Annotated in this window: 52 protein-coding genes and 3 tRNA genes (1 of these 55 cut by a window edge); 23 read left to right on the top strand and 32 right to left on the bottom strand. The window is 66.9% G+C overall.

Translation table 11 applies throughout. The features are described from left to right. On the bottom strand, positions 1–1,218 hold the 5' portion of the coding sequence (locus LHP98_RS07670; protein ID WP_227251925.1) for an NADP-dependent malic enzyme. The gene continues 1,041 nt to the left of window position 1, outside the view; the window shows 1,218 of its 2,259 coding nt (coding positions 1–1,218); it begins with the start codon at positions 1,216–1,218; the stop codon falls past the left edge of the window. A 124-nt stretch (positions 1,219–1,342) separates the two neighbouring features. Here LHP98_RS07670 and mutS point away from each other — a divergent pair, with 124 nt between their 5' ends. After that, positions 1,343–3,958 carry a DNA mismatch repair protein MutS gene (gene mutS, locus LHP98_RS07665; RefSeq protein ID WP_227251924.1) on the top strand — a complete coding sequence of 872 codons (2,616 nt, stop codon included), beginning with the start codon at positions 1,343–1,345 and terminating at the stop codon, positions 3,956–3,958. Positions 3,959–4,025: 67 nt separating this feature from the next. On the opposite strand, the gene LHP98_RS07660 is transcribed toward mutS, so the two are convergent. Both LHP98_RS07660 and hrcA read right to left on the bottom strand, forming a co-directional pair. Then, on the bottom strand, positions 4,026–4,562 hold the full coding sequence (locus tag LHP98_RS07660) for a nucleotide exchange factor GrpE (RefSeq protein ID WP_227251923.1): 537 nt from the start codon (positions 4,560–4,562) through the stop codon (positions 4,026–4,028). A gap of 27 nt (positions 4,563–4,589) precedes the next feature. Then, positions 4,590–5,660, bottom strand: coding sequence for a heat-inducible transcriptional repressor HrcA (gene hrcA, locus LHP98_RS07655; protein WP_227251922.1), 1,071 nt, complete (start codon positions 5,658–5,660; stop codon positions 4,590–4,592). A gap of 114 nt (positions 5,661–5,774) precedes the next feature. On the opposite strand from hrcA, the gene rph reads away from it, so the two are divergent. From rph to hemW, 3 genes are read left to right on the top strand one after another with little or no spacing between them, the layout of a single operon-like run. Next, positions 5,775–6,488 (top strand): ribonuclease PH, encoded by a 714-nt coding sequence (gene rph / locus LHP98_RS07650; RefSeq protein ID WP_227251921.1) that lies wholly within the window; start codon positions 5,775–5,777, stop codon positions 6,486–6,488. Beyond that, positions 6,485–7,090 (top strand): RdgB/HAM1 family non-canonical purine NTP pyrophosphatase, encoded by a 606-nt coding sequence (gene rdgB / locus LHP98_RS07645; protein ID WP_227251920.1) that lies wholly within the window; start codon positions 6,485–6,487, stop codon positions 7,088–7,090. Before rph ends, rdgB begins: the two co-directional genes overlap by 4 nt. Further along, entirely contained in the window at positions 7,087–8,247 is a 1,161-nt protein-coding gene (gene hemW, locus LHP98_RS07640; RefSeq protein ID WP_227251919.1) for a radical SAM family heme chaperone HemW, read from the top strand. Before rdgB ends, hemW begins: the two co-directional genes overlap by 4 nt. Before the next feature lie 15 nt (positions 8,248–8,262). On the opposite strand, the gene LHP98_RS07635 is transcribed toward hemW, so the two are convergent. The 7 genes from LHP98_RS07635 to LHP98_RS07605 form a co-directional block, all read right to left on the bottom strand. Beyond that, positions 8,263–9,138 (bottom strand): ParB/RepB/Spo0J family partition protein, encoded by an 876-nt coding sequence (locus LHP98_RS07635; protein WP_227251918.1) that lies wholly within the window; start codon positions 9,136–9,138, stop codon positions 8,263–8,265. A gap of 18 nt (positions 9,139–9,156) precedes the next feature. Next, positions 9,157–9,948 (bottom strand): ParA family protein, encoded by a 792-nt coding sequence (locus LHP98_RS07630; RefSeq protein WP_227252084.1) that lies wholly within the window; start codon positions 9,946–9,948, stop codon positions 9,157–9,159. A gap of 10 nt (positions 9,949–9,958) precedes the next feature. Continuing rightward, positions 9,959–10,579, bottom strand: a complete 621-nt coding sequence (gene rsmG, locus LHP98_RS07625; RefSeq protein ID WP_227251917.1) for a 16S rRNA (guanine(527)-N(7))-methyltransferase RsmG — start codon at positions 10,577–10,579, stop codon at positions 9,959–9,961. Then, entirely contained in the window at positions 10,580–12,439 is a 1,860-nt protein-coding gene (gene mnmG / locus LHP98_RS07620; protein WP_227251916.1) for a tRNA uridine-5-carboxymethylaminomethyl(34) synthesis enzyme MnmG, read from the bottom strand. A gap of 11 nt (positions 12,440–12,450) precedes the next feature. Then, positions 12,451–13,725 carry a tRNA uridine-5-carboxymethylaminomethyl(34) synthesis GTPase MnmE gene (gene mnmE / locus LHP98_RS07615; RefSeq protein WP_227251915.1) on the bottom strand — a complete coding sequence of 425 codons (1,275 nt, stop codon included), beginning with the start codon at positions 13,723–13,725 and terminating at the stop codon, positions 12,451–12,453. A 15-nt stretch (positions 13,726–13,740) separates the two neighbouring features. Further along, positions 13,741–15,009 (bottom strand): transcription termination factor Rho, encoded by a 1,269-nt coding sequence (gene rho / locus LHP98_RS07610; RefSeq protein WP_227251914.1) that lies wholly within the window; start codon positions 15,007–15,009, stop codon positions 13,741–13,743. Positions 15,010–15,127: 118 nt separating this feature from the next. Next, on the bottom strand, positions 15,128–15,577 hold the full coding sequence (locus LHP98_RS07605; RefSeq protein ID WP_227251913.1) for a CopD family protein: 450 nt from the start codon (positions 15,575–15,577) through the stop codon (positions 15,128–15,130). Positions 15,578–16,039: 462 nt separating this feature from the next. Between LHP98_RS07605 and LHP98_RS07600 the strand changes: the two genes are divergently transcribed. The 9 genes from LHP98_RS07600 (at position 16,040) to LHP98_RS07560 (ending at position 24,742) form a co-directional block, all read left to right on the top strand. Then, positions 16,040–16,630, top strand: a complete 591-nt coding sequence (locus LHP98_RS07600; RefSeq protein ID WP_227251912.1) for a Maf family protein — start codon at positions 16,040–16,042, stop codon at positions 16,628–16,630. Continuing rightward, a complete protein-coding gene (locus LHP98_RS07595) occupies positions 16,627–17,466 on the top strand; it encodes a shikimate dehydrogenase (RefSeq protein WP_227251911.1) in 840 nt (279 codons plus the stop codon). Before LHP98_RS07600 ends, LHP98_RS07595 begins: the two co-directional genes overlap by 4 nt. Continuing rightward, positions 17,463–18,068: a dephospho-CoA kinase gene (coaE, locus tag LHP98_RS07590; protein WP_227251910.1), complete on the top strand. Its 606-nt coding sequence runs from the start codon at positions 17,463–17,465 to the stop codon at positions 18,066–18,068. Before LHP98_RS07595 ends, coaE begins: the two co-directional genes overlap by 4 nt. After that, on the top strand, positions 18,061–18,762 hold the full coding sequence (gene dnaQ, locus LHP98_RS07585) for a DNA polymerase III subunit epsilon (protein ID WP_227251909.1): 702 nt from the start codon (positions 18,061–18,063) through the stop codon (positions 18,760–18,762). The genes coaE and dnaQ overlap by 8 nt, the downstream gene beginning before the upstream one ends. A gap of 194 nt (positions 18,763–18,956) precedes the next feature. Beyond that, positions 18,957–19,787, top strand: a complete 831-nt coding sequence (locus LHP98_RS07580; RefSeq protein WP_227251908.1) for a flagellar motor protein MotB — start codon at positions 18,957–18,959, stop codon at positions 19,785–19,787. A gap of 91 nt (positions 19,788–19,878) precedes the next feature. Beyond that, positions 19,879–21,186 (top strand): flagellar hook protein FlgE, encoded by a 1,308-nt coding sequence (locus LHP98_RS07575; protein WP_227251907.1) that lies wholly within the window; start codon positions 19,879–19,881, stop codon positions 21,184–21,186. Positions 21,187–21,198: 12 nt separating this feature from the next. Then, a complete protein-coding gene (gene flgK / locus LHP98_RS07570) occupies positions 21,199–22,656 on the top strand; it encodes a flagellar hook-associated protein FlgK (RefSeq protein WP_227251906.1) in 1,458 nt (485 codons plus the stop codon). A 2-nt stretch (positions 22,657–22,658) separates the two neighbouring features. Next, positions 22,659–23,657 carry a flagellar biosynthesis protein FlgL gene (locus tag LHP98_RS07565; RefSeq protein WP_227251905.1) on the top strand — a complete coding sequence of 333 codons (999 nt, stop codon included), beginning with the start codon at positions 22,659–22,661 and terminating at the stop codon, positions 23,655–23,657. Next, positions 23,654–24,742 (top strand): flagellar basal body P-ring protein FlgI, encoded by a 1,089-nt coding sequence (locus tag LHP98_RS07560; protein ID WP_227251904.1) that lies wholly within the window; start codon positions 23,654–23,656, stop codon positions 24,740–24,742. The genes LHP98_RS07565 and LHP98_RS07560 overlap by 4 nt, the downstream gene beginning before the upstream one ends. A 54-nt stretch (positions 24,743–24,796) precedes the next feature. On the opposite strand, the gene LHP98_RS07555 is transcribed toward LHP98_RS07560, so the two are convergent. From LHP98_RS07555 to LHP98_RS07525, 7 genes are read right to left on the bottom strand one after another with little or no spacing between them, the layout of a single operon-like run. Beyond that, on the bottom strand, positions 24,797–25,705 hold the full coding sequence (locus LHP98_RS07555; RefSeq protein ID WP_227251903.1) for an FAD:protein FMN transferase: 909 nt from the start codon (positions 25,703–25,705) through the stop codon (positions 24,797–24,799). Positions 25,706–25,709: 4 nt separating this feature from the next. Beyond that, positions 25,710–26,276: a nitrous oxide reductase accessory protein NosL gene (locus LHP98_RS07550; RefSeq protein WP_227251902.1), complete on the bottom strand. Its 567-nt coding sequence runs from the start codon at positions 26,274–26,276 to the stop codon at positions 25,710–25,712. Further along, complete coding sequence (locus LHP98_RS07545; protein WP_227251901.1) at positions 26,273–27,097, bottom strand: ABC transporter permease; 825 nt, start codon at positions 27,095–27,097, stop codon at positions 26,273–26,275. The genes LHP98_RS07550 and LHP98_RS07545 overlap by 4 nt, the downstream gene beginning before the upstream one ends. Further along, the gene (locus tag LHP98_RS07540) at positions 27,094–27,990 is read right to left on the bottom strand and encodes an ABC transporter ATP-binding protein (RefSeq protein ID WP_227251900.1); all 897 of its coding nucleotides are present in this window, start codon (positions 27,988–27,990) and stop codon (positions 27,094–27,096) included. The genes LHP98_RS07545 and LHP98_RS07540 overlap by 4 nt, the downstream gene beginning before the upstream one ends. Then, the gene (locus tag LHP98_RS07535; protein ID WP_227251899.1) at positions 27,956–29,284 is read right to left on the bottom strand and encodes a nitrous oxide reductase family maturation protein NosD; all 1,329 of its coding nucleotides are present in this window, start codon (positions 29,282–29,284) and stop codon (positions 27,956–27,958) included. Before LHP98_RS07535 ends, LHP98_RS07540 begins: the two co-directional genes overlap by 35 nt. A 4-nt stretch (positions 29,285–29,288) precedes the next feature. Further along, positions 29,289–31,238, bottom strand: coding sequence for a TAT-dependent nitrous-oxide reductase (gene nosZ / locus LHP98_RS07530; protein WP_227251898.1), 1,950 nt, complete (start codon positions 31,236–31,238; stop codon positions 29,289–29,291). 13 nt (positions 31,239–31,251) lie between these two features. Continuing rightward, on the bottom strand, positions 31,252–33,435 hold the full coding sequence (locus tag LHP98_RS07525) for a NosR/NirI family protein (protein ID WP_227251897.1): 2,184 nt from the start codon (positions 33,433–33,435) through the stop codon (positions 31,252–31,254). 754 nt (positions 33,436–34,189) lie between these two features. Here LHP98_RS07525 and LHP98_RS07520 point away from each other — a divergent pair. Next, positions 34,190–34,990 (top strand): helix-turn-helix domain-containing protein, encoded by an 801-nt coding sequence (locus tag LHP98_RS07520; protein WP_227252083.1) that lies wholly within the window; start codon positions 34,190–34,192, stop codon positions 34,988–34,990. Here the strand turns inward: LHP98_RS07520 and LHP98_RS07515 are convergent. After that, positions 34,953–35,028 (bottom strand) — tRNA-Lys (locus LHP98_RS07515). The genes LHP98_RS07520 and LHP98_RS07515 overlap by 38 nt on opposite strands. A gap of 69 nt (positions 35,029–35,097) precedes the next feature. Further along, positions 35,098–35,173 (bottom strand) — tRNA-Lys (locus tag LHP98_RS07510). A gap of 95 nt (positions 35,174–35,268) precedes the next feature. Here LHP98_RS07510 and dapF point away from each other — a divergent pair. Both dapF and mtaB read left to right on the top strand, forming a co-directional pair. Continuing rightward, the gene (gene dapF, locus LHP98_RS07505) at positions 35,269–36,108 is read left to right on the top strand and encodes a diaminopimelate epimerase (protein WP_227251896.1); all 840 of its coding nucleotides are present in this window, start codon (positions 35,269–35,271) and stop codon (positions 36,106–36,108) included. Next, on the top strand, positions 36,105–37,361 hold the full coding sequence (mtaB, locus tag LHP98_RS07500) for a tRNA (N(6)-L-threonylcarbamoyladenosine(37)-C(2))-methylthiotransferase MtaB (RefSeq protein WP_227251895.1): 1,257 nt from the start codon (positions 36,105–36,107) through the stop codon (positions 37,359–37,361). Before dapF ends, mtaB begins: the two co-directional genes overlap by 4 nt. A 6-nt stretch (positions 37,362–37,367) precedes the next feature. Here the strand turns inward: mtaB and LHP98_RS07495 are convergent, their stop codons facing one another. Beyond that, positions 37,368–38,396: a LacI family DNA-binding transcriptional regulator gene (locus LHP98_RS07495; RefSeq protein WP_227251894.1), complete on the bottom strand. Its 1,029-nt coding sequence runs from the start codon at positions 38,394–38,396 to the stop codon at positions 37,368–37,370. 260 nt (positions 38,397–38,656) lie between these two features. On the opposite strand from LHP98_RS07495, the gene LHP98_RS07490 reads away from it, so the two are divergent. After that, a tRNA-Arg gene (locus LHP98_RS07490) sits at positions 38,657–38,732 on the top strand. Positions 38,733–38,739: 7 nt separating this feature from the next. Here the strand turns inward: LHP98_RS07490 and gyrB are convergent. From gyrB to LHP98_RS07440, 10 genes are all read right to left on the bottom strand, one after another. Beyond that, on the bottom strand, positions 38,740–41,190 hold the full coding sequence (gene gyrB, locus LHP98_RS07485; RefSeq protein ID WP_227251893.1) for a DNA topoisomerase (ATP-hydrolyzing) subunit B: 2,451 nt from the start codon (positions 41,188–41,190) through the stop codon (positions 38,740–38,742). 81 nt (positions 41,191–41,271) lie between these two features. Continuing rightward, positions 41,272–41,892, bottom strand: coding sequence for a LysE family translocator (locus LHP98_RS07480; RefSeq protein ID WP_227251892.1), 621 nt, complete (start codon positions 41,890–41,892; stop codon positions 41,272–41,274). Continuing rightward, positions 41,889–42,317 (bottom strand): VOC family protein, encoded by a 429-nt coding sequence (locus tag LHP98_RS07475; protein ID WP_227251891.1) that lies wholly within the window; start codon positions 42,315–42,317, stop codon positions 41,889–41,891. Before LHP98_RS07475 ends, LHP98_RS07480 begins: the two co-directional genes overlap by 4 nt. Continuing rightward, the gene (gene recF / locus LHP98_RS07470) at positions 42,314–43,405 is read right to left on the bottom strand and encodes a DNA replication/repair protein RecF (RefSeq protein WP_227251890.1); all 1,092 of its coding nucleotides are present in this window, start codon (positions 43,403–43,405) and stop codon (positions 42,314–42,316) included. The genes LHP98_RS07475 and recF overlap by 4 nt, the downstream gene beginning before the upstream one ends. Before the next feature lie 64 nt (positions 43,406–43,469). Then, positions 43,470–44,588 (bottom strand): DNA polymerase III subunit beta, encoded by a 1,119-nt coding sequence (gene dnaN, locus LHP98_RS07465; RefSeq protein WP_227251889.1) that lies wholly within the window; start codon positions 44,586–44,588, stop codon positions 43,470–43,472. 121 nt (positions 44,589–44,709) lie between these two features. Then, positions 44,710–46,071, bottom strand: coding sequence for a chromosomal replication initiator protein DnaA (dnaA, locus tag LHP98_RS07460; RefSeq protein WP_227251888.1), 1,362 nt, complete (start codon positions 46,069–46,071; stop codon positions 44,710–44,712). Between the two features lie 505 nt (positions 46,072–46,576). Continuing rightward, on the bottom strand, positions 46,577–46,849 hold the full coding sequence (gene rpsT, locus LHP98_RS07455; RefSeq protein WP_227251887.1) for a 30S ribosomal protein S20: 273 nt from the start codon (positions 46,847–46,849) through the stop codon (positions 46,577–46,579). A gap of 149 nt (positions 46,850–46,998) precedes the next feature. Next, entirely contained in the window at positions 46,999–47,775 is a 777-nt protein-coding gene (locus LHP98_RS07450; RefSeq protein ID WP_227251886.1) for an enoyl-CoA hydratase, read from the bottom strand. A gap of 83 nt (positions 47,776–47,858) precedes the next feature. Beyond that, entirely contained in the window at positions 47,859–48,710 is an 852-nt protein-coding gene (mutM, locus tag LHP98_RS07445; protein ID WP_227251885.1) for a bifunctional DNA-formamidopyrimidine glycosylase/DNA-(apurinic or apyrimidinic site) lyase, read from the bottom strand. Continuing rightward, positions 48,711–49,298 carry a hypothetical protein gene (locus LHP98_RS07440; protein ID WP_227251884.1) on the bottom strand — a complete coding sequence of 196 codons (588 nt, stop codon included), beginning with the start codon at positions 49,296–49,298 and terminating at the stop codon, positions 48,711–48,713. A gap of 92 nt (positions 49,299–49,390) precedes the next feature. Between LHP98_RS07440 and ubiE the strand changes: the two genes are divergently transcribed. Together ubiE and ubiB are read left to right on the top strand one after the other, a co-directional pair. Further along, the gene (gene ubiE, locus LHP98_RS07435; protein ID WP_227251883.1) at positions 49,391–50,143 is read left to right on the top strand and encodes a bifunctional demethylmenaquinone methyltransferase/2-methoxy-6-polyprenyl-1,4-benzoquinol methylase UbiE; all 753 of its coding nucleotides are present in this window, start codon (positions 49,391–49,393) and stop codon (positions 50,141–50,143) included. Continuing rightward, positions 50,143–51,675 (top strand): 2-polyprenylphenol 6-hydroxylase, encoded by a 1,533-nt coding sequence (ubiB, locus tag LHP98_RS07430; RefSeq protein ID WP_227251882.1) that lies wholly within the window; start codon positions 50,143–50,145, stop codon positions 51,673–51,675. The genes ubiE and ubiB overlap by 1 nt, the downstream gene beginning before the upstream one ends. On the opposite strand, the gene LHP98_RS07425 is transcribed toward ubiB, so the two are convergent. Further along, positions 51,676–52,338, bottom strand: coding sequence for a flagellar hook capping FlgD N-terminal domain-containing protein (locus LHP98_RS07425; RefSeq protein ID WP_227251881.1), 663 nt, complete (start codon positions 52,336–52,338; stop codon positions 51,676–51,678). Positions 52,339–52,345: 7 nt separating this feature from the next. After that, entirely contained in the window at positions 52,346–53,827 is a 1,482-nt protein-coding gene (locus tag LHP98_RS07420) for a flagellar hook-length control protein FliK (RefSeq protein WP_227252082.1), read from the bottom strand. Between the two features lie 411 nt (positions 53,828–54,238). Between LHP98_RS07420 and LHP98_RS07415 the strand changes: the two genes are divergently transcribed. From LHP98_RS07415 to LHP98_RS07400, 4 genes are read left to right on the top strand one after another with little or no spacing between them, the layout of a single operon-like run. After that, positions 54,239–54,541 (top strand): rod-binding protein, encoded by a 303-nt coding sequence (locus LHP98_RS07415; RefSeq protein ID WP_413687567.1) that lies wholly within the window; start codon positions 54,239–54,241, stop codon positions 54,539–54,541. Continuing rightward, positions 54,534–54,857, top strand: a complete 324-nt coding sequence (locus LHP98_RS07410; RefSeq protein ID WP_227251879.1) for a hypothetical protein — start codon at positions 54,534–54,536, stop codon at positions 54,855–54,857. Before LHP98_RS07415 ends, LHP98_RS07410 begins: the two co-directional genes overlap by 8 nt. After that, positions 54,854–55,027 carry a hypothetical protein gene (locus LHP98_RS07405; RefSeq protein WP_227251878.1) on the top strand — a complete coding sequence of 58 codons (174 nt, stop codon included), beginning with the start codon at positions 54,854–54,856 and terminating at the stop codon, positions 55,025–55,027. The genes LHP98_RS07410 and LHP98_RS07405 overlap by 4 nt, the downstream gene beginning before the upstream one ends. A gap of 45 nt (positions 55,028–55,072) precedes the next feature. Continuing rightward, complete coding sequence (locus tag LHP98_RS07400; protein ID WP_227251877.1) at positions 55,073–56,296, top strand: flagellin; 1,224 nt, start codon at positions 55,073–55,075, stop codon at positions 56,294–56,296. Positions 56,297–56,369 lie beyond the last annotated feature (73 nt).

The following is a 56,369-nucleotide window of genomic DNA, read 5'->3' as shown; positions in this document are numbered from 1 at the left end:
GACGCCGGTATCCATGCCGGCCCTGGCCACCGCCGGCGGGATGGTGTGGATCAGCCGGGGGTCGAAGGGCGTGGGAATGATGTAGTCGCGCCCGAAGGTCAGCTTGCGGCCATAGGCCATGGCGACCTCGTCCGGCACGTCTTCGCGCGCCAGCTTTGCCAGCGCCTTGGCGCAGGCGATCTTCATCTCGTCGTTGATGGCGCGGGCGTGGATGTCCAGCGCGCCGCGGAAGAGATAGGGAAAGCCCAGGACGTTGTTCACCTGGTTGGGGTAATCGCTGCGGCCCGTCGCCACGATGGCGTCAGAGCGAACGGCCTGGGCCTCTTCGGGGGTGATCTCGGGATCGGGGTTCGCCATGGCGAAGATCACCGGGTTCGGCGCCATGCTGGCGACCATCGCGGGTGTGACGGCACCCTTGGCGCTGACGCCCAGGAAGACGTCGGCGCCGACCATCGCCTCATCCAGAGTGCGCAGGTCGGTCTTCACCGCGTGGGCCGATTTCCACTGGTTCATGCCCTCGGTGCGGCCCTGGTAGATGACGCCCTTGGTGTCGCACATGATGCAGTTTTCATTGCGCGCGCCCATGGTCTTGAGCAGTTCAAGGCAGGCGATGCCCGCCGCACCGGCCCCGTTCAGGACGATGCGGACGTCCTGGATCAGCTTGCCCGAGATCTCCAGCGCGTTGATCAGGCCGGCGGCACAGATCACCGCGGTGCCGTGCTGGTCATCGTGAAACACCGGAATGTCGCAGATTTCCTTGAGCCGGCTTTCGATGATGAAGCATTCCGGGGCCTTGATGTCTTCAAGGTTGATGCCGCCGAAGGTGCAGCTCATCAACTGGACGGCCTTGATGATCTCGTCGGGGTCCTCGGTCGCCAGCTCGATGTCGATGGCGTTGACGTCGGCAAAGCGCTTGAACAGCACCGCCTTGCCTTCCATCACCGGCTTCGACGCCAGCGCGCCCAGGTTCCCCATCCCCAGGATCGCGGTGCCGTTCGAGATCACCGCCACCATGTTGCCCTTGACCGTGTAGTCATAGGCCGTCTCGGGATTGTCGGCGATGGCCTGCACCGGCACGGCCACCCCGGGCGAATAGGCCAGCGAAAGATCGCGCTGCGTCGCCATCGGCTTCGAGGCGACAACGTCATATTTACCCGGATAGGGTTCAAAATGGTAGTTCAGCGCCTCTTCCGGCGTGGTCTTGTTTCGGGTCGTCATCAGGGGGCCATCCTGTCATGAAGCCCGGCGGTCATAGACCCGGCGGTGCGGCCTGAAAAGGTGCTAAACAAGCCTTTTCGCTGGAAGCGCGCTTTTGTAGGGTCGGCCAGGGCCGGGGGAACGCATGACCGAAGACGCCACGACGCCGATGATGGCGCAGTATCTGCAGATCAAGGCGCAGAACCCCGGCGCCCTGCTGTTCTACCGGATGGGCGATTTCTACGAGATGTTCTTCGACGACGCGGCGGCGGCAGCCGAGGCGCTGGACATCGCGCTGACCAAGCGCGGCTTTCACCAGGGTGAGCCGATCCCGATGTGCGGTGTGCCGGTCCATGCGGCCGAGGGCTACCTGCTGACGCTGATCCGCAAGGGATTCCGCGTTGCCATTGCCGAACAAATGGAAGACCCGGCCGAGGCGAAGAAGCGCGGGGCGAAATCGGTGGTGCGGCGCGATGTGGTGCGGCTGGTCACCCCCGGCACGCTGACCGAGGACAGCCTGCTGGACGCCCGCCGCCCCAACCATCTGGTCGCCTGGGCCGAAGTGCGCGACGAGGCGGCGCTGGCCTGGGCCGACATCTCGACCGGAGAGCTGCGGGTGATGCCCTGCCCGCTGGCCCGGCTGGCGCCCGAACTGGCCCGGCTGGCCCCGCGCGAAGTGCTGGTCAGCGACACCCGCGACCGCGAACTTGCGCCGGTGGTGCAGGACAGCGGTGCCGCGCTGACGCCGCTGGCGCGCGCCAGTTTCGACAGTGCGGGGGCCGAGCATCGGCTGTGCGCCCTGTTCGGCACCACTTCGCTTGAGGGATTTGGCAGCTTCACCCGGGCCGAGATGTCGGCGATGGGCGCGCTGGCCGACTATCTTGACCTGACCCAGCGCGGGCGGATGCCGCTGTTGCACCCGCCGGTCAAGGAACCCCCCGGCGGCGCAATGCAGATCGACGCCGCCACCCGGCGGAATCTGGAGCTGACGGCGGCGCTGGGCGGTGGCCGCGAGGGATCACTTCTGGCGGCGGTGGATCGCACCGTCACCGCCGCCGGCGCGCGGCTGCTGGAACGCCGACTGTCCTCGCCGTCCCGAGACCTGCCGACCATCCACGCCCGGCTTGCGGCGGTGCGGGGCCTGCTGGAATCCCCGCGCCTGCACGACGCCTTGCGCGATGCCTTGCGCCGGGTGCCGGACATGGACCGCGCGGCGTCGCGGCTGGCGCTGGATCGCGGCGGTCCGCGCGACCTGACCGCCATCCGCGCCGGCCTGTCACAGGCGGGCGCCGTGGCCGGCCTGCTGACCGACGCGCCGCCGCTGCTGGCCGAGGCCGCAAGCGCCCTGCTGGGTCACGAGATGCTGACCGGCCTGCTGGACCGGGCACTGGTGGCCGAGCCGCCGCTGTTCACCCGCGACGGCGGCTATATCGCGCCGGGCTTCGACGCCGAACTGGACGAAACCCGCAGCTTGCGGGACGAAGGCCGCGGCGTGATCGGGCGGATGCAGGCCGATTATGTCGAACGAACCGGGGTGCAAAGCCTGAAGATCAAGCACAACAACGTGCTGGGCTACTTCGTCGAGGTCACCACCACCCACGAAGACCGCATCCGGTCCTTCCCCGACCTGTTCATCCACCGGCAGACCACCGCCGGGCAGGTGCGCTTTACCACGCTGGCGCTGAGCGAGCTGGAAACCCGCATCCTGAACGCCGGCAACCACGCCATCGAGATCGAAAAGCGTCACTACGAAGGCCTGCGGGCCGCCGTTCTGTCCGCCGCCGGACCGATCGGCACCGCCGCCCGCGCGCTGGCCGAGATCGACCTTGCCGCCGCGCTGGCCGAACTGGCCGCGGCCGAGGACTGGTGCGAACCGCAGGTCGACGACAGCCACGCCTTCAGGGTGGAAGGCGGCCGCCACCCCGTCGTGGAACGCGCGTTGAAACGCGCCGGAGACCCCTTCATCGCCAACGACTGCGCCCTGACAGACGGCGCGACACCAGCGATCTGGCTGCTGACCGGCCCGAACATGGCCGGCAAATCCACCTTCCTGCGGCAGAACGCGCTGATCGCGCTTCTTGCCCAGGCCGGCAGCTTCGTTCCCGCCCGGGCCGCCCACATCGGCCTTGTCAGCCAGTTGTTCAGCCGCGTCGGCGCCAGTGACGACCTGGCCCGCGGCAGGTCCACCTTCATGGTGGAAATGGTCGAAACCGCCGCCATCCTGAACCAGGCCGACGACCGCGCGCTGGTGATCCTGGATGAGATCGGCCGCGGCACCGCCACCTATGACGGCCTGTCCATCGCCTGGGCCACGCTGGAACACCTGCACGAAACCAACCGCTGCCGTGCCCTCTTCGCCACCCATTACCATGAGATGACGGCGCTGGCGGGCAAGCTGGCCGGGGTCGAGAACGCCACCGTCACGGTCAAGGAATGGGACGGCGAGGTGATCTTCCTGCACGAAGTCACCAAGGGAGCCGCCGACCGCAGCTATGGCGTGCAGGTCGCCCGCCTGGCCGGCCTGCCGCACAGCGTGGTAGAACGCGCCAAGGTGGTGCTTGAGGCGCTGGAAAAGGGCGACCGCGAGGGCGGCAAGCAATCCGCGCTGATCGACGACCTGCCGCTGTTCCGCGCCGCCCCGCCGCCCAGGCCGCAAAAGACGTCAGAGGTGGAATCCCGCCTCAAGGCGCTGCACCCCGACGAGATGACCCCGATCCAGGCGCTCAAGGCGCTGTACGATCTCAAATCACTCCTGACCTGAGCCGTTTCATCTGTCTGTAAATATCCTGCGGGGGTCCGGGGGCGCAAAGCCCCCGGGGCATCCACCCTCAGCCCGGGTTGGACGAAACGCCCACCTGCGCCGGCCGCAACAGCCGGTCATACAGCATGAAGCCCTCGGTCATCACCTGGATGATCTGCCCGGCCTTGGTGCCCGGCAAGGGCGCCTCGAACATCGCCTGATGCATCTGCGGATCGAACATGTCGCCCACCGCGGGGGTGATCGTCGTCACCCCGTGCTTCTGCATCACGTTGCTCAACTCTCGCAGCGTCAGCTCGACGCCCTCGATCAAGGCCGCAGAGGCAACCCGGGACTCCTCCGGAATCGCCGCCAGAGCCCGCGAAAGGTTGTCATAGACCGGCAGCAGATCGCGCGCCAACCGCGTGCTGCCGTATTGCTCGGCCTCGCGGCGATCACGCTCGGCCCGCTTGCGGGAATTCTCGGCCTCGGCCAGGGCGCGCATGAACTTGTCGCGGTATTCGTCGCGCTCGGCCTTCAGCACCGCCAGCCGCTCTTCCGCGTCGAAGTCGCTCAGTTCCAGATCGTCCTCGCCTGCCCCGGGGGCGGCGGTCTCATCCTGCGCCATATGTTCTTGTCCTCGTCTCTTTCGGTCTCAGCCCCGCCCGCGGTCGGACACCATCCGCCCCACCAGCTGCGCCGTGTAATCCACAATCGGCACGACCCGGCCGTAGTTCAGCCGCGTGGGGCCGATGACGCCGACCGCGCCGATGATCTTTCGCTCGGCGTTCATATAGGGAGAAACCACCAGACTTGAACCCGAAAGTGAAAAGAGTTTGTTCTCCGAGCCGATGAAGATGCGCACGCCGTCGCCCTCTTCGGCCAGTTCCAGGAATTCGGCGATGTCGCGCTTGCGTTCCAGATCGTCGAAGAGGCTGCGGATGCGGTCGACATCGGCCTCGGTTGCGGCCTCAAGCAGGTTGGCCCGGCCGCGGACCATCAGCCGCTCCTGGCTTTGCCCGGCGTTTTCCCAGACCGCGAGGCCGCTTTCCACCAGCTCACGCGCCAGCGAATCGATCTCTTGCCGGTGGCGGTCGATCTCGGCGCGCATGGTGCGGCGGAGTTCCTCAAGCGTCTTGCCTTCGGCCATGGCGTTCAGGAAATTCGCCGCCTCGCGCATCGAGCTGGGCGTCTGCCCGGGCGGCGGGTGGAACAAGCGGTTTTCCACCTGCCCGTCGGCAAAGACCAACACCACCAAGGCCCGGTCGGCCGACAGGCTGACGAACTCGATATGCCGGATCGGCGCCGATTCGTGCTTGGGCGACAGCACGATGCTGGCCCCCCGCGTCAGCGCCGACAGTGCCGACCCGACGTGATCGAGAAGCGCCGTCACGTCCTGGTCGTTCTGTGTCAGCGTGGCGTCGATCCGCTCGCGGTCGGCCTCGGCCACCCGGCCCATCTCAAGGAACCCGTCGACGAACAGCCGCAGCCCGGCCTGCGTCGGCACCCTGCCGGCCGAAACATGCGGGCTGTCCAGCAGCCCCAGAAACTCAAGATCCTGCATCACGTTGCGGATGGTTGCCGCCGAGATGTGCTCGCTGAGCGTCCGCGTCAGGGTGCGCGAACCGACCGGCTCTCCGGTCGTCAGATAGCCTTCGACGACGCGGCGGAACACCTCGCGTGAGCGGTCGGTCATCTCGGTCAGAAGATTCGGTCCGGTCTGCATTGCATCCCTGCCTGCGGTCTTGGGAATAAAGGGTGTCGCCGGCCCGCCGTCAATCGGGCTTGCACCGGCGGGCCTGCGGGGCGTATCAGGCCGCGAAACCCCGAAAGGATGATCATGCGCCCCTCTGGCCGTGCCCTGGATGAACTTCGCCCCGTCACCATCGAGACCGCCGTCACCCGCCATGCCGAAGGGTCGTGCCTGATCCGCATGGGCGGAACGCATGTGCTGTGCACCGCGACCATCGAGGAAAAGCCGCCGCAGTTCCTGCGCAACACCGGCATGGGCTGGGTCACCGCGGAATACGGCATGCTGCCGCGCAGCACCCACACGCGCACCAAGCGAGAGGCCGCGGCCGGCAAGCAAAGCGGAAGAACGCAGGAAATTCAAAGGCTTATCGGTCGCAGCCTGCGCGCGGTGGTCGATCGGCAGGCCCTGGGCGAACGCCAGATCGTCATCGACTGCGACGTGATCCAGGCCGATGGCGGCACCCGCTGCGCCTCGATCACCGGGGGCTTCGTGGCGCTGCGGCTGGCGGTGAACAAGCTGCGGGAAAAGGGTCTGCTGTTGTCGGACCCGATCCTTGACCACGTCGCCGCGGTGTCTTGCGGCGTCTATGGCGGCCAGCCCGTGCTGGACCTGGATTATGACGAGGATTCGGTCGCCGGCACCGACGGTAACTTTGTCGTCACCGGCCTGGGCAAGCTGGTCGAGGTGCAAGCCTCGGCCGAGGGCGCGCCGTTCAGCGTGGCCGATCTGCAGGCGCTGATGGCGCTGGCCGACAAGGGCATCGCCGCGCTGGTCGAGGCGCAGCGCAAGGCCCTGGCATGACGCGGCGGTTCACCGGCGACCGGCTGGTGATCGCCACCCACAACCGCGGCAAGCTGGAGGAGTTCGCCCAGCTGCTGGCGCCCTTGGGGGTGTCTTGCGTCTCGGCGGGCGATCTGGGCATGCCCGAGCCGGAGGAGACGGAGGATTCGTTCCTCGGCAATGCCCGGATCAAGGCGCATGCGGCGGCCAAGGCCTCGGGCCTGCCGGCGCTGGCCGATGATTCCGGGCTGACCGTCGATGCGCTGGATGGCGCGCCGGGGGTCTATACGGCGGATTGGGCGACCACGCCGGCGGGCCGCGATTTCGTTCATGCGATGGAAAAGACCCACGCGGCCTTGGCCGGTTTTCCCCAGCCCTGGACGGCGCAGTTCCGCTGCACGCTGGTGCTGGCCTGGCCCGATGGCCATGACGAATGGGTGGAGGGCACCGCTCCGGGCCGCCTTGTCTGGCCCCGGCGCGGGCAGGATGGCCACGGCTATGACCCGATGTTCCAGCCCGACGGCCACGCCCGAACCTTCGCCGAACTGACCGCGGCCGAGAAGAACGCCATCAGCCACCGCGGCCAGGCCGTCGCCCGCATGCTGGCGCAGTGTTTCACGTGAAACACGACGATTGGCAGGACGGCGGCTTTGCGCTTTACCTGCATTGGCCGTTCTGCAAGGCCAAGTGCCCCTATTGCGACTTCAACAGCCACGTTCGCGACGGCATCGACCAGACCGACTGGCATACCGCCTATCTGGCCGAACTCGACCGCGCCGCGACCGAGACCGGCGGGCGCATCCTGCGATCGGTGTTCTTTGGCGGCGGCACCCCGTCGCTGATGGACCCGGGCCTGGTCGGCGCCGTGCTCGACCGCATCGCGCGCCACTGGCGGTTCGAGAATGATGTCGAGATCACGCTTGAGGCCAACCCGACCTCGGTCGAGGCCGACCGCTTTCGCGGCTATCGCGCCGCCGGGGTGAACCGGCTGTCGATCGGGCTGCAAGCGCTGAGTGACGATGACCTGCGCCGGCTGGGCCGCCAGCACCTGGCGCATGAGGCGCTTGCCGCCTTCGATCTGGCCCGCGCCACCTTTCCCCGCGTCTCGGCCGACCTGATCTATGCCCGGCAAGACCAGACGCTTGCCGCGTGGCAGGCCGAACTGCGCGGCCTTCTGGCCCGCGGCCCCGACCACCTGTCGCTGTATCAGCTGACCATCGAGGACGGCACCGCCTTCGGCGCCCTTCACAAGGCCGGAAAGCTGCCCGGTTTGCCGGACGAAGACCTTGCGGCCGACATGTATCTGGCGACCGGCCAGCTTTGCGGCGACGCAGGGCTTTCGGCCTATGAGGTATCGAACTACGCGGCGGAAGGCGCGGAATCGCGCCACAATCTGGTGTACTGGCGGATGGGCGACTATCTGGGCATCGGCCCCGGCGCGCATGGCCGGTTGACGCTGGACGGCACCCGGTTCGCCACCAGCACGCTGCGCACCCCCGAGGCCTGGCTGCGCGCCGTTCGCGAAACCGGCACCGGCGAGCAGCCGCGAGAAGTGCTGCAGCCGGTCGATCAGGCCGATGAATACCTTATGATGTCGCTGCGCCTGGCCGAGGGCACGGAGATCGGCCGTTATCAGGCACTTTCCGGCAGCGATCTGAACCCCGGGGCGCTGGAAGCGGGCCTTGCGGCGGGCCTGTTGCGGCGTGACGGCGACCGGCTTTGCACCACAGACGCCGGGCGGCTGCTGCTGAACCGCCTGGTGCTGGACCTGTCGGCCTGAGCCAACCGGCCCGACTCAGTCGGCCAGGCCGCCCGGCGCCTGCGACAACAGGCTGCAAAGGCGGTCAAGGTCCTCCAGCGAGCGATAGGAAATCGTCACCGTCCCGCCCTCGCCGCGGTGGTCGATCTTCACCGACAGGCCCAGATGCGCGGAAAGATCGCCCTCAAGCGCCCGTGTATCGGCATCCTTGGACGAATCGGCCCGGTCGCGCGTGGGTTTCGTCGTCTCGGAGGCCTGACGGACCAGCCTTTCCGTCTCACGCACCGACAGCCCCTGCGCGGCCACCCGGCGGGCCAGCGCCACCGGGTCGGGCGTGCCGATCAGGGCCCGGGCGTGGCCGGCGCTGATCCTGCCAGACCGGACCAGACCCTGCACCTCGTCGGGAAGGTTCAGCAACCGCAACAGGTTGGCAATGTGGCTGCGGCTTTTCGACAGCGCCTCTGCGATCTTTTCCTGGGTGTGACCAAAGCGGTCAACCAGCGCCCGGATACCCAGCGCCTCTTCGATGGCGTTCAAATCCTCGCGCTGGATGTTCTCGATGATCGCGACTTCCAGCACTTCGGTGTCGTCAAGGTCGCGAATGACCACCGGCACCTCGTGCAACTGGGCGATCTGGGCCGCACGCCAGCGGCGTTCGCCGGCGACGATTTCAAACGAATCGCCCACGGGCCGCACCACCAGGGGCTGGATCACCCCCTTCTGCCGCAGCGAATCGGCCAGTGCCTCAAGCGCGGCGGGGTCGAAATCCTTGCGCGGCTGCAAGGGATTCGGCCGCAGGCTGGCGACCGGCAGGCGGGTGTCGGCCCGGCGCGGGCCTTCGCTTTCGGGCCGCAGGTTCACATCCGACATCAGCGCCGAAAGCCCGCGGCCAAGCCCTTTCCTCGGTTCCATTCCTGCCTCTTTTCGTCTCTAACGCCGCAGTTTCGCGGCAATTTCCTCGGCCAGCGCCCGATAGGCCTCGGCCCCTTTCGAGGCCGAATCGTATTCGGTGACAGGCATCGCAAAGGACGGCGCCTCGGACAGCCGGACGTTGCGCGGAATGACCGTGCGGAACACCATCTCGCCCAGGTTTTCGCGCGCATCGGTTTCGACCTGCTGGGCCAGGTTGTTGCGGCGGTCATACATGGTCAGCACCACGCCTTCGATTCGCAGCGCCGGATTGGCCGAGCGGCGGACGTCGCGCACCGTCAGCAGCAGCTGCGACAGTCCCTCAAGCGCGAAGAATTCAGCTTGCAGAGGCACCAGCACGGCATGCGCCGCGACCAGCGCGTTCACCGTCAGCAGGCTGAGCGAGGGCGGGCAGTCGATCAAGATGACGTCGAAGCCCATCGCCTCGATCTGCGGGTGGCGCAGCGCATCGTGCAAGAGGAAGCTGCGTTTTTCGTTTGAAACCAGGTCGATATCGGCAGAGGCCAGGTCCGAGTTCGCCGGGCTGAGCCACAGGCCCGCCACCCGCGTCTTGCGGATGATCTCATCCGGCACGCCATCGGCCACCAGCAGATCATAGGTGGTGTGCTTGCGGTCCTTGGGCGTGACGCCCAGGCCGGTTGAGGCGTTGCCCTGCGGATCAAGGTCCACCAGCAGCACGCGAAAGCCCTTTTCCGCCAGCGCCGCGGCCAGGTTGATCGCCGTCGTGGTCTTGCCGACCCCGCCCTTCTGGTTGGCGATGGCGATCACATGCGCAGGCGTCGGATCGGGCATCGGAAGCGGGTCAGTGGAGGGCACGGGTGATGTTCCTCAGGCAAAGGATGGCCCCCTTATGGCGCGGATCGATGACCGTCTCCAGATCGAAGCGCCAGTTTTTCCGGGCCTCGGTGATTTCCTCCGCGTAGGTCTCGCCTTTCGGGAAGATCGCCACGCCCTGCGGCGCCAGATGGCGCTGCGCAAGGCCGCAAAGGCCGTCAAGCGCCGTGAGGGCGCGGGCGGAAACCACATCGGCGGTCAAGGGCGGCAGGGTTTCGGCGCGCTCCGTGTGCACTTCGACCGGCAAATGCAGGGTGCGCGCGGCTTCGCGCAGGAAGGCGGCCTTGCGCTGATCTGATTCGACCAGAATCACCCGCGTTGCGGCCCCCCGCGCCTGCAGCACTGTGGCGACCACGATGCCGGGATAGCCGCCGCCGGCACCGAAATCGGCCCAAACCTTTGGGGATTGCGGGGCGCAAAGGCAAAGGCGCGCCGAATCCTCGATATGCCGCGCCCAGAGGTCCGGCAGGGTGGACCGGGCCACCAGATTGATTCGCACCGTCCACTTCTGCACCAACGCCGCGAAGGCGTGCAGCTTGTCCAGGCCGTCCTGGCCGACGCCCAGGGAGTTCCACAGCGCCTGATCCACCTAGACCGCCCGCTTCGCAGGTTTCTTCAGGCTGGCGATCAGCAAGGTCAGCGCGGCGGGGGTCATCCCCTCGATCTGCCGGGCCTGATGCAGCGTTTCGGGACGCGCGCGGACCAGCTTGCCCTTCAGTTCATGCGACAGACCGGGCAGCGCGGCATAATCGAAGCCAGCCGGAATCGCCGTGCCCTCATGGCGCCGCAACTCCTCGGCGTCCGCGGCCTGACGGTCGGCGTACTGGGCATAAAGCGCCTCGATCCCCGCCTGAACCCGCGCTTCGGGCGGGTGGTCGGCCAGGTCGGGCATCAGCGCATCAAGCTGCGCCGGGTCATAGTCCGGCAGCGCCATCACGTCGAAACCCGAGCGGCGAGCGCCGTCCTGGCTGACCAGAACCCCGGCCCCGGCCAGTTCCTTGGGGGTGAACGCGCGGGACTTCAGGGCGCCGATAACGCGATCGAGCGCTTCGATCTTGTCGCCAAAGGCCCGTGCCCGGCCTTCCCGCACACAGCCCAGCCGCAGGCCAAGCGGCGTCAGGCGCTGGTCGGCGTTGTCGGCGCGCAGGCTTAGGCGGTATTCGGCGCGCGAGGTGAACACGCGGTAGGGTTCGGTCACCCCGCGCGACACAAGGTCGTCGATCATCACGCCGATGTAGCTGTCAGTGCGGGAGAACGTGACCGCGTCCTTTCCGGCCGCAGATTGTGCGGCGTTCAGGCCAGCCACCAGCCCCTGCGCGGCAGCCTCTTCATAGCCGGTGGTGCCGTTGATCTGCCCCGCCAGCCAAAGGCCCGACATCGCCTTGCTTTCCAGCGTCGGCCGCAGACCGCGCGGATCAAGGTAGTCGTATTCGATGGCATAGCCGGCCTGGGTGATCACCGCGCGTTCCAGCCCGGCAATCGTGCGGACATAGGCCTCTTGCACCTGGGCCGGCAGGCTGGAGGAGATGCCGTTCGGATAGACCGTGTCGTCGTCCAGCCCTTCGGGTTCCAGGAACACCTGATGGCTGGTCTTGTCGGCAAAGCGCACGACCTTGTCTTCGATCGACGGGCAGTAACGCGGGCCGACGCCCTCGATATGGCCGCCGTACATGGCGCTGCGGCCCAGGTTGGCGCGGATGATGTCGTGCGTCGCCTCGGAGGTGTGGGTGATGCCGCAAGAGATTTGCCGCACCAGCGGCGCCGTGTTCACGAAGCTGAGCATTACCGGCTGATCGTCGGCCGGCTGCATGTCAAGCCGCGCCCAGTCGATGGTTCGCCCATCCAGCCGGGGCGGCGTGCCGGTTTTCAGCCGGCCGGTCACTAGGCCAAGGCCGCGCAGCTGATCGCCCAGCCGGACTGCGGCCGCATCGCCCACGCGGCCGCCCGAGCGGCTTTGGTCGCCGATATGGATGATACCGTTCAGGAAGGTGCCGGTCGTCAGCACCACCGCCCGCGCCCGCAAGTCGGACCCATCGGCAAGCCGCAGGCCGATGCAGCGCCCGGCCTCGACCAGCAGTTCCGCCGCCTCGCCTTCGATCACGGTCAGCAGCGGTTCTTCGGCCAGCAGCGCCTGAACGGCCTGGCGGTAGAGCTTGCGGTCGGCCTGGGTGCGCGGCCCTTGCACGGCGGGCCCTTTGCGGCGGTTCAGCAAGCGGTACTGGATGCCGGCGCGATCCCCCGCCCGGCCCATGATCCCGTCCAGCGCATCAACCTCGCGCACCAAATGGCCCTTGCCCAACCCACCGATGGCCGGGTTGCAGGACATCACGCCAATGGTCTCGGCCCGCATCGTGACCAGAGCCGTCGTCGCGCCCATCCGGGCGGCCGCGGCCGCCGCGTCTGCCCCGGCATGGCCGCCGCCGACCACCAGCACGTCGAACTGTTTCACGTGAAACATCCCTACTTCCCGATGCAGAAGCTGGCGAAGATTTCGCCCAGCAGGTCTTCCACGTCCACCCGGCCCACCAGCGCATCAAGGGCCCGGATCGCCCGCCGCAAGTCCTCGGCGGCGATCTCGGGCGGCATGTCTGGCCGGTCCAACAGGACCAGCACCGCCCGAATCGCCGCAAGCCCCTGGTCCAGCGCCAGCCGGTGCCGTTCACGCACAAGGATACCAGCCCCGGCCACCTTTTCCGAGAGCCGTCGCGTCACTCCGGCAAGAAGGGCATCGACGCCCGCGCCCGTCTTGCCAGAGACGGCAAGGCCCTGGGTGGCGCACAGGTCGGCCTTGGGCTGCACCACCAGATCGCCGTCGCGCGGGGCCAGCATCTGCGTCGGCCCCAGAAAGATGCGCAGGTCGGCGGCTTCGGCGCGGTCTACCGCGCGGCGGATGCCTTCGCGCTCCAGCGGGTCGGCACTGTCGCGCAGGCCGGCGGTATCCAGCAGGGTGACGGCCTGGCCGTCCAGATCCATCCGCACCTCGATCACATCGCGGGTGGTGCCGGCGATTTCCGAGGTGATGGCAGCGTCACGTCCAGCCAAGCGGTTGAGAAGAGTGGACTTTCCAGCGTTCGGCTCGCCCACGATGGCGACTTCGAAGCCGTCTCGGATGCGTTCGGATTTGGCCGTGGCAAGGGATTCGGCTTCCAACTCGGCGGCAAGGCCCGAGAGAAGCGCGCGCACTTCGGGCGTGACGTCGACGGGAACGTCTTCGTCGGCGAAGTCGATGGTGGCTTCCAGCAAGGCGGCAGCACGGACCAGCCGCGCGCGCCAGCCTTCCACACGCGCACCGATGGCGCCGGTCAGGACGCGGACGGCCTGGCGGCGCTGGGCCTCGGTCTCGGCGTCGATCAGGTCGGCGAGGCCTTCGACCTGGGTCAGGTCAAGAACGCCGTTCTCCAGCGCGCGGCGGGTGAACTCGCCGGGTTCGGCAAGCCTTGCAAGACCGGTTTCCCCGATGGCGCGCAGCACGGCGGCGCTGACGGCCAGCCCGCCGTGGATGTGGAATTCGACCACGGGTTCGCCGGTGAAGCTGGCGTTTTCGGCGAAGGTGACCACAAGGGATTGATCAAGCACCTCACCACCCCACAGGATGTTGCGCAAGGAGGCGCGGCGCAGCGGGGGCACGTTGCCGCAGAGCGCGGCGCAGACGGCATGGGCCTGCGGGCCGGAAACCCGCAGGACCGCAAGGCCGGCCCGGCCCCGCGCGGTGGCGGTGGCGTAGATCGTGTCCATCGGGCCAAGGCTGCCCTAGCTGTTCATCGAATCGAAGAAGTCGCTGTTGGACTTGGTCTGCTTCAGCTTTGCCAACAGGAACTCGATGGCGTCGGTGGTGCCCATCGGGTTCAGGATGCGGCGCAGGACATAGGTCTTTTGCAGATCGCCCTTGTCGACCAGCAGTTCCTCTTTCCGGGTGCCGGACTTGAGGATGTCCATCGCCGGGAAGACGCGCTTGTCGGCGACCTTGCGGTCGAGCACCAACTCGCTGTTCCCGGTGCCCTTGAATTCTTCGAAGATCACCTCGTCCATCCGGCTGCCGGTGTCGATCAGCGCGGTGGCGATGATGGTCAGCGAGCCGCCTTCCTCGATGTTCCTTGCGGCGCCGAAAAAGCGTTTCGGGCGTTGCAGGGCGTTGGCATCGACGCCGCCGGTCAGCACCTTGCCCGAGGACGGCACAACGGTGTTGTAGGCGCGGCCCAGGCGGGTGATGCTGTCGAGCAGGATCACCACGTCGCGCTTGTGTTCCACCAGACGCTTGGCCTTTTCGATCACCATCTCGGCCACGGCGACGTGGCGGGTGGCGGGTTCGTCGAAGGTCGAGGAGATCACCTCGCCCTTCACCGAGCGCTGCATGTCGGTGACTTCCTCGGGGCGTTCGTCGATCAGCAGCACGATCAGGTAGCATTCCGGGTGGTTCGCGGCGACCGAGCGGGCGATGTTCTGCAAGAGAACCGTCTTGCCGGTGCGCGGTGGGGCGACGATCAGGGCGCGCTGGCCTTTGCCGATGGGGGCCACCAGGTCGATGATCCGGGCCGAGCGGTCCTTGATGGTGGGATCTTCGATTTCCATCTTCAGCCGCTCTTCGGGGTAGAGCGGCGTGAGGTTGTCGAACAGCACCTTGTGCTTGGCCTTTTCCGGGTCATCGAAGTTGATCCGGGTGACCTTGGTCAGGCTGAAATAGCGCTCGTTCTCCTGCGGGGCCTTGATGACGCCCTCGATGGTATCCCCCGTCCGCAACGAGAAGACGCGAAGGATCTCGGGGCCGACGTAGATGTCGTCGGGGCCGGGCAGGTAGTTGGCGCCGGGGCTGCGCAGGAAACCGAAGCCGTCCTGCAGCACCTCAAGCACGCCGTCGCCGCCGATCTCGAACCCTTCCTCGGCGTGTTCGCGGAGGATCTGGAACATCATCTCGCCCTTGCGCATGGCAGGGGCGTTCTCGATCTCCCACTCCTCGGCCATAGCCAGAAGGTCGGCCGGGGTCTTGGCCTTGAGGTCGGAGAGGTTCAGGCGGTCGGTCATGGGAATGCTCCACGGGCCCCATCGGACAGGGGCCGCACGTCGGACAGGCAGGGGGGCGCATGGGCCGGACGGCCCTGCAACCGCGGCGATACGCCGGAAGCGGCCGGAAGTCAACAAATCAGAACTTGAGGATCACCGCGAAGACGATGACGAACATCAGCACCGTCGGCAATTCGTTCATCGCCCGGAAGGCGCGGCCGGTCAGGCGGTTGGTGCCGGCGGCAAATTCCTTGCGGCGCCAGTCGCACCAGAAGTGGAACCAGGTCATCACCAGCACGCAGAAGGCCTTGAACCAGGGCCAGTACGACCCCCAGTCGACGATGCCGGGGGTGAACACCAGGCACAGGCCGAACACCCAGGTCGAGATCGCGGCGGGGTTCATGATCGCCTTGATCAACCGCCGCTCCATGGTCTGGAACAGCCGGTCGGTCGGGTTGCCCGAGCCCACCTCTTCGACATGGTAGACAAACAGGCGCGGCAGGTAGAACAGCCCCGCCATCCAGGCCATGACCGAGATGATGTGCATCGACCGGTTCACGAAGTACCAGTCTGTCAGATAGTCGCCCATCCTGCCCGCCCCTTATGTCCGGGCCTTCTTTAACAAGAAGATTTATAGAAAGTGAATGATGATGTTGGGGCTGGGGACAACGGGATACCCGGCCATTCGCCGCATCTTGCCCCAAGGCCCCGCGGCTGTGGACCGTTTCGGGAAAACCTTGCGCCCGGGCGGCAGACTGGAAATTTGTATTTTCGGATCAAGGGGTTGAAAGCGGCGCGGCAGATTCGTTTTCCACAGGATGCGGCTGCGGACGGCCCGTGGCGCCGGCTTTTCCCCAGCCCCGGGATAACCGCATCCCCATCGGGACAAGTTCCCTGGCGCTTGACAGCTGTCCCCAGCCTGCCGATCCTTGCCGCCCGTCTGGCCGCTTGTCCCGCATTGCGGCCTGCGGAACGTAACGAGACTATCCACAGAGACGCGCCCCAGAGTCGCACCCCGGAGTCACCCGCGGAAATACCCCCAGGGAAGCCCATGCTGATCCTCGCCTCGGCGTCCGAAACCCGCGCCGCGCTGTTGCGTGCGGCGGGGCTGGACGTGACCACCCACCCGGCCCGCATCGATGAAGAGCAGGCCCGCCAGGCGCTGCTGGCCGAAGATGCCAGTCCGCGCGACATCGCCGATGCGCTGGCCGAGATGAAGGCGCGCAAGGTGGCCGAGCGGTTTCCCGAAGGTCTGGTGCTGGGCTGCGACCAGATCCTTGAGCAGAAGGGCCGGGTTTATGCCAAGCCCGAAAGCCTCGACGAGGCCCGCGCCCAGCTGACCGCGTTGCGGGGCCGCACCCACAAACTGCTGTCGGCCGCGGTTCTGTATGACCAGGGCCAGCCGGTCTGGCGCACGATCACCGATGCCCACCTGACCATGCGCGCCTTTTCCGACACCTACCTTGACGCCTACCTCGGGCGGAACTGGGAAACCATCCGCCACAGCGTCGGCGGATATCGGCTGGAAGAGGAAGGAGTGCGGCTTTTCTCCCACATTTCCGGGGATCATTTCACCATCCTCGGTCTGCCGTTGATCCCGCTCTTGTCCTATCTTGGGCAGAGGGGAATCATTCCGGCATGACCGAACTTCCGCGCATTCCGCTGGCTGGCGTGCTTGGCCACCCCATTGCCCACAGCCGAAGCCCGGCGCTGCACGGCTACTGGCTGCGGCGCTATGGGCTGAAGGGCTTCTACATCCCGATGGACGTGGCGCCCGGCGATCTCGAGACGGTGCTGCGCGACCTGCCGAAAATGGGGTTCGTCGGCGTCAACGTGACCCTGCCGCACAAAGAGGCGATCCTGCAGATCGCCGACATCATCACCGACCGGGCGGCGCTGATCGGGGCGGCGAATACCATCATCTACCGCAAGGACGGCAAAATTCACGCCGACAACACCGACGGGTCGGGCTTCATCGCCAACCTGCGCCAGAATGCACCGCATTGGGTGGCGAACGCCGGCCCCGCCGCGGTTCTGGGCGCCGGCGGCGCCGCGCGTGCCGTGGTGGCCGCGCTGATCGAGGTGGGCGTGCCCGAAATACGTCTGGCCAACCGCACACGGCCGCGGGCCGAGGCGATGCGCAGCGACTTTGGCGCCAAGATCGTGGTGCATGAATGGGTGCAGGCGGGCGCGATGCTGGAAGACTGCGCCACGGTGATCAACACCACCGCGCTGGGCATGACCGGCAAGCCGGACTTCAGCGTCCGGCTCGACGCCCTGCCGCAACAGGCGCTGGTCACCGACCTGGTCTATACGCCGTTGAAGACGCAACTGCTGATCGAGGCGGAAGAGCGCGGCAATACCGTGGTCGATGGGTTGGGGATGCTGCTGCATCAGGCCGCCCCGGGGTTCGAGCGCTGGTTCGGCCAGCGCCCCGATGTCGATGAGGCCACGCGGCAGGCCGTCCTTTCGGCATGACGCCGTTTCGCCTTGGCCTGACCGGCTCGATCGGGATGGGGAAATCCACCACCGCGGCGATGTTCGCCGCCGAAGGCGTGCCGGTCTGGGATGCCGATGCCACCGTGCACCGGCTGTATGCGGCCGGGGGCGCGGCTGCACAGGCGCTTGGCCGGGCCTTTCCGCAGGCGATGGATGCGACAGGCGCCGTCTCGCGCCCGGCTTTGCGCCGGCTGATCGCGGCCGATCTGGGCGTGCTGGACCGGGTGAATGCCATCGTTCACCCGCTGGTCGCCGCTGACCGGGCCGCGTTCCTGGCCGCGCAGACCGCCGACATCGTGCTGTTGGATCTGCCGCTGCTGTATGAAACCGGCGCCGAAGCCGCGTGCGATGCGGTGGCCGTGGTCTCGGCCCCCGCCGAAGACCAGCGCGCCCGCGTGCTGGCGCGCGGCACCATGTCCGAGGCCGAGTTCGCGGCGATCCTGGCCCGCCAGATGCCAGACGCCGACAAGCGCGCCCGGGCCGATTACGTGATCGACACGCGCACCCTCGACAGCGCCCTCGCGGCGGTCAAGGATGTGCTGCAAGACATCCGCCGCAGGATCGCCGCCGCCCATGCGTGAAATCGTCCTTGATACCGAAACCACGGGGTTCGAACCCGCCGAGGGCCACCGCATCGTGGAAATCGGCGCGGTCGAACTGGTCAACCACCTGCCCACCGGCCGGACCTGGCACCAGTACATCAACCCGCAGCGTGCGATGCCGAAAGAGGCGTTCGAGGTGCACGGGTTGGGCGACGATTTCCTGCGCGACAAGCCGGTGTTTGCGGCCATCGGCGCGGCGTTCCTTGAGTTCATCGGCGCGGCGCGGCTGGTCATCCACAACGCTGCCTTCGACATGAAATTCCTGAACTTCGAACTGCAGCAGATCGGTCTGCCTCCCCTGCCATGGGAACGGGCGGTCGATACCCTGGCCATCGCCCGCCAGCGGTTCCCCGGCTCGCCCGCGTCGCTGGATGCGCTGTGCCGCAGGTTCGGGGTGGACAATTCCGCGCGCGAAAAGCACGGCGCGCTGCTCGACAGTGAAATCCTGGCCGAGGTCTATCTCGAGCTGATCGGCGGCCGCCAGCCCGACCTGGTGCTGGCGCCCGCGGGCGGCCGGGCCGGGTCTGGCGCTGCCGGCACCGAGTCTCCCGATTGGCGCCCCCGCCCGCGGCCCGAACCGCTGCCGCCCCGCCTGACGCCCGAGGAGGTGGCCGCCCACAGCGCCTTTGTGGCCAGTCTGGGTGACGCCGCGATCTGGCTGAAGCGGCCTTGAAATCTTAACAGATCGTGAATTCGCGCCGCCAAGCCCTTGGAATCCCTTGCGGCACACCCCTGTCCCATGATGGGACACCGCCGGCCGGATCAAGGCGCCTTCGCGGCACTCACCTAAAAGGCCGCAGGTTAAGCGGCCATTGACGACGCCCTGTTATACCCGGACTTGGGTGTGAAAAGACTTGGGTGCTGGGAATGACCGGGCTAGGCAACAATGCCGCGCCAGTCATCATCAAGCGAAAGAAGGTCATTAAGGGCGGCGGCCATCACGGCGGCGCCTGGAAGGTGGCATATGCCGACTTCGTGACCGCCATGATGGCGTTCTTTCTCTTGATGTGGCTGCTGAACGCGACGACGGAAAAGCAACGCAAGGGCCTGTCGGACTACTTCAACCCGACAATCCCGATCAACCGCGTCTCTGGCGGCGGCGATGGCGCCCTGGGCGGCGACACCCTGTTCTCCGAAGACACCAAGGTGCGCAACGGATCGGGCGGCACGTCGAACAACAACGGCAGCTCCAGCGGCTCGGCCGAGGATACCTTGTCCGAGGAGCATGAGGCCGAACAGCTGAAGGCCGTGCAGGAGGCGCTGTTCGACCGCGGCGGCGAAAGCCGCACCATGGAGACGCTGCTCAAGCATGTCATCACCCGGGTCACCGACGAGGGCCTGGTGATCGAGATCTTCGACGTCGAAGGCGTGCCTCTTTTCGCCGAGGACAGCGACACGCCCGCAGCCGTCACCGTGGCGCTGGCCGACCTCCTTGTCGAGGTGCTGAACCTGACGGCGAACAAGGTTGCCGTGAACGGCCACGTCCGGACATACCCTGTCACACTGGCCGACAACCCGGCCTGGGATCTTTCGGCAGCGCGCGCCCAGAAGATGCGCGAACTGCTGGAAATGGCCGGTCTCACCGGCGCCCGGCTGAACCGCATCGGCGGCTTTGCCGACCGCAAGCCGGCCGTGGCTGACGCCGCCGCCATCCGCAACAACCGGATCGAGATCATCCTCTTGCGCGCCGACCGCTGACGCCGATCATTCGAATTTGAGACGTTAGCGCTTCGTTAGCTCCCATCCTGCAGTCTGACCAGAACAGGTCAGGCAGCAGAAAGGTGCAACGATGACCATTTCCTCCGCGCTCTCCGCGGGTGTGGCCGGGTTGAACGCGAACGCGACCCGGCTCGCCACCATTTCCGACAACATCGCCAACTCGGGCACCTACGGCTACAAGCGCGCCGCGGCTGAGTTCGACAGCATGGTCATCACCAATGCCCGCGGCGCCGGCGTCTATTCGGCCGGCGGCGTGCGGGCCAGCACCATGCGCCTGATCGAGGAACGCGGCGCCCTGGTCGGCACCGCCAACGCGCTGGACCTGGCTGTTGCCGGGCGCGGCATGCTGCCGGTGGTTCCCGAGGTCAGCCTTGGCACCATGTCCGGCGACACGCCGCTGCTGATGACGACGACCGGCGCCTTCCGCACCGACGCCGACGGCATCCTGAAAACCGATTCCGGCATGGTCTTGCTGGGCTGGCCGGCCGATCCCGACGGCACCATCCCGGTCTTGCCGCGTGACACCATCACCGGCCTGGAACCGGTGGTCATCAACGCCAACCAGACTGCCGGAGACCCGACCGAGAACATGACCCTGGGCGTCAACCTGCCCGCCACCGGCACCGAAGCCGGGGCCGCCGGCACCACCCTGCCGCTTTCGGTGGAATACTTCGGCAACCTCGGCACCTCGGAATCGCTGGACATCGACTTCACGCCGACTGTGCCGGCGACTGGCTCGTCCAACGAATGGACGATGGTGATCCGCGATTCCGCCAGTTCGGGCGCCATCGTCGGCGAATACACCCTGGTCTTCGACGACAGCCGCGCTGCCGGGGGCACGCTGGCCTCGGTCACCGTGGTTTCGGGCGGCGCCTATGACGCGGCCACCGGACGGCTGGACCTGACCGTCGCCGGCGGCCCGATCAGCATGGCCATCGGCCGCCTGGGCGACCCGAACGGCCTGACCCAGCTTTCCGACGAATTCGCCCCGGTGCAGATCAGCAAGGACGGCTCGCCCGTCGGCAACCTGACCACGGTCGAGGTCGACGAAAGCGGCTACATCACCGCCACATACGACACCGGCTTTACCCGCCGCCTGTACCAGATTCCGCTGGTCGACGTGCCCAACCCGAACGGCTTGCTGTCCCTGAACAACCAGACCTACCAGGTCTCGCCCGACAGCGGATCGTTCTTCCTGTGGGATGCCGGCGATGGCCCCACCGGCGCGATCGAAGGTTACGCGCGGGAAGGGTCCACCACCGACGTGGCGGCCGAACTGACCTCGCTGATCCAGACGCAGCGCGCCTATTCGTCAAACGCCAAGGTGATCCAGACGGTGGACGAGATGCTGCAGGAAACCACCAACATCAAGCGCTAGGGGTAACCGGCGATGAGCGTCACCTCGGCCCTGGCCAGCGCCCTGACGGGCATCCATGCCACCTCGCGCCAGGCCGAGGCGATTTCCTCGAACGTCGCCAATGCCACCACGCCGGGCTATGGTCACCGCTCGGTGTCGCTTTCGGCGATGGAGGTGGGCGGCACCGGGCAGGGCGTGCGGGTGCGCGGCATCCAGCGCGACATTGACCAGTTCCTGATCAACGACCGCCGCGTCGCCCAATCCGCCGCCAGCGACCGTGAGACGCGGAGCAGCTTCCTGAAACGGCTGGAAGACATCTTCGGCACCCCGGAAAGCACCGGCTCTCTGGTCGGACGGGTCAACGCCCTGGACGCGACCCTTCTTGAGGCCGCAAGCCGACCGGAATCCGAAGCCCGGCTGGGGGCCGCGGTAAACGCCGCCCGCGACCTTGCCTTGGGCCTGAACCAGGCCAGCGACGCGATCCAGGCCGAACGCGCCAAGGCGGACACACAGATCGCAGCCGCCGTTGATCTGCTGAACGGCTCACTGCGCCAGGTTCGGGAATTGAACACCCAGATCCGTGGATTCTCGGGCGCCGGCCGCGACGTCTCGGCCCTGCTCGATCAGCGCCAGCAGATCATCGACCGGATTTCAGATCTGGTACCCGTCCGCGAAATCGCGCGCGACCACGATCAGGTGGCCTTGATCACCACCGGCGGTGCCGTGCTGCTGGACGGCGTGGAATCGGAGTTCGGCTTCACTGCGGTGCACACCATCGTGCCCGAGATGACAGTGCAATCCGGCGGCCTTTCGGGCCTGACGTTGAATGACAGGCCGATGGCCACCGAAGGCCAGGCCAGCCTGATCCAGGGCGGTGAGCTGGCGGCCCTGTTTGCCGTGCGCGACACGCTGGCCGTGGAAGGGCAGGCGCGGCTGGACGCTCTGGCCCGCGACCTGGCCGAACGTTTCGCGGATCCCGGCATCGACCCGACCCTTTCGCCGGGAAACCCCGGCCTGTTCACCGATGGTGGGGCCGCCTTCCTGCCGGCCGATGAGGTGGGTCTTTCGGCCCGCCTGTCGGTCAATGCCCTGGCCGACCCCGCCCAGGGCGGGCTGGTCTCGCGGCTGCGCGACGGGCTGGAATCGCTCTCCGTCGGGCCGTCGGGCAACGCGGCAGTCTTGGTCTCGCTCACCGAGGCGCTGGGTGCTTCCCGCCCCACCAGCTCGGCAACGCTTCCCGCCGCCAGCCGCGGTCTTCCCGGACTTGCGGCGGAGATTCTCTCGCTCACCTCGACCGCACGGCTGTCGGCCGAAAGCGAGACCGCCTTCACCGCCGCCCGCTACGCCGCGCTGGACGAAATGGAACGCGCCGGCGGCGTGGACACCGACGAAGAGATGCAGGCCCTTCTGGTGGTCGAGAAGAACTATGCCGCCAACGCCAAAGTCCTGCAGACGGTGGACGAAATGATCAACGCGCTGCTGGGGCTGTGAGCATGGACCGGATCGCCGCCAATGCCTTCCTGACCGCCGGCCTGTTCCGCCAGGGCGCGGCGATCAAGGCTGACCTCACCCGCGCCTCGCAGGAGATGACCACCGGCAAGAAGGCCGATACCGGCGCGGCGGTGGGGGGCGACTTCTCTTCGCTCGCGGCCATCGACCATGCGCTGGCGCGGATCAGGGGCTACAGCGCCACAACGGCTGAGACCGGGCTTCTGGCCGAATCGATGCAGACGGCTCTGGGCGTGGTCTCGACCGCGGCCGAAGGCCTTTCTGCCAACCTCTTGCGCAATCTGGGCCTTTCGGTGCCCCAGAACCTGACCGCCGTCACCATCGAGGGCCGCCAGCAGTTCGAGACGGCCATCGCCGCCCTGAACACGCGCTTTGCCGAGCGCAGCGTCTTCGGCGGCGTCGTGACCGAAACTGCCCCCCTGCCCGACGCGAACACGATCCTGGCCAGCCTGGAAGCGGCGCTTGCCGGGGCGGTCACCGTGTCGGATGCCGAAACCGCGATCGCGGATTGGTTCGACGGCGCCACCGGCTACGAGGCGATGTATCAAGGCGGCGCCGCCAGGGCAGCAGTGCCGGTTGCGCCGGGCGAAAGCGTCGATCTGCCGGTCACCGCCCTGGACCCGGCGATCCGCGACACGCTGAAAGGCTTGGCCACCGTAGCCTTGCTGGACCTCGGGCTGTTCACCGGCCAAAACGAGGCAAGGGCGCAACTGGCGCGCAACGCCGGTGTGGCGCTGGTCTCTTCGGGCGAGGCGCGCTCGGTCCTTGCGGCGCGCATCGGCACTGCCGAGGCCGACATCGCCGACACCAAGGCGCGCAACGACGCCGAGGAAACCGCACTCGGCATTGCCCGCGCCGGCCTGCTGGAGGCCGACCCCTATGAAACCGCAACCCGGCTGGAAGACCTGCAGGCGCGACTGGAATCGCTTTACGTGCTGACCGCCCGGCTGTCGAAGCTCACACTCACGGACTATCTGAGATGATCCGCCTGATCCTGTTCCTGCTGTTCCTTGGCCTTCCGGCCTTTGCCGAAGGGGTCCGCATCAAGGACCTGGTCGAGATCGACGGCGTGCGCGGCAACGACCTGGTGGGTTATGGCCTTGTCGTGGGCCTGAACGGCACCGGCGATGGCATCCGCAACGCGCCTTTCACCGAAGAGATCATGGCCAACATGCTGGAACGCCTGGGCGTCAACGTCTCGGGCGAAGAGTATCGGCCCAAGAACGTGGCCGCAGTCTTCGTAACCGCCACCCTGCCACCCTTCGCGCGGGCCGGCGGCCGGATCGACGTGACCGTCTCTGCCATCGGCGACGCAAAAAGCCTGCTGGGCGGCACCCTTGTGATGACGCCGCTGAATGGCGCGGACGGCCAGATCTATGCGGTCGCCCAGGGCACGATCATTGCCGGCGGAGTCTCGGCAGAAGGCGATGCGGCGCGCGTGGTCCAGGGCGTGCCGACGGCCGGCACGATCCCCGCCGGCGCCCGTGTGGAACGCGAGGTTCCGTTCGATTTCACTGCGGTATCATCGGTGCGGCTGGCGTTGAAGGCGGCCGACTTCACCACGGCGGCGCGGATCGAAAAGGTGATCAACGCCAGTTTCGGCAAGCGGGTCGCGGCCATGCTGGATTCCGGCACCGTCTCGCTTGATCTGGACCGCACCGGCCTGGCCCCGGCTCATGCCATCGCAAGTATCGAGGGCCTCTTGGTCGAGCCGGAAACCCGTGCGCGGGTTGTGGTCGACCAGCGCTCGGGCACCATTGTCATGGGTGCGGACGTGCGGATCAGCCGGGTCGCAGTGGCGCAGGGCAACCTGACCCTGAGGGTGGAGGAAAACCCCCTGGTCGTGCAGCCCAACCCCTTTGCCGAGGGCGAATCCGTTGTCGTCCCGCGGACCGCTGCGAATATCTCTAGCAACGGTTCGGGCCTTGCCGAGTTGCCGCCCGGAACCAGCCTTTCCGAAGTCGTGGCCGGCCTGAACGCCCTAGGTGTTGCCCCCTACGACATGATCGACATCCTGAAAAGCATCAATGCCGCAGGCGCCCTGCATGCAGAGTTCATCGTGCAATAGCCCCAGGGCGGTGCGCGCCATCCGGCGGCCGCAGCGACCCTGACCAGGCGGCAGTCAAGCGGCAATGGCCGCCTCGCAGCGCACCTGGCCGAAGCCGGACAGGCTTCGCTCGATCTCCGTCCGCGAACGGGCAAGGCAGGCCGCGGTCGAAAGCGCATCAGCCAGTGCGGCAGATGGAGCCGACAGACTGATCGCGCGCCACATCGGCAACGCCGGTTCGCCGGTTGTGGGGTGCAGGATGTGGCCATGGCGGCCCTCTGCATCGAATAGGGTGCCAACCGGCGATGACGTGGCCAGCGCGCGGGCGCACAGGGCGACCTCGCCACCTTGGGCCAGCCGCACTGGCCAGGCGCCGCCGCCCGGCTGCTCGCCCAAGGCGCGCAACTCTCCGGTGTCGATCAGGATGTCAGTCAGGCCCTCTGCCTGCAACAGCGCCGCGATGCGGTCGGCGATGGTGCCCTGGGCGATGCCGTTCAACGTCAGCGCCATGCCGGGGGCCAGGGTGATTTCGCTTGCGTCCAGCCGCACCTCGCCCCAACCGCCAAGGGCGCGGGCCGACGCAAGCTCGGCCGCCGACGGCCGGGTGCCAGCCGAGGCGCGCTGGGCCCACAGCGCCCAGAGCGGCTGGATCGTGGGGTCGAACAGACCCTCGGTGGCGCCATGCACCGCGCCGGCAAGTGACAGGCATTCCAGAAGCTCGGGCGGCGGGGCGTCCAGGCGGCCCGTCGCGTTCAGTCGCATCACGGCGGAATCGGCTCTGTACAGGCTGAAAATGCCCTCAAGCCGTGAAATCTCGGCCGCGGCGCGGGCGGTGATCGCGGCGGCGTCGGGGTGCGACAGGCGAATGGTTGCCCGGGCGCCCAGGGCGATGCCCTGCCAGACGAAGGGCGGCTCGGCGGCATGGGCCATCGAGGCGCCAAGGGCGGCGGCCGAGACAGTCAGGAAGCGGCGGCGGGTCAGCATCGGGTCATCCTCCGATCTTGTCGGACAGGGATTTGAGGCGCTGGTCATAGTCGGCGTCGTCAACCGGATCGGCCCTTCCATCCAGCGCAACCGGGGCGATCACGGCGGCGTCCGGCACCGCGGCCAGCGCGACCACGCTGCCGCCGTTTGCGGCCGCAAAGGCGGCGGCCTTGTCCAGATCGACAAAGGGCACCAGTTCCGGCGCGCCCATGCCGCCTTCGGCCCGCGACCCCATCACGTAATGCGCCGTCGTCGCCGGAATCCAGTTCGTCGCGCCGGGAATTTCCCAGGTGGCCCCGGGGGCGCCCATGTCGTTGACATAGATCGCCAGGATCACGCCATCCTGTTCGGGCAGGCGGGAATAGGCCACGGCGTCACGGACCTGGCTGAAGAACAGCGGCATGGCGGGCAGGCCTTCAAGATGCACCTGCGCCTTGGGGCCGGGGTGTTCCAGCAGGTCCATCTGGCAATAGTGCCCGACCGCTTGCTCGGTCAGGGCCACGGGCGAGATGTCCTGGGCGTCTTGCTTGCAGGCGGTAAGAAACAGGATCAGCAGCAGCGCGCGTTTCATGGCGTCACCTTTCGGAAGGCGGCGGTGGCCAGTACCAGCGCCAGAAGCGGCCAGAGCAGGACCGAAGCCGCCGATTGCCAGAGCGGAATGGAATTGGCCGCGCCCGCCACGCCGGCCGCGGCGGCGGTGGCCTCGGAGGCGGCGAGGTTGAACAGGCGGAAGGCGTCGGCGGGGTTCGCCAGCAGGGCGAAGGGGAAGAGGTCGGTGGTGAACCAGCCGCCGTTGTCTGCGACCACGGCGGCAAGAAGGCCAAGGTCATACAGCACGACCGCCCCCAGCCAGAGGCCCATCGCCAGCCCGGCCGCGCCGGACGGACGCCGCGCCAGCGAAGACAGCGCATAGCCCGCGCCGAGGAAGGTGGCGCCCAGCAGGATGGACGTCCAGCCCAGCCGCAGCAGCGACGGCAGACCCGAGGCGGAGTCGGGGTCCACCCACAGGGCGGCCGCCGCGGCAAGGCCGTAGCCGACAGCGACTGCGATGGTCAGCACGGCGAGATGGGCCAGAAGCTTGCCCAGCAGGATTTCCACCCGCGCAACCGGATAGGTCAGCAGCAGCGGCAGGGTACCGCGTTCGACCTCGCCTGCGACGGCATCGAAGCTCATCAGCAGGGCGACAAGGGGCACGAGGTAGACCGCCAGCGACGTCAGCGAGGCGACGGTGACCGACAGCCGGTCAACCCCCAGCCCGCCGGTGGGGGCCGAGCCGGCAGCGGAAAGGACCAGCGAGAACAGCGCCATCAGGACAACGGCGATGGCGACCCAGCGGTTGCGCAGGGCGATGCGGAATTCGGTGCCCGCGGTGGCGAGGATGCGGCCGATCATTGCCCGTCCCTTTGGCTGAAGTGGCTGTAGATGTCTTCCAGGCTGGGCGGCGTCACCTCGATGTCGGCGACCTTGGCGCCCAAGCCGGTGATGCGGCCCAGGACGGCCAGCTTTTCATCCTGCCCGCAGGTCAGCCGCAGATCGGCGCCCACCCTGATGGCGCCGGGCAGGGCCCGCTCGATTTCGCTCGCATAGCCGTTGACGGGGGTGACGTGCATCGTCACCGGCAGGTCGGCGGTGCGGCGCAAATCGCCGAGGGTGCCGGTGGCGACCATGCGGCCACGCGACAGGATCAGGATGCGGTCGGTGCGGGCCTCGACCTCGGTCAGGGCGTGCGAGGACAAGAGGATCGCCGCGCCCTCGGCGGCCAGCCCGTCCAGCAGCGCGTAGAAATCGCGGCGCGAGACCGGGTCAAGGCCGCTGGTCGGTTCGTCCAGCACCAGAAGGCGGGGCTTGCCGATCAGCGCCTGCGCAAGGCCCACCCGCTGCCGCATGCCCTTGGAATAGGTGCCGATGCGGCGGCGGGCGGCTTCGTGCAAACCGACCCGTTCCAGCAGGCGTAGAGCCTGTTTCGGGCTTTCCCCGCGGAGCGAAAGGTAGTGCGCGATCTGTTCCTGCCCGGTCAGGGCGGGGTGGAAGGCGGCGTTTTCGGGCAGGTAGGCCACCTGTGCCCGCGCCGCCGCCGACCCCGGCGCCGCGCCGCAGACATCGACGGTGCCGCTATCGAACGGGATCAGCCCCAGCACGATCTTCATCAGCGTCGACTTCCCGGCGCCGTTGTGGCCCAGAAGTGCCGCGCGCTGGCCCGGCTGCACGGTCAGCGAGACCGCGTCCAGCGCCGGGACGCCGGCGAATGTCTTAGTGAGAGACGAGATTTTCAGCGTCGATGTCATCATGGCTACCTTTCGCCCAGCGCCCGGCAACCTCGGCCTCAAGGGCCGCAATCGCGGGCGGGACGTCGATGACGACGGGCGTCATCAGCGGATGGGAATCCAGCACGCCGCCGGGCAGCGTGGCCGGGAAATTCTTCTGGCTCCAGCGCACCAGCTGCACGGCCGGCGATCCGGTCAGCAGGGCGGCGGCGGGTTGCGACCACAGGATGTGGTCCATCAGGTCGTTCGGGCGGAACACGCTGTCGGCCAGACCGTCGCCGTTCAGGTCGAAGGCCGGGTGGTCGGACCAGAAGTTGCCGCGGCCCTCGAAACTCCACTCGACATGCCTTGTGCCGACGTATTTCACCTGCTCGCGGTTGCCGAGGAAGGCGTTCCCGGTCAGCACGTTGCGTTCCGACCCGGCGGTGAAGTGGATGCCGATGTCGCAGCCCTCGAACCGGTTCTCGTAGATCAGGTTCTTGTGGGCATTGTAGATGAAGGTGCACTTCCTGGTGCCGCCGCGGACCAGGTTGCCCGAGATGTCGGCATTGTTGGCGAAGTTCAGCATGACGCCGTGTTCGCGGTCGCCCAAGGAGAGGTTGTCCTTCACCACCACCCGGTCGGAGAACATGATGGCAAAGCCCAGGTGGTTGCCGATGCTGATGTTGCCCGACACCTCGCTGTCGTGGGTGTACATGTAGTGCACGGCGAAGCGCAGGTCGCGGAAGGTGTTGTTGCGGTAGGTGCCCTTTCGCGAGGCGTTGGAGAAGATGCCGTCGCGGCCCCAGCGGATGCTGTTGCCTTCGACCACAGTGCCGGGGCTGTTCCAGACATAGATACCGTTGCCGCGTTCGTTCATGCGGGAGTTCTGGCCGCCGTCGATCACGTTGTTGCGGACCAACGTGTCATGCCCGCCATGCACATCGACGCCGTGCATGTTGCCCCGAAGCGTGACGCCCTCAATCAGCGCCCGGTCGGCGCCCTTGACGATCTTGATGCCGGCGTCGATGTCCTTGTTCTGGCTGCCGGACCCCGTGACGGTGATCCCGCGGACCGCCACGTCGTCGCCGGTGATGGTGATGACGGTGCCCTCGCCACCGCCATCGACCACCGCGCCCTGCGGACCCGTCAGGGTCAGGGTCCGGTCCAGAGTGACGGGGCCCAGATAGGCCCCGTCCGACAGCCGCAACACATCGCCGGGGGTGGCGCCGGCAATGGCTGTGGCCAGGGTGCCCGCCCCCGGCGCAACCGCAATCTCCGCGGCCATCAGCGGCGCGGCGAGCAGGATCAGCACGGCAAGCAGGCGGGTCAGCATGGCCTTACGCCGCCTTCGGCTCGACGAACATCCGGCCGCGCATCTCCATGTGCAGGGCGTGGCAGAACCACTGGCAATAATACCAGTAGACCCCCGGTTGCGCCGCCTTGAAGGTGATCGAACTCGTGGCCTGCGGCCCGATCTCCATGGCTACGCCATGGTTGCCCATGGTGAAGCCGTGGGTCAGGTCGTCGATGTCGTCGAGGTTGGTGATGATCACCGTCACCTCGTCGTCTTGCTTGACGGTAAAACTCTCCAGGCTGAACTGAGGCGCCTGGCTGGCCATGTAGACGCGCACCTTGGTCGGGTCGTCCTTGTCGCGAATGACAGCGTCGTTGTAGGCGTCGAGGTCCACGCCATCGGCCTCGGCCTGGCGGCGGGTCTCGGCCCACATCGTGTCATTGCGGTCCCAGACCGAGCGGATGTTGGTCATCTTCGAGGCGTGGACGGCGATGGCGTCATGCGGTTCGGCGAAGTTCGGGCCGTCATGCACGAGCACCATCTTGTCGCCCGAGATGTCGAACAACTGGTCATTCTCGGGTTTCAGCGGGCCGACGTTCAGGAAGCGGTCCTTGCTGAACTTGCACAGCACGACCATCCATTTGCCGTCCGCCTCAAGCGTTTCGCCGTGCGAGGTCTTGAGGTGGCCGGGCTGGTAATGCACGTCGACCTTTTCAAGGATCGGATCGACGGCCTCGCCGTTGTAGGCGGCGATGGCCTTGTCGATGTTCCACTTCACCACCTGGCTGTCCAGGAACAGGCTGGTGTAGACGTTGCCCTTGCCGTCAAAGGCGTTGTGCAGCGGGCCAAGACCCAGCTCGGGTTCGGCCACCACGGCGCTGCGCGGATCGGCGCCGGCAAAGACCGCGTCCAGCTTGGTGACGTCGATCACCGAGACGGTGGGCGACAGCTTGCCGCCGATGCACAGGTGCTTGCGGTCCGGCGCCATGTTGCAGCCGTGCGGGTTGTTGGCGATGGGGATATAGCGGGTGAAGGCGCTGTTCGCTTCTTTCCGCCCGTCCAGCACGCGGACGCCGTTCAGCTCCTGCCCCTCGCCCGCCGCCACGGCCTTTTCGATCTCGGCAATGTTGAACACCACGACGTGGTCCATGTCGCTGGCCGTCATGTCGGCCAGGGTCATGCCCATTTCCGAGTTGTAGGAGGTGGAAAAGGCCCACTTGCCTTCGTAATCGGCATCGCAGTTGTCGAGGTTGCCCGAGACGATCACCTGCCAGGCCGGGGTCCAGCTTTCCACGTCGACGGCGGTGAAGATGTTCACGTAGGTCGAGTCGTCGGTCATCGTGGTGCCGTCGTTGACCAGCGGCGCCTCGTCCTCGCCGTTGGCGAAGATGTAGGTGGACTTGGGCCATTTCTGCGGCCGCATGCCGTGGATCGCCTTGGCGTTCGGCACCTCGAGGATGGCGTCGCATTTCATCACGTCGCAGCGCACCCGGGCGACGCGGGTGTTGGCCTTGTCGTTCATGAACAGGAACCGGCCGTCATACTTGCCCTCGGTGTAGGACATGTGGACGTGGTGCAGATCGCCGTTGTCGTGGATCTTCTTGCCATTGGCTTCGAGGAATTTCTTTGTCTTGTCGGTCATCGTCCGCTGATGGATGCGGATCGATTCGTTCGTGGCCCCCCAGCCGGTGGCCGAGCAGCGGTTGAACACCGGCACCCGCATCAACTCGCGCATCGAGGGCACGCCCAGGATGCGCAGTTCTCCGGTCTGGCCGCTTGACCAGAAGCCATAGTATTCGTCCAGCTGGCCGGGTGCGACCATGGCACCGTCGCCGGCGGCCTGGGCCGTGCCGGTGGCGGCAACGGTGGCAACGCCGACCGCGCCGCCAGTCAGCGCAAGGCGGCCGCCGATGGCGCCGGCCAGCGCCGCGCCACCTGCCGTGGCGCCCAGAAGCGCGCGCCGGCTGAGACCTGATTTCGGATCCTGTGACATGGGTCTACTCCCTTCAGTTTGAAATTTGGGGTGGTGAGGCATTGGGGTGATGCCCAAGGTCGCGCGCGGGACTGGCGGAAACGCTTTCGCGCCGCTTTTCGCGCTTGATGACCACGGGGCAGATGGACTTGGACTGGTACAGAACCTGGCAATGCAGGCAGTTCAGGCATTCGTTCGGGTTGATCTCGCCGGTCGGGTGAATGGCCTGGACCATGCATTCCTTGGCGCAGGTCTGGCAGGGGTTGCCGCAGTCCTTGTAGCGCTTGAGCCAGTCGAACATGCGGATGCGGGCCGGGATCGCCAGCGCCGCGCCCAGCGGGCAAAGGTAGCGGCAGTAGAAGCGTTCCACGAACAGGCCGGCGACCAGAAGTGCCACGGCATAGGCCACGAAGGGCCAGGCGCGGACGAATTTCAGGATGATGGCCGTCTTGAAGGGTTCAACCTCGGCCAGGTGCTCGGCCTGCTCGATGCTGGTCAGGCTGACGCCGAACAGGGCCAGGAACAGCATGTATTTCAGCGGCCAGAGGCGTTCGTGCAGGCCCCAGGGCAGTGTCCATTGCGGGATGTGCATCGCCTTGGCGATGCGGTTGGTCAGTTCCTGCAAGGCTCCGAACGGGCAGAGCCAGCCACAATAGGCGCCGCGGCCCCAGAACAGCAGCGCGGCGGCGACCGAGAACCACAGGATGAAGGTCAGCGGGTCGAGAAGGAACGCTTGCCAGCTGAACCCGGCCATCAGCGCGCCGAACAGCGCCATCAGGTTGACGACAGACAGTTGCGCATTGGCGTACCAGCCCAGGAAGACCAGCGTGACGGTGAGAAAGCCGATGCGGAACCAGAAGAAGGCCCGCGCATTCCGGGTGGCGAGGCTTTGGAAGAAGAACACCGCCGTCAGCACCACCAGCATCGCGGCCAGCACCGCGATTTCCAGCCGTGAGCCGGCCCAGATCTTTTTCCACAGCGCCTGCTGGGCGGCGCCTTCGTCCTGCGCGGCGGTGGCTTCGGCGGCCCCCGGTTCGGCCGCGGGGGCCACGGCGACGGGGCGCAGATAGGCTTGCGGCAGTTGGTAGGTCAGGTCGAAGGTGGTGAAGACCTTTTCGATCGGCCCCACTTCGCGATGCACCAGGAGCTGCAGGCGGAAGGGTTTGGTCGGGTCGAACCCCGCATCGGGGGGGATCTTGAACAGGTCGGCCTCGGTGAATTCGGGGTGGCCGGGGGCGGCGACCGAGACCAGCCGGCGGTGCATCCGGTCGCGGAAGCGGACCGAGACGTCGTCCTGGATCAGCACGATCCGGTCGAAGATGCCGCCGCGCACGTAGCCCGACCCCTTGAAGCTGTAGAGTCCTCGGCCGACCACGACGATGGCGTGTTCGTTCGGCTCCAGCCAGCCGGCCAAGTTGGCGTATTCGGCCTCGCCCAGCACCGCCTTGCCGATGGCGGGGACAGACACCAGTGCGATCTGCATCTCGATGAAGGTGGTTTCGGGCGCCTCGGTCAGGGCGCGGGCAGCGGCGCGCATGTCCTCCATCGCGGCGAAGGCGGCGTTCACCTGGCCCACGTCCAGCGACAGGCGGCGCAGGGTGCCGTCGCCTTCCATCGCGCGCCAGTCAACGGCGACGGGCGCATCCGGGTTGATCTCGAATGCCGGGCCGGAAGACGGAGTCACCGGCGTAAGGCCGCCCAACCCCAGTGCGCGGGCGACCTTGAGGCCCGAGCGCACGATGGAATCGTCGATCACCATCACCGTGACGGTCGCGCCCGATATGATGTCGACGTCATGGCCGGTGCCGCCCGACTGCGCCTCGGCCACCAGGTCGAGACCGATGTAGGATGCGGCCAGCGTCTTGATCTTGGCCTCGGGGATGCCGATCAGCACGATGGGCTCGGCGTGCTTGACCAGCGCGACGCCGATGACCCGGGCGTTCTTGTCCACGGCCACAAGGGTGTGGATCGGCTTGCCGGAATAGCCGGTGGTGCCGACGAAATCGCTGGTCGCGAAGACCCAGCCAAGGGTTTCGGCCCCCTTCAGCACGGGGGCGACGGGAACATCGTCACGCTCGGGGCCATAGGCATCGGCCCCCTCGACCAACTGGTCGGCGGGCATCTCGGGCAGGTATTTCGAGAGAACGCTTTCGGCCGTGGCGGGCAGCGGGGCCAGCAGCAGGAGCAGGACCGAAATCAGCAGTCGGAGAGGCATCATGAACAGGCGTCCCTGGCGGCCCGCCCGATTCTGAGATCTGTCCCCACGGCAAGCAGATTGATGGAAATCAACGCTTTGTCTGGCTGCGGCACGGCAGGGTGTGCGGGGTCGGCAGTGGGGAAGCCGGACGTCTTTTGGGCGTGCGGGCGGAGGGCCACGAACGTCCGGGCGGAGGTGAAGCCGTCGTGCCGGTGCGCTGCAACGACGAAGGGATGCGCGCCTTTCGCGGCCGAACCTTTGCCCGGCCTGCAGTTCAGGCGCGGACAGGGCGACCAGCAGGTTTCCAAGGCATTCCGGGCACTTGGCACAAGGATTCGGCGCATCTGCCGGTGTCCCGCCGGCATCAAGATAGATCGTCTCGACGCCTTGGTCCGAACAGATCTCCAATTCGGTCAGGGGTCCTGCGTGGCCCGGCCCAATCGGCCGAAGGCCACCGGACAGCCCCAGGGCAAAGGCGGCAGTCAGCGCAAGTGCAAGGTGGACAACCCGACTCATGCCGTTCGTTTTGCAGTCCGGCACACTGTTGTCATTGACAAAGATCAATTCTGGATTTCGCATGTGTCCAGAGGCGCCCGCAAGTCTGCGCCCCGGCGTGGCGCCTTCAGGCCTTGTGCAAACGGCGCCACTTCCCCTGGCTGTGGGTCCTCGGGGCATTTGGCCGCAGGACCCGATCTGTCTTCCTTCGGGGTTTCGATTGACCATGATCAAGTGTCGCGCCTAAAACGATCATGCCCCGACGACACACAGGCCCGCCATGCGCGCGAACGAACTGCCCGAAGTCCGCCACCTGCCGCTGTTCCGCGACATGCTCCAGGCCAACTTCGAGCAGTTGATGCAGGGCGCCTACGCGCAGACCTTTCCGACCGGGGTAGAACTGATCCGCCAGGGCGATCCGGCCGATTTCCTGCACATCGTCATCGCCGGCTCGGTGGAAATGTATGCCGAGTGGGGCGGGCGCACCTGCACCATGGCGGTTGTCCAGCCAGTGGGCAGCTTCATCCTTGCCGCCTGCATCCGGGATGCGCCCTATCTGATGTCGGCCCGCACATTAGAGAAATCGCGCCTGATCCTGGTTCCGTCCTCGGACCTGCGCGCGGTCTTCCGCCGCGACCCCGAATTCGCCGTCTCGACGATCACCGAACTTGCCGGGGCCTTCCGCTCGGTCGCGCGCCACGCCAAGGGCCTGAAGCTGCGAACCTCGCGCGAGCGGGTGGCCGCCTATCTGCTGAAGCAGTCGCGCCAGGCTGGCAACGTGGAGAGCTTCGTGCTGGGAGTCGAGAAGCGGCTGATCGCCTCGTACCTGGGAATGACGCCAGAGAACCTGTCCCGCACCCTGCGCCAGCTGGAGGGCGAGGGAATCCGGGTGAACGGACAACAGGTTACGATCACCGACCGGCACCGCCTGATGGCTGTCGCCCCGCCCGATCCGCTGATCGACGGCCCCGACGGGCCGGGCGCCGGCGTCGGAATGAGCTTGCCGCCACCTTCGACAGCATCGGCAAAGCCAAGGGAGAAAGTGGTGAGCCCGACAGGATTCGAACCTGTGACCCACTGATTAAAAGTCAGTTGCTCTACCAACTGAGCTACGGGCCCACGTCGCGGCTGGCTAAGGCAAGTGCGCGCACAGGTCAACCCCGCCCGGGCCATGAATTTTCGGGTGTGTGGTGAGCCGTAAAGGATTCGAACCTTTGACAAGCTGATTAAGAGTCAGCTGCTCTACCAACTGAGCTAACGGCCCACACACGCGAGGCGATTTACGCTCCGCCGCAGGGTGGGTCAAGGCGAAACGGCCGCGGCTGGAAATCCGCAGCGCAGGCGCGTATATCCCGCGGGATGACACATGCCGCTGCACCCGCGGGCCTGCCGTTCATGAAGATGCACGGGGCCGGAAACGACTTTGTCGTGATCGATTCGCGGGGCCGCGAGGCGGTGACGACGCCTGCGCTGGCGCGCGCGCTGGGCGACCGCAACCGCGGCGTGGGGTTCGACCAGCTGGCCGAGATTCGCGATGCGACGGAGGCCGATTTCGCACTGGACTTCTGGAACAGCGATGGCAGTCGGGCCGGGGCCTGCGGCAATGCCACGCGCTGTGTCTGCGACCATGTGATGCGGGGCCTGGGGAAGGCCGAAGTCACCCTGCGCACCGCGCGGGGCATCCTGCGGGCGGAACGGCTGGCCGATGGCCGGGTGAACGTGAACATGGGGCATCCGCAACGGCTGTGGAGTGACATCCCGCTGGCCCGCGAGGTGGACGTGATGCATCTGCCGCTGCCGGGCGATCCGGTCGCTGTGGGCATGGGCAACCCGCACTGCGTGATCTTCGTGCCGGATGCAAAGACGGTGGACCTGCGCGCGCTAGGCCCGGTCTATGAGGCCGACCCGTTGTATCCGCAACGGACGAATGTCGAGTTCGCCTCGGTCACCGGGCCGGACCGGCTGCGGATGCGGGTGTGGGAGCGCGGGACCGGGGTCACGCTGGCCTGTGGCTCGGGCGCCTGTGCGACGGCGGTGGCGGCGCATCTGCGCGGCCTGACCGGGCGGCGCGTGGCACTGGACCTGGACGGCGGCACGCTTGAGGTGGACTGGCGCGAGGACGGGGTCTGGATGACCGGCCCGGTGGCGCATGTCTTCGACGGCGTGCTGACGCCCGGGTTCCTTGCGGCCCTGACATGAAGCCCCCGGTTTTTGCCACGCTGGGTTGCCGGCTGAACGCCTATGAGACCGAGGCGATGAAGGACCTGGCCGCCGCTGCGGGGCTGGATGGCGCGGTGGTGGTGAACACCTGCGCGGTGACGTCCGAGGCGGTGCGCAAGGCCAAACAGGAAATCCGCCGGCTGGCGCGGGCCAATCCGGGGGTTGCGGTCATTGTCACCGGCTGCGCGGCGCAGACCGAGCCCGAGACCTTTGCGGCCATGCCCGAGGTGAGCCGCGTCATCGGCAATCACGAGAAGATGCAGGCGGAAACCTGGGCCGGGCTGGTGGCGCCCGACCTGATCGGCACGACCGAAAGGGTGCAGGTCAACGACATCATGTCGGTCAAGGAAACCGCCGGCCACCTGATCGACGGCTTCGGCCGGGTGCGGGCCTATGTCCAGGTGCAGAACGGCTGCGACCATCGCTGCACCTTCTGCATCATCCCCTTCGGCCGGGGAAACTCGCGCAGCGTCCCGGCGGGGGTGGTGGTCGAACAGATCCGGCGGCTGGTGGGCAAGGGGTTTCTTGAGGTGGTGCTGACCGGGGTCGACCTTACCTCATGGGGCGCCGATTTGCCCGGAAGCCCTCGGCTGGGCGATCTGGTGATGCGCATCCTGAGGCTGGTGCCTGACCTTGCGCGGCTGCGGATCAGTTCGATTGACAGCATCGAGGCGGATGAAAACCTGATGCAGGCGATTGCCACAGAGCCGCGGCTGATGCCGCACCTGCATCTGAGCCTGCAGTCCGGCGACGACCTGATCCTGAAGCGGATGAAGCGCCGCCACCTGCGCGATGACGCGATCCGGTTCTGTGACGAAGCACGGCGGTTGCGGCCCGACATGGTGTTCGGGGCCGACATCATTGCCGGCTTTCCGACCGAGACGGATGAAGCCTTCGAGAACTCGCTGCGGCTGGTGCAGGACTGCGGCCTGACGTTCCTGCACGTCTTTCCCTACAGCCCCCGAAAGGGCACGCCGGCGGCGCGGATGCCGGCGGTGAAGGGGCCGTTGGTCCGTGAAAGAGCGGCGCGGCTGCGGGCTGCGGGCGAGGCGGCTCTGGCGCGGCATCTGGCAGGGCAGGTGGGGCAGGTGCATCCGGTGCTGACCGAGACACCGCGGATGGGCCGCACGTCGCAGTTCGCCGAGGTCAAGTTCGCCACTGACCAGCCCGAAGGCCGGATCGTCACTGCGCAGATCGCGGGGGTGGTCGAGGGGCGGCTTCTGGCAGGCTGACCGCGGTCAGGCCCGGCGGATGGTGTCGCCCAGATCCATCCGCGGCTCCAGCTCGATCACCTCGCCGGGGGCGACGGCCCGCTTGCCGGAAATGATCTCGGCCGCGCAGCGACCGATCTCCAGCCGGCAGGCGTCCATCGTGGCCAGCTTGCGCGGCAGGCCATCCAGCAGCTCCATTCCGTTGAAGCCGGCAAGGCCAAGGTTGCCGGGCACGTCGATGCCCTGGTCAAGGCACCACAAGAGCCCGCCCGCCCCGATCATGTCATTGGAATAATACAGGAAATCCACGTCGGGTGAGCGGGTCAGAAGGGCCTCTGTCATCTCGCGGCCCTTCGACAGCGATGAGCCGCCGGCATAGTACTCGCGGTCCACCACGGTCAGGCCCGCCCGCGTCATCACTTCTTCGAACCCGGCCAGGCGCTTGATCGCGCGGTGATCTGCGGTCGGCATATGGGTGCCCAGGAAGGCGATGCGCCGATAGCCTGCGGCCAGAATCGCCTCGGCCATCCGGCGGCCGGCGCGGTAATGCGAAATGCCCACGGCCGAGACCACGGGCGTGCCGTCCGTGTCCATGATCTCGACGACCGGAATGCCCGCCTGTGCCAGCATCGCGCGTGACGCGTCCGAGTGTTCCACCCCGGCCAGAATGATTCCCGATGGCCGCCAGGAGAGCATCTCGTAGATCACCTGTTCTTCTCGCGCCGGGTCGTAGTGCGACACGCCCACCACGGGCTGCAACCCGGTGTCTTCCAACACCTCGGAAATGCCGGTCATCACCTCGGGAAAGACCATGTTCGACAGCGACGGGATCAGCACCCCGACCAGGTTCACCCGCTGGCTGGCCAGTGCGCCCGCGATGCGGTTCGGCACGTAGCCAAGGCTGCGGGATGCCTCAAGAACCCTTTCGCGGGTGGAATCGGAGACGTCGCCCCGGTTGCGCAAGACACGGCTGACCGTCATCTCGCTGACACCCGAGGCCTCGGAGACATCGCGAAGCGTCAGGGGCCGGCGCGGATCGGGCGGGTGCTTGGTCACGGAACGGTGCGTCCTATCGGGCTTTGGAATCTTGTTAGCGTCAAAGGCGGGCCTTGTCCAAGGCCCTTTCCTCTGCTAGCGATAGCGCTAACGGCCGTAGGGCCGGCGATACCCCGGGCGTCGCGCAAGCTCTCAACCTGCGACATCAGGGATACCAAGGGGGAGTGGTGGGCCAAATCTCACTCCCCCTTTTCCTTTTCCCGCCGCAGGACACTCATGCATTGCCTTGGGCTGCGTCCTTGTGCATTGAAGGGCACATTGGCCCCGTAGCTCAACGGATAGAGCGTCCCCCTCCTAAGGGGAAGGTTGCAGGTTCAAGTCCTGCCGGGGTCGCCAGCCTGCCCTAGAAATCCAGGTTCTCGACCGACAGGGCATTGGTCTGGATGAACTCGCGCCGGGGTTCCACGACGTCACCCATCAGCTTGGTGAAGATGTCGTCGGCCTCGGCCAGATCGTCCACCTTGACCTGCAACAGGGTGCGCGCTTCGGGGTCCAGTGTGGTTTCCCACAGCTGACTGGGATTCATCTCGCCGAGGCCCTTGTAGCGCTGCAACGTCAGGCCCTTTTCGCCCTCGGCCAGGATGGATTTCAGCAGGTCGATGGGCCCGTGCACCATCTGCTCGCGGTCTTTCCGCACCAGGCGGGCCGGATCGCGATAGATGTCGCGCGATTGCCCGGCGATCTGGCTCAACTTGCGAGCCTCGCCCGACCGGATGACGGCGCCGTCCAGCGTGCGCAATTCCTCGACCCCGCGCAGAATGCGCGACAGACGAATACCGTGGTCCTGGGTGATGCGGCCGTGCCAGCCGCGCTCGTATTCGACGGCCACCAGATTCAGGCGGCGGGCCACCTGGTCGGCCACCAGTTGCAGATCGTCGTCGGCGCGGCCCAGATCGAAGGCCCCGGCCAGTGCCGCCTGTTCCAGGATGGCGCGCGGGTAATGGGTCGGGAAGGCATCCAGCACCCGGCGGAACTGGCGCGCCCCCTCGACAACTCGGGCCAGATCCAGCCCGGCGATTTCGGTGCCGTCGGCCAGCCGCAGGACGGCGCCTTCTAGGCCCATCTCGACCAGATAGTCCTCCAGCGCGGCCTGATCCTTGAGATAGACCTCGGACTTGCCGCGCGCGACTTTGTACAGCGGCGGCTGGGCGATGTAGAGATAGCCACCGTCGATCAGCTGCGGCATCTGCCGGAAGAAGAACGTCAGCAGCAGCGTGCGGATGTGCGCGCCGTCCACGTCGGCGTCGGTCATGATCACCACCTTGTGGTAGCGCAGCTTGCCGATGTCGAACTCGTCGCGGCCGATGCCGGTGCCCAGCGCGGTGATCAGGGTGCCGATCTCCTGACTGCCGAGCATGCGGTCGAAGCGGGCGCGTTCGACGTTCAGGATCTTGCCGCGCAGGGGCAGCACGGCCTGATTGCTGCGCGAGCGGCCCTGCTTGGCGCTGCCGCCGGCGCTGTCGCCCTCGACCAGGAACAGTTCGGACTTGGCGGGATCGCGCTCCTGGCAATCGGCCAGCTTGCCGGGCAGGCTGGCCACGTCCAGCGCGGTCTTGCGGCGGGTCAGTTCGCGGGCCTTGCGGGCGGCTTCGCGGGCAAGGGCGGCCTCGATGATCTTGCCGACGATGCCTTTGGCCGGGCCGGGGTTTTCCTCGAACCACTCGGCCAGCTTTTCGTTCACCAGGTTCTCCACTGCCGGGCGGACCTCGGACGACACCAGCTTGTCCTTGGTCTGGCTGCTGAACTTGGGGTCCGGCACCTTGACCGACAGGACGCAGGTCAGCCCTTCGCGCGCGTCGTCGCCGGTGAAATCCACCTTCTCGCGCTTGGCGATGCCGGAGGATTGCGCATAGCCGGTGATGGTGCGGGTCAGCGCGCCGCGAAAGCCCGCCAGGTGGGTGCCGCCGTCGCGCTGCGGGATGTTGTTAGTAAAGGGCAGCACCATTTCGTTGTAGCTGTCGTTCCACCACATCGCGACTTCGACGCCGATGCCGTTGCGCTCGCCTACCATGTAGATCGGCTCGGGCAGCACCGACTGCTTGGACCGGTCCAGATACTTGACGAATTCCCGCACGCCGCCTTCGTAGAACAGCTCAACCCGCTGTGGTTCGGCGTGGCGTTCGTCTTCCAGCACGATCCGCACGCCCGAGTTCAGGAAGGCCAGTTCGCGCAACCGGTTTTCCAACGTCTTGAAGTTGTATTCCAGGTCCGAGAAGGTGCCTTCCGGCCGGTTGGTCTTGGCCGAGGCGAGGAACCGCACCATGGTGCCTCGCTGGCCGGGGGCCGGGCCGTGCGGGTGGACATGGACGGTGCATTCGCCATCCTCGAACCGCGCCCGGTATTCGGTGTCGTTGCGCCAGACCGTCAGGTCCAGCCATTCCGACAGGGCGTTCACCACCGAGACGCCCACGCCGTGCAACCCGCCCGACACCTTGTAGGCGTTGCCGCTGTCGTCGGTATTGTTGAATTTCCCGCCGGCGTGCAGCTGGGTCATGATGACCTCGGCCGCGGAGACGCCTTCTTCCTGATGGATGTCGACCGGGATGCCGCGGCCGTTGTCGCGGACGGAAACGCTGTCGTCGGCATGGATGATCACCACCACTTCGGTGGCGTGGCCGGCCAGCGCCTCGTCGATGCCGTTGTCGACCACCTCATACACCATGTGGTGCAGGCCCGACCCATCGTCGGTGTCGCCGATATACATGCCGGGGCGCTTGCGGACCGCCTCCAACCCCTTGAGAACCTTGATGGAATCGGCGCCGTAAGCGGCGGTGTTCTGGGGCGCGCTGGCCATGCGTCGGGAACCTCTGTTCGTGCCCGCGACTTATAGCGGCTCAACGCACCAATGTCACGGGCGGGACACAAGATTTGGTGGTCACAGGAAGGGGATCGCCAGCCCCACGCCGATCAGCAACGCGCCCGCCGCCACGTTCAGCCGGTGGATGCTATCCGGGCTGGACAGAAGCCGGCGCGCGCGGTCCAGAAACAGCGCCAGACCCAGGTTTCCGGCCATGGGAACCAGCGCCGAGATTGCCACGATGGCCAGGATGTCGGCGCTCTGAAGGCGCTCGAGCGCAAAGAAGCCGGGCAGCGCCCCCATGTAGAACAGGATGGCCTTGGGGTTGCCGATCACCGCGGCCACGCCCACCGAAAAGCCGGCCCAGAGGCCCGGCCGTGTCAGCCGGCTGTCGGCGCGCAGCGTCGCGGCGGGCTTGCGGATCAGCATCATGCCCATCAGCAGGAACACCCCGGACGCCACCCAGCGCAACAGCGACAACAGATCGCCATAGACGCTTTCGATCCAGGTCAGGCCCAGGATCGCCGACAGCGGCCAGACCAGATCACCCAGCGCCACTCCCACGGCCAAGGGCCAGGCCGCGGCGAACCCGCCGGCCAGCGCCCGCGCCATGAGCGCCACCCAGACCGGGCCGGGCACCACCCACAGGCCGGCCATGCCCAGGGCATAAAGCGCAAGTTCATAGGCGGTCACGGTCATGCCGGCAGGGTCAGGCTTCCGTCGTCGGCCAGCGGCCAGAACGGGTTCATCGCCACCTCCCAGACATGCCCGTCCGGATCGGCCCAATAGCCCGAATAGCCGCCCCAGAACACCCTTTCCGGCACCTTCAGTGCCGTCGCCCCGGCCGCCAGCGCCGCCGCGAAAGCGGCGTCCACCTCGGCCTCGGTGGCGAAGTTCTGTGCCAGCGTGATGGCGCCGGTGCCCAGGGTGGCCCCCGCCCGCCCCTGATCGGCGGCCAGATCGTCGCGGCCGAACAGCGCCAGCACGGCCCCGGTCAACTGAAAGAAGGCAACCCCGGGCTGGCTGTCCTTGTGCTCGCACCAACCAAGGCGCGCATAGAAGGCCCGCGCCGCCGACAGGTCAGAGACGCCCAGGGTGACAAGGGTGATGCGCTGAGGGGTCATGTGGGGGCAATCCGGCTTTGGCCGCCGTGTTCGGCGACCTGCAACCTCTGTCCCCTTTCGCCAAGGCTGTCAAACAGCGCGGCCTCGGTTCCGGTCATCAGCGCCTGCGCCCCCAGCGCACAGATCTCGTCATACAACGCCGCGCGGCGGCCTTCGTCCAGATGCGCGGCCACCTCGTCCAGCAGCAGCACCGGGGCATGGCCCAGATCGGCGGCCAGTGCCCGGGCATTGGCCAGGATCAGCGACAACAGCAGCGCCTTCTGCTCTCCGGTCGAGCACTGGTCGGCGGGCACCCCCTTGGCCGCGTAGATGGCCCCCAGGTCGGCCCGATGCGGGCCCGCCAGCGTGCGCCCGGCCGCCATGTCGCGCCGGCGCCCGGCGGCCAGCGCCGCCGCCAGATCAGGCCCCGCGTCATCGGGCTGCACCAAGTGAACCTCGGCCCTGGGAAAGGCGGTCTCGGCTCCGTCCTGCGCCGCGATGAGCCGGGCCAGAGTGGACCGGCGATGCGCCGCGATGGCCGCGCCCGTCTCGGCCATCTGGGCCTCAAGCGCGCCGTACCAGTGCGGGTCCGAAACCTCATCCCGCAGCAGCCGGTTGCGTTCGCGCATGGCCTTTTCGTAGGTCAGGGAAACCTCGGCATGGTCGGGAAAGAACGACAGCGTCATGCGATCCAGGAACCGCCGCCGCCCCTCGGCTGCCTCGATCCACAGCCGGTCCATCGCCGGCACCAGCCACAGCATCCGCAGGATTCGCCCCATCGCGACCTGCGTTGCCGGCTTGCCGTCGATGCGCACCTGACGCGCCTCGCCGCCCTCGGCAAAGGTCTCGATCTCATGCGTGCCGGACAAACCGAACACCTGTGCGGAAACCTTCCAGCCGATCAGCTCCGGCTTTCGCGACAGATCGTCCGACGCGGCCCGCCGCAAGCCCCGGCCGGGGGACAAGAGCGAGATCGCCTCAAGGATATTGGTCTTGCCCGCCCCGTTCGGCCCGACAATCGCCACCGGGCGCCCGTCGAAGGCCAGCCGCGCGGCGCGATGGCTGCGGAAATGCGACAGCACCAACGAGGAAACGGCCAGACCGCTCACCGACCCATGCCTTCATCTTGGCGAAAATACCCCGGGGGTCCGGGGGCTGGCCCCCGGCGGCCCGTCACACGCGCATCGGCATCACGACATAGACCGCGCTGGTGTCGTTGCCTTCGCGCATCAGCGTCGGCTCGTTCGCGGTGTTGAACAGGAACACCGCGTTCTCGCGGTCCACCTGGCTGGCGATTTCCAGCAGGTACTTGGCGTTGAAGCCGATCTCAAGCCGCTCATCGCCATAGGCCACGGCCAGTTCTTCCTCGGCGGCGCCGCTGTCGGGGGCGTTGACCGACAGGATCAGCCGGTCCTCGTCCAGGCTCAGCTTCACCGCGCGCGACCGTTCCGAAGACACCGTCGCCACCCGATCCACTGCCTTGGCGAATTCCGACGCATCCACCTCAAGCCGCCGCGTGTTGTTCTGCGGGATGACACGGGTGTAGTCGGGGAAGGTGCCGTCGATCACCTTCGAGGTCAGCGTGATCGCCGGCGTGGCAAACCGAACCTTCGTTTCGGAAACCGAAACCGCAATGGTCGCATCGTCGTCATCCAGCAACTTGCGCAATTCACCCACCGTCTTGCGCGGCACGATCACGCCGGGCATTCCGTCAGCCCCCGCCGGAAGCGGCGCGTCGATCCGCGCCAGCCGGTGTCCGTCGGTGGCCACGCAGCGCAGCACCGGGCCACCTTCACCTTGCGACACGTGCATGTAGACGCCGTTCAGGTAGTAGCGCGTCTCCTCGGTGGAAATCGCGAACTTGGCCTTGTCGAACAACCGCCGCAACACCGGCGCGGGGGCCGAGAAATTCGACGAATATTCCGATGAGGCCATCACCGGGAAATCTTCCTTCGGCAGCGTCGCCAGGCTGAAGGTCGACCGCCCCGCGGTGATGGTCAGCCGGCCCGAGGCGGCATCTTCGGCCAGGTTCACCAAGGCCCCGTCGGGCAGCTTGCGCACGATCTCATGCAGCATGATAGCCGAGACGGTGGTCGCCCCGCCGCGCTCCACCATCGCCGGGGCGCGATCCACCACCTCGATGTCCAGGTCGGTGGCGCGAAAGCTGACATGGCCGCCCTCGGCCTCGATCAGCACGTTGGCCAGGATCGGAATGGTGTTGCGCCGTTCGACGACGGATTGCGCCTGGGCCAGCGCCTTCAGAAGCGTGCCGCGTTCGATCGAGAGTTTCATCGTTCTTCCCCTTGCCGGACCCCGTTCGAAGGGACGCCGACATTACCCGGTTTTCACCGGTTCACAAGCTGTTCCGGCGGACTTTGGGAGCGATTCGGAGGGCCGTCAAGGCCGCCCCGGCCTAGCCTTGAAGCAGCCGTTTCAACAGTTGCAGATCATCCGCAAGCTGGCTGTCGGTGGCCTTCAGCTCTTCGATCTTGCGCACGCCGTGCATGATCGTGGTGTGATCGCGCCCGCCGAAGCGGCGGCCGATTTCGGGCAGGCTGCGGCTGGTCAACTGCTTGGCCAGATACATCGCCACCTGCCGCGGCCGGGCGATGGTGCGCAGCCGCTTGGGGCCGATCATGTCGGAAAGCCGCACGTTGTAGTGCTCGGCCACCTTGCGCTGGATTTCCTCGATCGTCAGCTTGCGGTCACTGGCGCGCAGGATGTCCGCCAGACAGTCCTGGGTCAGGTCCAGCGTGATTTCCCGGCCCACAAGGCTGGCAAAAGCGAACAGCCGGGTCAGCGCGCCCTCAAGCACCCGGACGTTGGTGGTGATCCGGTGCGCCAGGAACTCAAGCACGCCCTGGCTGATCTCAAGCCCCTGGTACTGGGTCCGATAGTACTCGGCCTTCTGCTGCAGAATGCCCAGCCGCAATTCGTAGTCGGTCGGGTGCAGATCGACCACCAGCCCGCATTGCAGGCGGCTCTTGATGCGGTCTTCCAGATCCTTGATCTCGCCCGGCGCGCGGTCGGCCGAGATCACGATCTGCTTGTTCTGGTCCACCAGCGCGTTGAAGGTATGAAAGAATTCGTCCTGGGTGCTGTCCTTGCCGGCAATGAACTGAACGTCGTCCACCATCAGCACGTCGACCGACCGGAACAGCGACTTGAAGTCCATCACCTGCTTGTCGCGCAGGGCCTGGATGAAGCGATACATGAACTGCTCGGCCGAAAGATACAGCACGCGCAACTCGGGGCGGCGGGTCTGAAGCTCGTGCGCGATGGCGTGCATGAGGTGGGTCTTGCCCAGGCCCACGCCACCATAAAGGAACAGCGGGTTGAAGGTGACCGGGCCGCCTTCGGCCACCCGTCGGGCGGCGGCATGGGCCAGTTCGTTCGGCTTGCCGACCACGAAGCTGTCGAAGGTGAAGCGCGGGTCAAGCGGTGCGCCGCACAGGTCGTCCTCGACGTGCGGTCGGCTCCGGGGCGCCCGGGTCGGGGCAGACGGGCGTGCGGCAGGACGGGCTGTCGCCGTGGCGGAGCAGACGGCGAATTCGACGCGATCCACCTCGGCACCGGCGGTCATCAGCTGCGACCGGATGTGGTCGGCAAAATTGCGTTGCACCCAATCCCCGAAGAACGAGGTCGGAACCTCGAACTGCGCCACGCCGTTCTTCAGCTGCGACAGCTTCAGGGGTTCGATCCAGGTCACATAGTTGTTCTTGCCAACGCGATTGATAAGACCTTCGCGAACCTGGCCCCATGTTTCGTTTGTCATCTATCCGACCTGTCTTCCGTTCCCAATCCGGCGGGATACGCCGGCATACCATGTACCGCGACACGTCCATCCTGGGCGCGGCCAACACCGCTCCCGAGCCAGAGGCCCGATCCTGAGAAACTGCAGACTGGCCAGGACCCCACGGGGCCGCCATCCGGTCATCCGAAAGCAGTAGCATCAGTGCACAGACACCAAATTGTTGATCGCAAACCGTAATCTTGTTGTCATCGGCGGCAGCCGGTCTTCTTTGGACATTGATCACGACCTGCGATTCCGACTTGTCCCCCAAGACGATGTGAATCGCGAAGCCAAGCTACCAAGCCGCCCGCAAGCCCTGCAACCGAACAACGTGCTTGACAGCGAGTCTTCGAAATCGAATCCCGGACCGTAGGCAAATCGGCAACGGAGCGCCCGGAACAGCCCCGGTTCGGCCCCGGTGGAAACGAAAAAGGCGCCGTCCCGGTGGACGACGCCCGATGTCGAAATCGACTCGGCAAGCAGCCGGTCAGGCCTTCGCGGCCAGCGCCTTCACGCGCGAGCTGAGGCGCGACATCTTGCGCGCGACGGTATTCTTGTGCAGCACGCCCTTGGTCACGCCACGCGCCATTTCCGGCTGGGCAACCTTGAGCGCGGCAGCGGCGGCAGCTTCGTCGCCCGAGGCAATGGCCTCTTCCACCTTGCGCAGGAAGGTGCGGATGCGCGACCGGCGCGCCTTGTTGATGGCAAAACGCGCCTCGGACTGGCGGGCACGCTTCTTGGATTGTTCGGTATTGGCCATGAGTTGGTCTGGTCCTTGGAGCTTGTTCGATCTGATCGTGCGAAAGCCCCAAGGCCCCGTCCTGGGGACGGGAATCAACTTGCCTAAGCGGGCCCACGCGCATGTAGGCCGGGCCTATACGGGAAGGCCGGGCAAAAGGGAACAGGGAATCAGCGGTCACGGAACTGCGGCTGGCGCTTTTCCAGAAAGGCCGCCATGCCTTCCTTCTGGTCGTCCGAGGCGAAGGTGGCATGGAACATTCGCCGCTCGAACAGCAGGCCTTCGGACAGCGTCGTTTCCTGCGCGCGGTTCACCGATTCCTTGACCACCATCGCGGTCAGCGCCGATTTCTCGGCGATCTTCTCGGCGATCTTCAGCACTTCCTCGATCAGGGACTTTGCCGGAAACACGCGACTCACCAGACCGCTCCGCTCGGCCTCGGCAGCGTCCATGAAGCGCCCGGTCAGGTGCATGTCCATCGACTTGGACTTGCCGACAAAGCGGGTCAGCCGCTGGGTTCCGCCCATGCCGGCGACGATGCCAAGGTTGATCTCGGGCTGGCCGAACTTGGCGGTGTCGGCGGCGATGATGAAATCGCACAGCATCGCCAGTTCGCAGCCGCCGCCCAGGCAGTAGCCGGCCACGGCGGCAATCATCGGCTTGCGCACCCGCATGATCGCTTCGGCCTCGGGGCCGAACAGATTGTCGAAGAACACGTCGGCAAAGGATTTCTCGGCCATCTCGCGCACGTCCGCCCCGGCGGCGAAGGCCTTGTCGCTGCCGGTGATGACGATGCAGCGGATCTTGTCGTTGCGGTCGGCGGCGGTCACGGCGGCGGCCAGTTCCCGCATCAGCTGGGTGTTCAGGGCATTCAGGGCATCGGGCCGGTTCAGTCGGATGAGACAGGTGTAATCTTCGATCTCGACGATCAGCGTCTCATAAGCCATGGCGCGCCTCGCTTCTTGGTTCGGCTCTCGTCCGCGTGATCGGGAGTCCTAGCATCGTTGCCGGCGAAGGCAAGACGGCGCCGTCAGCGCTGGCAACGCGGGCAGAAGAACGACGAGCGGCCCGATTGCACGATGCGCCGGATGATGCCGGTGCAGCCATCGGTAGGGCAGGACTGCCCCTCGCGGTCATAGACACGAAAGCTGTGCTGGAAATAGCCCAGCTCGCCATCGGCTTGCCGGAAGTCGCGAAGCGAAGAGCCGCCGGCCTCGATCGCCTCGGCCAGCACTTCGCGGATCAGCGGAACCAGGACGGCGGCGCGTTTGGGGCCAAGGTTGCCGGCCAGCCGGCGCGGTGAAACCCCGGCGCGGAACAGGGTTTCGCAGACGTAGATGTTGCCCAAGCCGGCAACCAGGTGCTGATCCAGCAGCGCGGCCTTGATTGGCGTGCGGCGGCCGTGCAGGGCCTGGGTCAGGTAGGTTTCATCGAAGCCATTGCCCAAGGGTTCCGGCCCCAGCGAGGCCAGCAGCGGGTGCTGGTCGGCCCGCTCGGTGGGCATCAGGTCCATCGCGCCGAAGCGGCGGGCATCGTTGAAGGTGACGCGGGCGCCGCCCTCCATGTCCAGCACCACGTGGTCATGCTTCTGCGGCGCGGGGTGGTCGTGGTGGAACGTGCCCAGCATCGTGCCGGAAACCAGAATCCGGCCCGACATGCCCAGGTGAATCAGCAGCGTCTCGCCCGAGTCTAGGTCAGCCAGAATGTATTTCGACCGCCGCCGCAGCGCCAGAACACGCTGGCCGCGCAGCCGTTCGACCATCCGCTCGGGGAAGGGCCAGCGCAGGTCGGGGCGGTTCACCTGCGCCTGCAGGATCGCACGGCCCTGCATCACCGGAAGCAGGCCACGGCGGACGGTCTCGACCTCGGGAAGTTCCGGCATTCAGTTCTCGCGCACGGCCTTTTGCGCAGTCTCCAGCAGTTCCCGGTAGCCGACAACATACTTGTGCGCCCTGACCGATGGCCCCTTGTCGAAGTGAAAGGTCAGGAACCAGCCATCGGGCTTGGTCACCGCCAGCAGATCGGCCCATTTGTGCGTCGTGCGCCCGAACCACCAGCGCGGCAGGGTGATCGACTGCCGGTCGTAGCTGATTTCGTACAGCGAGGTGTGCAGAGCTGCCAGCAACACCACAAGCAGCAGAATGGTCTCGATCCCGAACACCGGCACGCCCATCTGACCGATCACCACCGCAATCAGGATCGCGCCGCCCCAATAGGCCAACTGGATGCCCAGTGAGGCCCGCAGGCGGACCGTGCCCATTGTCACGGTCGCTCTGGCGTTCTGCCCGATCAGGGCCACGAAACGTGCCAGGGAATCCTGCCGCCCAACCTCATGCAGCGCGGGCACAAGACCGGGCGCGGCGCGGTTCTTCAGCAGGATCGCCAGGATGATCTTGACCAGGAACAGCCCCACGCCCAAGGCAACCAGCAGCCAGATGAATGCAAAGAACTTCTGGACGTCCGCCTGCATGTGCCCCCGCTTGCGTCAGTTTGCGGTTTCCCTTGCCCCGCCGAGGGCGCTATATCCCGGCCCGACGGCGAATTTCGGGCAAAGGCAAGGCCATGGCGGGCGAAAACGACAAGACCACGCACTTCGGGTTCCGCGAAGTGGCCGAAGGCGAGAAGGCCGGCATGGTGCATGGCGTGTTTTCTCGCGTGGCCAGCAAGTACGACCTGATGAACGACCTGATGTCGGGCGGGGTGCATCGGCTGTGGAAGGACGCGATGATGGACTGGCTGGCGCCGCGGCCGGGCCAGCGCCTGCTGGACGTGGCCGGGGGCACCGGCGACATCGCGTTCCGCTTCCTGAAACGCGCGCCGGGCGCCAGTGCCGTGGTTTGCGACATGACCGAATCCATGTTGGTCGAGGGCCGCAAGCGCGCCGATGCCGGCAACCTCGCCGACCGGCTGGACTGGGTGGTGGGCGATGCGATGGCGCTGCCCTTCCCCGACAACAGCTTTGACGTCTACACCATCAGCTTCGGCATCCGGAACGTGACCCGCATCCAGGATGCGTTGGACGACGCCTTCCGCGTGCTACGCCCCGGCGGCCGGCTCATGGTGCTGGAGTTCAGCCAGATCCCGAACGACCTGATGCAGAAGGCCTATGACCTGTATTCCTTCAATGTCATCCCGGTGATGGGCCAGATCGTGGCCGGTGACCGCGACAGCTATCAGTATCTGGTCGAATCGATCCGCAAGTTCCCCGATCAGGAGACCTTCGCCACGATGATCCGCAAGGCGGGCTTCGGGCAGGTGAAATACCGCAACCTTTCCCTTGGCATCGCCGCGCTGCATTCCGGCTGGAAGATCTGATGCGCGGACCGCACAACCTGTGGCGGCTGATCCGGACGCTGGCGACGATGGAGCGCACCGGCGCCATCGGCGTGGTGCTGCAGGCTTTCGACGCGCCGCCCGGCGTGCGGGCCGCGGCGCGCGTTCTGGGCTGGCCGTTCAAGGCGCTGGGCCTCAAGGGCGACCGCGATTTGCCGCCGGTGACCCGTGCGCTGACGGCGCTGGGCCCGGCCTACATCAAGTTCGGCCAGATCCTGTCGACCCGCCCCGACATCGTCGGCGATGAGTTGGCCACCCAGCTGAAATACCTCCAGGACAAGCTGCCGCCCTTTCCGGTGGAAACCGCCAAGCGGATGTTCGAGGCCGAACTGGGCGTCAAGGTCGATGAGGTGTTCTCCGAGTTCTCCGAGCCGGTCGCCGCCGCCTCGATTGCCCAGGTCCACAAGGCGCGGCTGGCCGACACCGGCGAAGAGGTCGCGGTCAAGGTGCTGCGCCCGAACATCGAGCGCGCCTTCCGCACCGACCTTGACGCCTTCTACTTCGCTGCCCGCTGGATCGAGATCCTGGCGCCGTTCTCGCGCCGGCTGCGCCCGGTCGACGTGATCGCGCATTTCGAAGGCGTGGTGCATGGCGAGCTGGATCTGCGGCTGGAAAGCTCGGCCGCGGCCGAGTTCGCCGCGAACACCGAAAAGGACGAAGGTCTGGTCGTGCCCCGCCCGGTCTGGGCGCTGTCGGGTCGCACGGTGATGACCATCGGCTGGGCCGAGGGCATCGGCCTGAACGAGATCGAAGCGATCGACGCAGCCGGGATCGACCGCGCGGTGCTGGGCCGCCGGGTGCTGACGCTGTTCCTGAACCACGCTCTGCGCGACGGGTTTTTCCACGGCGACATGCATCAGGGCAACTTGAAGGTGGCCCTGAACGGCGACCTGGTGGTCTACGACTTCGGCATCATGGGCCGGATCGACGAATACACCCGGCGGGTCTATGCGGAAATCCTGTTCGGCTTCATGCGCCGCGACTACCGCCGCGTCGCCGAGGTTCATTTCGAGGCTGGCTATGTGCCCGCCGACCGCGACATGGACGAATTCGCCCGTGCCCTGCGCGCGGTGGGCGAGCCGATCTTCGGCATGGACGCCAGCCACATCTCGATGGCCAAGCTGCTCGCCTATCTGTTCGACGTCACCGAACGCTTCGGCATGGAGACGCGAACCGAACTGATCCTGCTGCAGCGCACCATGGTGGTGGTGGAAGGCGTGTCCCGCAGCCTGGACAGCCACCTGAACATGTGGGAAGTGGCGCGGCCGGTGGTGGAAGACTACGTCCGCCGCAACATCGGCCCGCAGGCCATTCTGCGCGACCTGGCCAAGACAGCGCGGGTTCTGGCGCGGTTCGGTCCCAAGCTGCCGGCGCTGGCCGAGGCGCAGTTGATCCGGGCCGGCAACCCCGGGGCGCAGACCCGCCCGCCGCCGCGCGGATCGCGCGCGCCGGTGCTGGCGGCGGCGGGAATCGCGGTCTTTCTTGGCGGTGTCCTGGTCGGCTGGCTGCTCTGATCAGCCCTGTGGCACCCGGAGCGCGGTGATGTCGGTGGCCGGCACCTCGATCCCGCCTTCGAACACCAGCCTGGTGCCCGCAGCACCACCCCGCGCCTCGATCACCCGGCCGTAGTATTCGACTGGATCGGTCTGCAGAAGCTCGCCATCGCGCCAGCTTTCCAGCGACAGCGTGTATTTCCCTTCCGGCAGCGGATCTCCGGCGGCATCGGCCCCGAACCAGTCGTAAAGCTCAGTCGAGACCGGCAGATCCTCTCGCGAGACCAGGGTGCCCCGGGCATCCCTGACCACAAGAACAGCGGCATCCGCCGTGCCGACCGGGTTCGGCGACAGCGTGACGGGCGCCCCGGAATACCAGACCGGCGCTGCGGCGCGGGCCTCTTGCCCCACCCAGCCGGCCAGTTGCGACATTCCCATCAGGCCGAACTGCGTGGCCATGCTGTTCAGCAGCTGGTTCGTCTGCACCTGTTGTTCGACCCCCGAGAAGGTGGCCAGCTGCACCGCATAGTCGGTGGAATCGATCGGATTCAGCGGGTCCTGATTCTGCATCTGCACGGTCAGCATCTTCAGGAAGGTCTGGAAGTCCGACGTCAGCACCGGGTTTCCCGCGGCCTTCGTCGTGGTGGCAGAACTGGTGGCGGTTGTGGTGGATGCAACGTCCATGGGGTCCTCAGAAGCGCAGGTATAGCCCGGTGGCGGGTTTGTGGGGGGTGCGGGGCGGGGCCGCGTAGGGGGCGGACTCGGCTGGATCGCGGGTGTCGGGGGGCACTGGCGCTGCAGCCGAAGCCTGCGCCCCGGCAAAGCCCCGGTCCGAGCCGGACCATTGGCCGAACCCCAGATCCAGTTGCGAGAAGCCGGCAGAGCGGAATTCGCCCAGCAGGCGGTCGGCATGGCGTCGCAGAAGCTCCAGCGTGTCGCTTCGCTCGGCGGACACAACGACATGGGCCCGGTCGCCTTCGGTGCGCAATTCGATGCGGACCGAGCCCAGTTCCTCGGGCGACAGGCGGATTTCGGTCATCGGTGCGCCGGCGTCGGCCGCCCGAAGGATCTGCGCCGGAACCGACTCGGGCAAGGTGGCAAGCGGAATGGCGCGGTCGGCATGGGGCGCGGGCGGCTGCGGGGCCGTCTGCGACGCCCCGATCGGCGAAGCCTGGCCAACGGGTGCGGTCGGGTCCGCCCCGACCCCGCGGTTTGGATCTTGTCCCGAAGCGGCGGTGGGTTCGGCCGGTCCGCCCTGCGGTCCGGCGACGATCGCCGGTTCCGAATGCCGTGCCGGTTCGGCAGCGTCTTCCACGGGTGCCTCCTGTTGCGGCGCCCGATCGGCTGCGGCGGCGGCCGCGCCTTCCGTTGGCAGGACCGTCTGGGAAGGCGGGAAAGAAGCCGCCAGCCGGGCGGGATTTCCTGCGCGCATGTCCGCAACCGGTTCGGACCCTGGCGCTGCGATTTCCGGACCGGAGGCGAGCGCGACGGGGTCCGCTTCCAGTTGCGGATCGGCAGTCGCCTTGGCCACGTCTCTGGCAGCGGGCGCAGTCGGCCGGACCGCGGTCGGCACTGCGTCCGTCCGCGCAACCATCTGCGCGAAAACGGAGGCCGCGGTCGGAGAGACCGCCGCAGCCTCGGCCGGCCCCGAACGGGCAACGGCCGAAAGGCCCGGATCGGCGGCAAACCCTGCGGCCATTGTCAGCCCGGAGAGCGGCCCATCTAGGGCGGGCGTGCGCGCGGCAAAGCCGGTGTCGTGACGGTCGGTCGGCGCCGCGGCCGCATTTGCGACCGGCACAGGATCGGCCTTTGGATGGGCCGTCGGACTGCCCCCGGCAGACGCTTCCAAAGGTGCGGTCTTGGCGCGCTGGTCCTCAGCCCCCTCAGCCTTTCCGCCCGGCGGCAGAGGAAGGAGAGCCGCCTCGGGCGAAAGCCGGGCCGACCCGTCTTCGGTTCCGACGGTCGAGGCGACGACCGGCCGAACTGCATCGCCTTGCGGTCGGTCGGTCCCGGGCCTTGTCGGCGCGGGCGCATCCGCGGGTGCGGTGGCTTCCCCCTGCCCGAATGCCGGCTGCCGGGTGCCACCGGGCGCGGCTGCTGGATTCGGCAAGGCTGTTCCGGCCGGAATGTCAGCGCCGGGTGACGGTTCGACCAGAGGTTCGCGCAGGGTCACCTGCAAAGGGAGAAGGCCGCTTGCGGGGGCCGGATCACCACTTTCAGCCGGGGCCACCTCGGGAAGCGCCATTGCAGCGGGGAAACTCGAAAACGGCAGCGCCGGGATGGCGGTCTGGGCCGAAGCGGCCACAACCTCGGTTTCGGCCTCGGTTTCGGCCTCGGGCAAGCCGGCCATGAGATCGAAGAGCGCGGCCTCGGCCTCAGGGACAGCGGAGGGCTCTCGCCCGGTCTGGATCACGCCAGCCGCCAGGGGCGACAGCGGGGCGGACAGCACGGAAAGCAGCGATGTGTCGGTCATGGCCTGCGACTTCTGCCGGGGACCCTTCGGTTTTCCGCGATCCGGGTTACCGGATGTTTACCGTCGGTCCGGCAGACTGCGGAAAATCCGAACGACCCAAAGGAGGGTGCGATGGTTCCCCTGACCGGCCCCGCTTCCGTGCCAACCCCGACGACGACCCCCGCGACTGGTACTGCCGCCGCCGCGCTGGACCCGTTGATGAGCCAGGCGCGCGAACTTGAGGCGGCTTTCCTGTCAGAAATGCTTCAGCACGCCGGGATGGATGGCGAGTCGGGCAGTTTCGGCGGCGGCATCGGGGAAGAGCAGTTCTCGTCCTTCCTGCGGCTGGAACAGGCGCGGCAGATGGTGGCCAAGGGCGGCATCGGCCTGGCCGAACAGCTGTTCCGCGCGATGGGCGGGGTCAAGGATGCCTGACTCGCACCTGGAATCCCTGCTGCTGGGCACCCGTGACGCGCTGCTCAGCGGCGATCTTTCGCGCCTGGGTGCGCTGTCCGAGGAAACGGAACAGGCGCTGGCGGCAGGTGTGCCGCCCGACGCGGCCGAAGCCGAACGCCTGCGCGCCCTGGCCGAGCGCAACCGCCCGCTGCTGGCTGCCGCGATCCGCGGCGTGAAGGCAGCCCAGCGCCGGGCGGCCGAAGTGGCCGGCCATGGCAGCTTTGTCACCTATGACGCGCGCGGCAACCGCGACATCCTGGGCCGCGCGCCGGCTGCGCCGGTTCGCCGGGCATGACCGGCCTATCCATCAAATCCGGCGCAAATGCCCTGATTCTGACCTTTCCTCTTCAGATTTTGGCAATCTTCCTGCCCGCATCGTCGGCGGGCATCCCAAGACGGGGTGGCGCGCCGGGTGATCAGCCCGCGCATCGGCCAGAACGCTGGAACGGCCGCGGCAAGCGGTGATTCTGCCCCGCGCAAAGCGCGAAGGGCCAAGAGAGGAACGTATCAATGTCGTCCATCCTGACGAATACCAGCGCGATGGTCGCCCTGCAGACGATGAAGGGCATCAACGCGAGCATGAACAAGGTCCAGGCCGAAATCTCCACCGGCAAGTCGGTGGGTTCGGCCAAGGACAACGCGGCGGTCTGGGCCATCTCGAAGGTCATGGAATCCGACGTGAAGGGCTTCAAGGGCATCTCCGACAGCCTGTCGCTCGGCTCGTCCACCATTTCGGTGGCGCGCCAGGCCTCGGAAACCGTGACCGACCTCTTGACCGAGATGAAGGGCAAGATCGTCGCCGCGCAGGAAGACAACGTCGACCGGGCGAAGATCCAGACCGACATCGACAAGCTGGTCGACCAGATCAACTCGGTGGTCGGCGCGGCGCAGTTCAACGGCCTGAACCTGGTGGACGGGTCGCAATCGACCGTCGACATCCTGTCCTCGCTCGACCGCAGCTCGACCGGCGTGGTCGCCTCGTCGATCTCGATCAACGCGCAGAACCTGTCGACCGGCGACTATGTGGCCAACGACGTGTTCGCGACCAGCGGCACGGCATCGACCGACGGCGACACCTTCGTCCTGTCCCTGGACCAGGGCGGCGGCACCGGCGACTTCACCATTGCCGATGGCACCAATGCCTGGCTGGCCGGTGACCGGATCAGCATCCGCATCGGTGAAAAGGAAGCCTCGTACACGGTGACCCAGAATGACGTCGATGCCGGCAATGCCTCGCTGGCCTCGACCGTGCCCGACATGGTCGCGGTGGGCCTGAAGAACGCGATCGATTCTCTGGGCATCGACGGCCTGACGGTCAACTATGACAGCGGCACGCCCGGCCAGCTGGCCTTTGTCAACGACGGCACGGTCGACGTGGCCGTGAGCGGCCAGTACAAGAACGCGAATGCGGGCGGACTGGGGGCCTTGGCCACCATCGATGTCTCGACCGCAACGAATGCCGAACTGGCGCTGGGCAGCATCGAGGGCATGCTGCAGACCGCGATCGACGCGGCGTCCGAATTCGGCTCGGCGCAGAAGCGGATCGACATCCAGTCCGATTTCGTCGGCAAGCTGTCGGACGCGCTGACCTCGGGCATCGGCACGCTGGTCGATGCCGACATGGAAGAGGCCAGCGCCCGTCTGCAGGCGCTGCAGGTGCAGCAGCAGCTGGGCATCCAGGCGCTGTCGATCGCCAACCAGCAGCCGCAGAACCTGCTGTCGCTGTTCCGCTAAGGCGAACCCGGCCGGGGCCCTTCGGGGCCCCGGTTCACCCCTTTCATCGTCCTTAGTCCCCGGAACACCCTGC

It is taken from the genome of Rhodobacter sp. Har01 (genome assembly GCF_020564565.1).
GTDB lineage: Bacteria > Pseudomonadota > Alphaproteobacteria > Rhodobacterales > Rhodobacteraceae > Pseudogemmobacter.
The sequence above is the reverse complement of the archived record's forward strand: the minus strand, read 5'-3'. Positions and strand labels throughout refer to the sequence as shown.

Coding starts and splice junctions, on each gene's coding strand:
- mutS (WP_227251924.1), top strand. CDS start 1,343: ATGACCGAAGACGCCACGACGCCGATGATGGCGCAGTATCTGCAGATC.
- LHP98_RS07660 (WP_227251923.1), bottom strand. CDS start 4,562: ATGGCGCAGGATGAGACCGCCGCCCCCGGGGCAGGCGAGGACGATCTG.
- hrcA (WP_227251922.1), bottom strand. CDS start 5,660: ATGCAGACCGGACCGAATCTTCTGACCGAGATGACCGACCGCTCACGC.
- rph (WP_227251921.1), top strand. CDS start 5,775: ATGCGCCCCTCTGGCCGTGCCCTGGATGAACTTCGCCCCGTCACCATC.
- rdgB (WP_227251920.1), top strand. CDS start 6,485: ATGACGCGGCGGTTCACCGGCGACCGGCTGGTGATCGCCACCCACAAC.
- LHP98_RS07635 (WP_227251918.1), bottom strand. CDS start 9,138: ATGGAACCGAGGAAAGGGCTTGGCCGCGGGCTTTCGGCGCTGATGTCG.
- LHP98_RS07630 (WP_227252084.1), bottom strand. CDS start 9,948: ATGCCCGATCCGACGCCTGCGCATGTGATCGCCATCGCCAACCAGAAG.
- mnmE (WP_227251915.1), bottom strand. CDS start 13,725: ATGGACACGATCTACGCCACCGCCACCGCGCGGGGCCGGGCCGGCCTT.
- rho (WP_227251914.1), bottom strand. CDS start 15,009: ATGACCGACCGCCTGAACCTCTCCGACCTCAAGGCCAAGACCCCGGCC.
- LHP98_RS07605 (WP_227251913.1), bottom strand. CDS start 15,577: ATGGGCGACTATCTGACAGACTGGTACTTCGTGAACCGGTCGATGCAC.
- LHP98_RS07600 (WP_227251912.1), top strand. CDS start 16,040: ATGCTGATCCTCGCCTCGGCGTCCGAAACCCGCGCCGCGCTGTTGCGT.
- LHP98_RS07595 (WP_227251911.1), top strand. CDS start 16,627: ATGACCGAACTTCCGCGCATTCCGCTGGCTGGCGTGCTTGGCCACCCC.
- coaE (WP_227251910.1), top strand. CDS start 17,463: ATGACGCCGTTTCGCCTTGGCCTGACCGGCTCGATCGGGATGGGGAAA.
- dnaQ (WP_227251909.1), top strand. CDS start 18,061: ATGCGTGAAATCGTCCTTGATACCGAAACCACGGGGTTCGAACCCGCC.
- LHP98_RS07580 (WP_227251908.1), top strand. CDS start 18,957: ATGACCGGGCTAGGCAACAATGCCGCGCCAGTCATCATCAAGCGAAAG.
- LHP98_RS07575 (WP_227251907.1), top strand. CDS start 19,879: ATGACCATTTCCTCCGCGCTCTCCGCGGGTGTGGCCGGGTTGAACGCG.
- flgK (WP_227251906.1), top strand. CDS start 21,199: ATGAGCGTCACCTCGGCCCTGGCCAGCGCCCTGACGGGCATCCATGCC.
- LHP98_RS07565 (WP_227251905.1), top strand. CDS start 22,659: ATGGACCGGATCGCCGCCAATGCCTTCCTGACCGCCGGCCTGTTCCGC.
- LHP98_RS07560 (WP_227251904.1), top strand. CDS start 23,654: ATGATCCGCCTGATCCTGTTCCTGCTGTTCCTTGGCCTTCCGGCCTTT.
- LHP98_RS07555 (WP_227251903.1), bottom strand. CDS start 25,705: ATGCTGACCCGCCGCCGCTTCCTGACTGTCTCGGCCGCCGCCCTTGGC.
- LHP98_RS07550 (WP_227251902.1), bottom strand. CDS start 26,276: ATGAAACGCGCGCTGCTGCTGATCCTGTTTCTTACCGCCTGCAAGCAA.
- LHP98_RS07545 (WP_227251901.1), bottom strand. CDS start 27,097: ATGATCGGCCGCATCCTCGCCACCGCGGGCACCGAATTCCGCATCGCC.
- LHP98_RS07540 (WP_227251900.1), bottom strand. CDS start 27,990: ATGACATCGACGCTGAAAATCTCGTCTCTCACTAAGACATTCGCCGGC.
- LHP98_RS07535 (WP_227251899.1), bottom strand. CDS start 29,284: ATGCTGACCCGCCTGCTTGCCGTGCTGATCCTGCTCGCCGCGCCGCTG.
- nosZ (WP_227251898.1), bottom strand. CDS start 31,238: ATGTCACAGGATCCGAAATCAGGTCTCAGCCGGCGCGCGCTTCTGGGC.
- LHP98_RS07525 (WP_227251897.1), bottom strand. CDS start 33,435: ATGATGCCTCTCCGACTGCTGATTTCGGTCCTGCTCCTGCTGCTGGCC.
- LHP98_RS07520 (WP_227252083.1), top strand. CDS start 34,190: ATGCGCGCGAACGAACTGCCCGAAGTCCGCCACCTGCCGCTGTTCCGC.
- dapF (WP_227251896.1), top strand. CDS start 35,269: ATGACACATGCCGCTGCACCCGCGGGCCTGCCGTTCATGAAGATGCAC.
- mtaB (WP_227251895.1), top strand. CDS start 36,105: ATGAAGCCCCCGGTTTTTGCCACGCTGGGTTGCCGGCTGAACGCCTAT.
- gyrB (WP_227251893.1), bottom strand. CDS start 41,190: ATGGCCAGCGCGCCCCAGAACACCGCCGCTTACGGCGCCGATTCCATC.
- LHP98_RS07480 (WP_227251892.1), bottom strand. CDS start 41,892: ATGACCGTGACCGCCTATGAACTTGCGCTTTATGCCCTGGGCATGGCC.
- LHP98_RS07475 (WP_227251891.1), bottom strand. CDS start 42,317: ATGACCCCTCAGCGCATCACCCTTGTCACCCTGGGCGTCTCTGACCTG.
- dnaN (WP_227251889.1), bottom strand. CDS start 44,588: ATGAAACTCTCGATCGAACGCGGCACGCTTCTGAAGGCGCTGGCCCAG.
- dnaA (WP_227251888.1), bottom strand. CDS start 46,071: ATGACAAACGAAACATGGGGCCAGGTTCGCGAAGGTCTTATCAATCGC.
- rpsT (WP_227251887.1), bottom strand. CDS start 46,849: ATGGCCAATACCGAACAATCCAAGAAGCGTGCCCGCCAGTCCGAGGCG.
- LHP98_RS07450 (WP_227251886.1), bottom strand. CDS start 47,775: ATGGCTTATGAGACGCTGATCGTCGAGATCGAAGATTACACCTGTCTC.
- mutM (WP_227251885.1), bottom strand. CDS start 48,710: ATGCCGGAACTTCCCGAGGTCGAGACCGTCCGCCGTGGCCTGCTTCCG.
- LHP98_RS07440 (WP_227251884.1), bottom strand. CDS start 49,298: ATGCAGGCGGACGTCCAGAAGTTCTTTGCATTCATCTGGCTGCTGGTT.
- ubiE (WP_227251883.1), top strand. CDS start 49,391: ATGGCGGGCGAAAACGACAAGACCACGCACTTCGGGTTCCGCGAAGTG.
- ubiB (WP_227251882.1), top strand. CDS start 50,143: ATGCGCGGACCGCACAACCTGTGGCGGCTGATCCGGACGCTGGCGACG.
- LHP98_RS07425 (WP_227251881.1), bottom strand. CDS start 52,338: ATGGACGTTGCATCCACCACAACCGCCACCAGTTCTGCCACCACGACG.
- LHP98_RS07415 (WP_413687567.1), top strand. CDS start 54,239: ATGGTTCCCCTGACCGGCCCCGCTTCCGTGCCAACCCCGACGACGACC.
- LHP98_RS07410 (WP_227251879.1), top strand. CDS start 54,534: ATGCCTGACTCGCACCTGGAATCCCTGCTGCTGGGCACCCGTGACGCG.
- LHP98_RS07405 (WP_227251878.1), top strand. CDS start 54,854: ATGACCGGCCTATCCATCAAATCCGGCGCAAATGCCCTGATTCTGACC.
- LHP98_RS07400 (WP_227251877.1), top strand. CDS start 55,073: ATGTCGTCCATCCTGACGAATACCAGCGCGATGGTCGCCCTGCAGACG.